Origin of the sequence: Polyangium sorediatum (genome assembly GCF_029946465.1) — a bacterium.
GTDB classification, from domain to species: Bacteria; Myxococcota_A; Polyangia; order Polyangiales; family Polyangiaceae; genus Polyangium; species Polyangium fumosum.
This window is the reverse complement of sequence record NZ_JARZHI010000033.1, coordinates 57,672-110,139: the sequence shown is the minus strand read 5'-3', so window position 1 is coordinate 110,139 and position 52,468 is coordinate 57,672. Positions and strand designations below refer to the sequence as shown.

The following is a 52,468-nucleotide window of genomic DNA, read 5'->3' as shown; positions in this document are numbered from 1 at the left end:
CGCCGCCCGGAGCCGCCGCCACGTCGGTACCGCTTCCGCCGCCGCCCGGAGCCGCCGCCACGGCCGTGCCGCTTCCGCCGCCGCCCGGAGCTGCCGCCGCGCCGGTGCCGTTGCCCCCGCCCCCCGGCGCGCCCCCCGGTGAAGCCCCCGCGAAGGTGGGCCCCGGCGGCAAGGCCGTCAATATGGACTGGGACGACGAAGAAGAGTCGACCCACGTCTTCGACGCGAGCAAAGGCGCCCCCGAGGTCCCGACGGGCCCGCGTCCCGCAGCAGGCATGGCTCCCATGAGCAGCGCGGCCGCGGCCCTGGTCTCCGGCTCCGGTGGCGCCGCGCGCCCCGCGCCGCTGCCCCCGCCCATGTCGGTTCAGCCGCTCGGCACCTTGCCGCCCGGCGCCGCGATGCCGCCGCCGCAGGCGCCCGGCGTGTCCACGACGCTCGCCTCCGCAGGCGTGGTGCCGCTGCCCTCGATGCCGCCCTCGCAGATGCCGATGACGGCGCGCTCCGAAGCGACGGCGATCCGCCCGCGTCCCGATCTGCCGCCCGGGATCGTGACTGCGCAGCCCGCGTCCTCGTCCGGCGGCAGCAAGATCGGCATCATCTTCGGCGCGGTCGCGCTCATCGCGGTCATCGGACTCGGGGTCTTCATGCTCCTGCCCAAGAAGGGCTCGCTGAAGATCGACATCCAGGCGAAGGGCGGATCGATCAGCAAGGCCGAGATCTTCGTCGACGGCCAGAAGAAGTGCGACACGACGCCCTGCGTGGTCGCCGAGCTCGGGCCCGGCGAAAAGACGGTGCGCGTGATCGTCTCGGACCTGGGCAAGGACGAGAAGGTGACGGCGACCGTCGAGGCCGGCAAAGAGACGCCGGTGATGGTCACACTCGATACCAGCGGCGCAGCGCCTGCGTCGTCGTCGTCGGCCACGGCCAACGCGAACGTGACGGGCCTGAAGATCCTCGCCGCGACGCCGAACACGAAGGTGTGGGTCGACGGGACGGAGAAGGGCGTGCTCCCGGTCGAGCTGAAGGACATCACGGCCGGCTCGCACAAGCTCAAGTTCGAGGCCGGCGACCGCTACGACCGGATGGAGCAGACGGTCGACATCGAGGCCGGCAAGCTGAAGGAGATCGGCCCGATCAAGCTGAAGGTGCTGCGCGGGCAGATCGTCCTGGAGCTCGCGACCGAAGGCGCAGCCGTCAAGCTCGTCAACGCGAAGAAGGAAGAGAAGAAGATCCTCGAGAAGGAGTGGAAGAACCAGCCCGTCAAGATCGAGCTGGATCCCACGGCCGGCTGGAAGCTCGTCGCGACGAAGAAGGGTCTCGACGACTTCACGAAGGATCTCGCCTTCGACGATGGCCTCGCCGAGAAGCCGATCCGCATCGAGCTGTTCGAGCCGGGCAAGGCGCCGACGAACGACGCCGTGGCGAGCGGCTCGGTGAGCGGCTCGGCGAGCGGCTCCGCGTCGGAGACGGGCTCCGCGACGACGGGCTCGGCCTCGACGGGCTCGACGGGCTCGACGTCGAGCGGCACGTCCTCGACCGCGTCGACGTCGACGGGCGGCGACAAGGCGCCGCCGCCTGCCACGGGCAACGGCACGCTCAACATCAACTCGATCCCCGTCTCGAAGGTCGTGCTCGACGGTCGTCCGCTCGGCAGCACGCCGAAGGTCGGCGTCAGCGTGCCCGCTGGTACGCACACCGTGACGTTCATCCACCCCGACAAGGGCAAGCAGACGGTGAGCGTGACCGTGAAGGCCGGCGAGACGAAGACGGCCGCCGTCAAGTTCAAGTGAACCCGCTCTACGGCTGAGGCGCCGCGCTGGGGCTTTGCCCCAGGCCCCACCCGGGGCTGTCCGCCCCGGGACCCGGACCAGCGAGGCGCTGGACCCAGGTCGAGGAACTGCGCGGTGCGCAGTTCCTCGAACAGCCAGGGTCAAGACCCACGACGATCCTGCCCACCAAGACCACAGCGCTGCTGGTTCAACCAGCAACGTGCCCGTCGCCGGTCTTGCCACGGGCCCGTTGGAAGAACTGCGCATCGCGCAGTTCTTCCACCCCCGGTCCAGGCCGTGCCTGGTCCGGGGTCGAGGGGGCGGACAGCCCCCCGCGGGGTCCGGGGCAGCGCCCCGGCGCGACGGCACCCCCTCAGCGCGGCTCGTCCGAACCTGTTGCTGCCCACGCTTTCCACGTGAGTGCGCAACGCCGATCGTCTGCGTGTGCGCCGCCGGCGCAGTAGGCGGGGTCGAAGGGCGGGCCGAGCACGAACAGCGTCGACTTGCTGACGAATGGCAGGTCCTTCCGCGTGAGGTCGAGCATCTCTGTTTGGCGTCGTCGATAGGCGTCGAGTTTTGCCTCGCCGATGTGCTTTGCGAGCTCTCGCTGGAGCCGCTCGCGTAGCTCCTCGTCGTCGGTCACGGCGAGTGTGCGCTGGATCAAACGGATGGCTGCGTCGCGCTCTCCTTGCCGTGAGAGGATTCCTGCGCCTGCGACGGCGGCCCACCCCATCTGCCCTGCGTCGCCGCCGAGCTCCGCTGCGCGTGCGAGCATGCGCGCGCCGTCGGCCTTCCATGCTGCGCGCTCTTCGGGATCCGTCAGGTACGTGCCGGGCGCGATGAACGCGATGAACTGACCCGCGGTCCTCCAGATTTCGGGATCGAGCGGCCGGTTGCGTGTCCCGCGCTCGAGGATCGCGCGTGTTCGAACGACGTCTGCGCGTTGCGATTCTCCGAACTGGATCGTGATCAGCGCGTCCGACATCAGGTACGGATCACGGAACTCTGGATCGAGCTCGTTGATCGTGTCGATGAGATCCGCGACGTTCTCGAAGCGCCGGCGCTCGAACGTGTGCAGCCCCTGCGAGACGAGCACGTGGGCCCACAGCACGTCTGCGAGTGCTGCGCGATAGCCGAACGAGAGGGTGACGACCTCCTTCGGCGGCGGCAGGAGATGCACGTCGCTCGTCTCTTTCACGCGTGCGTGTTGCTCTGCGACGCGCCCTTGCACCGCGCCGATGCACAGCGCCGAGATGCCCACCACGATCGCGGTCCGGACCAGGTCGCTGCGGGCTGGCATCACTCCACCTCGCGATCCACGAACATGCCGGGCAGGACGCGCGGGGGTTGTCCCGGCGCGCGCTCGCCGCGCACCTGGAACGTCGAGAGCTTGCCGTCTCCGTCGAGATCTCCGTGTGCTGTTGCCACGAATCGCATCACGCGCGTGACGGGATCGAGCTCGCTCTCGAACTGGAACGAGAACGCGTGGGGCTCCTCGATGCGGAAATCGAGCGAGCGCCACGTGAGGTGCTCCCAGATCTCGGGAGGATCGGTCACGCGCACGCCGCGCGGGACGTCGGCTGGCGTGAGTGGCGCGGCCGGCGGGAAGCTGATCTCTTGCGGCTTGTTCTCTGCGTAGGCGACGGCGTGTGTGACGAGCCGATCGAGGTTGTCGAGGGGCTCGCTCAGCTTGGAGGCGTGCAGGTTGCGGATGAACGCGGGCACCGCCACCGCGAGGACGCTGCCTCCGATCGCAAAGGCCACGCTGAGCTCGAGCGCGCTCCATCGCGACATGCCCCCCTTCTAGCGCGCCGCCGCGGCGTTTTCCACCCGAGATGCGCGAGGCGCTGCGGCCGGGAAAACCTGCCGTCTGCGCGAGGATGCTCGATAAAAAGCGAAACCCGGACCGATGGGCGGCCCGGGTTTCGGAGGCGAGGTCCGTTCCGCGCGCCCGAGGCGCGCTTCAGGTTGGGATCACTCGTACTCGTTCGAGATGAAGACCTGCGTCGCGCGGACGAGCTGCTTCGTGGTGTTGTCGACCTGGCCGGTCAGCGTGAAGATGCCGAACTCGCTGCCGTCGCCGTCGAGATCACCCTTCGCTGCGGCCTCGAAGCTCTCGGTGCCGTTGACGGCGGGGCCGGCGGGCGTCGCGGTCGCGCCGACGGGCGCGCTGCCCTTGGTGAACGAGTACTGGTAGTAGATCGGGTCGCTGATCTCGAAGCGCAGGCACTTCCAGCCGTTCGTCGAGTCGCCACCGGCGAAATCGGTCGTGCCGCTGTTGTTCGGCTGGTACTTTTTGGCGGCCGGGGGGCTCGCGCCGAGCGGCACGGGCGAGGTCGCCGACCCGCAGATCGAGTGCGTCGGGACGGTCGACTCCGTGCCGACGGCCAGGATCTGCGACGTCGTGTTTTCGCGCTCGTACGATTCCGCGGCGGCGCGGGCGATGCGGCCGACCGAGTTCTTCGCTTCGCTCGTCTTGGCGCTCTTCAGGTACCGGTTCACGCCGAAGATCGCGAGCGCCGCGAGGACGCCGATGATGGCGACGACGATCATGAGCTCGACGAGGGTAAAACCACGCTTGTCGTAACGCTTGAATGCACGCATGACGGACCTCCTCCTCTGACAGACGAAATGTTCTCGGACGGCAAACCCCGCCCCGAATCTATCGATCCCATCTCGACGAGTCAAAACATGCTCGTCGGATCCTGGGATTTGTACACGTAATCGAATCGCCGACGTTCTATCGATGCTTCGTCACTCGTCGTCGCCGTTCGCCGGATCGATGCAGAGCTCGCCCGTGAGCGAGGATGACGCGAAGAGCGAGAAGTCGTTGTCGTTATCCTGGTTTCCCGCAGCTTGCACGACGAACCACGGACCATTCACGGTCGCGTGCGCCGTCGCCCAGCCTTGGCAATACGCCACATTGGTGACTCCGGTCTGAGGCGCGATCCCCGCGACCACCGCATAACCGAAGCGCACCGGGCCGTCGGTCGTCACGTTGAGCTGCATGAAGCAGTCGTGGATCGGATTCCCCGTCTGACCATTGTCCCAGTTGCGCTTCTTGTCATTCGGCTTGTCCGGATACCACTGCGTGAAGCCCTCAGTACACCCGAGGTACTGAAACGTCTCGGCCTTGTAGGCCTCCTCCGCGATACGAATCCCGGAGACGACCGCCTTGACCTCCGACGCCGCCGCGCCTCGAATGTATCGGCGATACCCGACCATCGCGAGCGCCGCGAGCACGCCGATCATCGCCACCACGATCATCAGCTCGGCGAGCGTGAACCCACGGCGCTTTGCGTAGCTCCTGGGTCGTTCACCGAACTGCATCGTGACCATCGTTAAAGCATGGCCCGTGCCACCCGCGATCCGCGCCCCCCGGCCCTCCCGGAGAACCGAACGATCCACCTCGAATCTGCGGCTTTCTCCGGTGTTTTCGTTCATTGCGGCGGCTCCTTGGCGCTCGGGGCGTCTACCGTTCGCGTCGCGCGGTGACCAAAATTGTCACCGGCGGGCCTCGCGGGGTGACGATTCTCGTCGCCCCCCCGCCGTCGGCTGGGCAGGCACGATCGAGCCGTCTGCGTCGTCGTCGTCGTCGGCCGTGTCCGTGTCGAGCCCATGCTTCGCGAGGCGGTAACGCAACGAGCGAAACGTGACGCCGAGCAATTTGGCCGCAGCCTTGCGCACGCCGCCGCTCCGCTCGAGGGCTTGAAGAATGAGGCGCCGCTCGACCTCGCCGAGCACGTCTTCGAGGACACACCCCTCCGGCGGGAGCTCCGAAAGAAAAGGCGCAGGGCTCGCCGAGAGGCCGCTCACCTGCGCAGGCAAATCACCGAGCCCGATCGCAGGCCCCGACGCGAGCGCCACCGCGCGCTCCATCATGTTTTCGAGCTCGCGCACGTTGCCCGGGAACTTGTACGCGTCGAGCGCGCGTAATGCGTCGGTCGTCAGTCCCCGGACGTCCTTGCCGAGCTCGTTCGCGAAACGACGCACGAACCGCTCGGCGAGCCGCGCCACGTCGCCCGGGCGATCCCGCAAAGGCGGCAGCTCGATCCGAATGACGTTGAGTCGATAATAAAGGTCCTGCCGGAACTTGTTCTCGCGGACGTCGGACTCGACGTCGCGGTTCGTCGCGGCGAGGACGCGCACGTCGACCGGGATCTCGGCCGCCGCGCCGACAGGCCGCACCTTGCGCTCCTGGAGGACGCGGAGGAGCTTGACCTGGAGCGAGGCCGGCAGCTCGCCGACCTCGTCGAGCAGGACCGTGCCGCCGTCCGCCTCGCGGAAGAGGCCAAGCGCGCGTGTCCCCGCGCCCGTGAACGCGCCCTTCTCATGGCCGAAGAGCTCGCTCTCCATGAGCGCCTCGGGCAAGGCGCCACAATTGACCACGAGGAAAGGTTTCCCCGCACGATCGCTGCGCTCGTGCAGCGCCCGCGCGACGCGCTCCTTGCCCGTGCCGCTCTCGCCCGTGATGAGCACCGTGGTGCGCGTGGGCGCGATCTTGCCGACGATTTCGGCGACGCGCCCCATCGCAGGGCTCGCGAAGATGTCGTTCTCCGCGGGTTCGAGGCGCGAGATCTGCGCGCGGAGGCGCTGGTTTTCGAGGAGGATGCTGCTCTTTTCGAGGGCCTTCTGCGCGAGCGCGATGACCTCGGCCGGCGAGAAGGGCTTGCCCACGAAGTCGTACGCGCCCTTCTTCATCGCATCGAGCGCGTTCTCCACGCTCGAATGCGCGGTCATCACGATGACCTCCGTCGCCGCCGACCGCTGCTTCGCCGCCGTGAGGACCTCGATGCCCGATCCATCCGGCATCACGAGGTCCGTGATCACGAGCGGGAAGGGCTGCGGGTTCTGCTGCAAGGCCTCCATCGCGGCGCGCACGCCCGGCGCAGCCACGACCTCGATCCCTTGCCGCCGAAAGGCGATCTCGAGGACCTGCCGGAGCGCAGGCTCGTCATCGATGACGAGGATCTTCGTCGGGGTCGGCGGAACGCTGAGCGGCATGGAGGCCATCCTGCTGAAATTATCACGCAGCTCGCGCGGACGCGCAGCTTCTCGCAGGTGTGCTCCGCCAAGAACCCGCGTGGCCCAGCCTCCGGCCTCCGCGCGTCGTGATCAGACGCGCCGCGCCACGGTCAGGGCGCCGTCACTTGCAGGCGGACGGATCGACCAGGCCCGACGGCGTGCGGTCCTGCACGACGAAGGTCGTACGCGCGCTCTCGTCCTCGCCGAGATCCTGCGCGACCCAGGCGAGGTCGCAGAGCTCGGCCTCGATCTGGACCTCGTAGCGGCCGTCACGGTCGCGATCCTCGACGACGGCGCCCGCGCCGGTGCGCTCGTTGAAGACGATGACGATCGCGCCTTCGAGGCACGCGCCGGAGACGATCCAGAGGCCAGGCGTCGCGGCCTGGGGCGAGATCGAATCGGGCGGCTCGGGCGGAGGGAGGGGGAGGGTCGGGCTCAGGCAACCCGGGAGCGCCGCGAGGAGGGCGGCTGCGAGGAACCGGAGCAAGGAGCGGCGACCCATCACGCGGGCGCCCCGTGCACGACACGTGCCCCGTCGATCCTCGAGGGATCTCCAGGAAAAACGGGTCGAGGCGCACCGTCTCGTGGAGGGCCGCGACAACTACGTTGCCATCGTGCGCCCGTCGGTTTGCAGCACGCGCAGGCTGATACGTTTCTTCGGCAGATCGACGGTGAGGGTGGGCGCGTGGTCCTCGGCGCCTTCGTCGAGCAGCTCGCCGACGAGGTCGTAATCGCTCGCCTGCGTGATGCGCACGCGGCGGATCTCGCCGGGACGCGCCTCGCCGCCCGAGAGGTAGACCTGGCCGTCGATGTCGGGCGCCTGGCCACGATGGCGGCCCATCTGGACGAACTCGTGCTCGTCGCTCGTGCCCTCGACGAGGACCTCGAGCTCACGGCCGATGAGCGCGCTGTTCTTCTTGTGGGCGATGCGCCGCTGGAGCGACATGAGCTTGCGGTAGCGGTTCGATGCGACGCGCGCCGTCACCTTGTCGGGCATGTCGGCGCTGCGCGAGGACTCTTCGTCGGAGTAACGGAAGACGCCGACCCGATCGAACTCGGCCCAGGTGACGAAGTCGACGAGGTCCTTGAACTCCTCGTCGGTCTCGCCGGGGTGGCCGACGATGAAGGCCGTGCGGAAGGTGAGGTCGGGGATGTCGCTGCGCAGGCGCGTGACGAGCTTGCGGAGGCGCTCGCCGCCGTGGCCGCGGCGCATGCGGCGGAGCATGCCGTCGGCCGCGTGCTGGAGCGGCATGTCGATGTAGGGGACGACGCGCGGGTGCTGCGCGATGAGCTCGACGAGCTCGTCGGTGATCGTCTCGGGGTAGAGGTAGAAGAGGCGCGCCCAGTGCAGGCCCGGGACGTCCGCGACGCGGCGCACGAGCTCGGCGAGCGTGGAGCGCGCGTCGGCAGGCAAATCGCGGCCGTAGGCGATGGTGTCTTGCGAGACGAGGTTCACCTCGCGCACGCCCGCGGCGACGAGCTGCTCGACCTCGGCGACGACGTCCGCGACGGGGCGTGATCGCTGGCCTCCGCGGAGCTGCGGGATGACGCAGAAGGAGCAGGTGCGGTTGCAGCCCTCGGCGATCTTCACGTAGGCGCTGCCGCCGGGCGTGGAGATCGTGCGCGGATCCGAGGCGCGGATGACCCAATCGGCGGGGTTGCCGACGAGCATGCGCTCGGCCTTGCCCGTGAGGACCTGCTCGAGCTTGAGCATGTCGCTCGATCCGAGGATGTGATCGACCTCGGGCATCTCGTCGGCGATCTCGGTGGGGTGGCGCTGCGAGAGGCAGCCGGCGACGACGAGCTTCTGCAGGTGCCCGTCGTCCTTGAGCTTCGCCATCTCGAAGATCGCGTCGATCGACTCCTTCTTGGCCTCGCCGATGAAGCCGCAGGTGTTCACGACGATCACCTCGGCGTCCTCGGGGGCGGGGACGTGGTCGTAGCCGGCGCGCCGCGCGACGCCGAGCATGACCTCGGAGTCGACGCGGTTCTTGGGGCAGCCGAGGGAGACGAAATGAATCTTCTTGCCGGACATGGGGAACAATCCTGAGGGGTCGGAGCTTGACACGACAGAGCCGCAGAGAGCGTCGGGGGCCCGATGTTTTTCCGTCGGGCCCGGGGTGCTAGTGCCCTCCCTCCTCCCGCCCCGACAGCCCGAAGCTCTCTGCGGCTCGGAGTCGAAGGGCGCGAGGCTCAGGCGGAGCGGGTGGCTTCCTCCATGCGGCTGACGAAGCGCTGGAAGAGGTAGAGGGCGTCGTGGGGGCCGGCGGCGGCCTCGGGGTGGTACTGGACCGAGAAGGCCGAGAGGCCGGGGAGCTCGAGGCCTTCGCTCGTGCCGTCGTTGAGGTGCACGTGCGTGGTGCGCGCCTTGCCTTCGAGGGAGGCGAGGTCGACGGCGAAGCCGTGGTTTTGCGTGGTGATCTCGATGCGGCCGGTGTCGAGGTCCTTGACCGGCTGGTTGATGCCGCGGTGGCCGAACTTGAGCTTGTACGTGCGACCACCCATGGCGAGCGCGAGGATCTGGTGGCCCAGGCAGATCCCGAAGAGCGGCTTTTTCCCGACGAGCCCGCGCACGGTGTCGATCGCGTAGGAGACGGCCGCCGGATCCCCGGGGCCGTTCGAGACGAAGATGCCGTCGGGCGCGAGGTCGAGGATCTCGGCCGCGCTCGTCTTCGCAGGCACGACGGTGACGCGGCAACCGACGTCGACGAGCGAGCGCAGGATGTTGCGCTTGATGCCGAGGTCCATGCAGACGACGTGTTTGTTCGCGCCGTGCGCGCCGGGGACCTTGGTGCCGAAGGCGCCCGAGCCCTCGGCCCAGACGTAGGGCTCCTTGGGCGTGACGCGTTGCGCGAGGTCGAGGCCTTCCATCGAGGGGGCTTCGCGGGCGCGGCGGATGAGCTCGTCGGGGGAGGCCTTGCCGATCGCGCCGTTTTGCGAGCCACGATCGCGGATCGTGCGCGTGAGCAGGCGCGTGTCGATGCCCGCGAGGGCCACGATGCCGTGCCGCGCGAGGTAGGCGTCGAGCGTCTCGTTCGCGCGGAAGTTCGCGGCGACGGGGGAGAGGTCCCGCACGAGGAAGCCCGCGACGTGTGGCGCGCCGGTGGTGCTCTCGTCATCCTCGCGGTTGATGCCCGTGTTGCCGATCTGCGGGGCCGTCATCGTGACGATTTGCCCGCAATACGAGGGATCCGTGAGGACCTCTTGGTAGCCGGTCATGCCCGTCGTGAAGACGACCTCACCGGTGGCGATGCCGGGCGCGCCCCAGGCGACGCCCTCGAACGTGGTGCCATCCGCGAGGCAGAGATACGCGCGCTCGCCGCTCATCGTGCTTCTCCCTGGGCCAGGACGTCGTGCACGACGCGGCCCGCAGCCATGGTGAGCTCGACCGAGCCCGTGACGGCTTTGCCGAGGAAAGGAGTGTTCTTGCTCTTCGACCGGAGGCGCGCCGGATCCACGGTCCAGCGCTTGTCGGCGTTTACAAGGCAAAGCTCGGCGAGGGCCCCCGCGCGGAGCGTCGGCGCGGCGAGGCCCACGATGCGGGCCGGCGCAGCGGTGAGCGCGTCGATCAAACGCGCGAGCGGGAGCGCGCCCTCGCGCACGCGGGCGAGCAGCAGCGGCACCACGAGTTCGAGGCCGATCATGCCGGGCGAAGCCTCGGCGAACTCGCAGTCCTTCTCCAGGGAGGAGTGCGGCGCGTGGTCGGTGGCGACTGCGTCGATCGTGCCGTCGGCGAGGGCCTCGCAGAGCGCGGCGACGTCCTCGGGCTCGCGCAGCGGCGGGTTCACCTTGCAGGCCGTGTCGTAGCCGATCACCGAGGCGTCCGTGAGCGTGAGGTGGTGCGGCGTGACCTCGGCGGTGACGCGGATGCCGCGGGCCTTGGCCTCGCGGAGGATACGGACGGCGCCGCGGGAGGAGACGTGGGCGACGTGGTACTTGGCGCCCGTCACCTCGGCGAGGAGCACGTCCCGCGCGACGATGATGTCCTCGGCGACACGAGGCCAGCCGCGCAGGCCGAGCCGCGTGGAGATGGCGCCCTCGTGCATGAGCGAGCCCTCGGTGAGGGCGTGATCCTCGGCGTGCTGGATGACGGGGAGGTCGAAGTTCGCGGCGTACTCGAGGGCGCGGCGCATGACGGCGCTCGACGTGACGCAGCGGCCGTCGTCGGAGACGGCGACGGCGCCCGCGTCCTTGAGGTCGGCCATCTCGACGAGCTCGGCGCCCTTTTGGCCGATGGTGATCGCGCCGATCGGGTGCAGCGTGGGGCCCTCGATCGAGCGCGCCTTCGCGATCATGGCCTCCGTGATGCTGCGCGTGTCGTTGACGGGGCGCGTGTTCGGCATGACGCAGACGTGCGCGAAGCCGCCCGCGGCCGCGGCGGCGAGGCCGGACGCGATGTCTTCCTTGTACTCCTGGCCCGGCTCGCGCAGGTGGGCGTGCAGATCCACGAAGGCCGGGACGAGCAAGAGCCCTTCGCCGCGGAGCACACGCGCGCGCTCGGAGGTCAGGATGTCCGAAGTCGCGGCGCCCGCGCCGATGCGCGTGATGGTTCCTCCCTCGATGACGACGTCCACGATCGCGTCGAGGTTCGCGCTCGGATCGACCGCGCGTACGGAAGCGATGACGAGCAGGCCGTCCATTCTCTGGGGACCGAGCATCGCCCGCCCTCTAGCATTTTTGCGCGGAGGGGGCTCGCAAAGCGGCGAGCTTGCCCACGGGGCTTGCGCGATCGCATCGATCGCGGGCAAAGGCGGCGTCGGCTCGTCCGGCGAGGAAATCGGAGAGCGCGGCGAGGGACGAACCTTGCCGGCGCGCCGATTCCTTGGAGGTCACATGAGCTTGAGGGCGGCGGCGACGTCGAGGCGGCCGCGGAGGACGCCCTTGCCGCGCTCGCTTTGCGACATCGTGAGGGGCGTCGCGCTCTGGAGCAGGGCGGAGCGGACGGCGCGCGCATCGGGCTGCTTTCCGCGCGTGATCTGGACGCTGAGGAGGAGCGCTGCGAGGCCCGCGACCAGGGCCGCGGCGAAGGTCGCGCCGCTCTGCGCGACGGTTCCCCCGCCGGGCGCCGCGCCAATGAGGCCTTCGCCCGGCGCGACGATGCCGCTGTCGCGGTAGGTCGGTCCCCACATGCCGAAGTCGAGCAGCTTGCCCTCGGCGTCCTCGGCCGCGACGGCGAGCACCGTGGAGGCGGCCGTGGGCACGTGGAAGTGCTCGTTGCCGTCGCCCTCGGCGGCCACGACGACGAGCACGTTGCGCTCGGCAGCACGGGCGAGCGCCTTCGCGAGCGCGTCGAGCATGCCCGCGTCCGGCGAGAGCGCGCCGCCGTGCATCGTGATGACGTGGGCGCCGGCGGCGATCGCGTCGCGGATGCCCTTCGCGAGATCCGGCGGGTTGCCGGCGGGCGCGTTGGTCTCGGGGCGGAAGTTGTGCACGGGCACGACGATGCCCTTCGCCTTCGGCGCGATCCCCGGCGCGGGGCCGCTCGGCTGACCGAACACGAGGCTCGTGACGTGGGTGCCGTGCGTGCGGTCGGCCGCCTCGTCGCTGGACACCGGCATCTCGAGGGCCGTGACGTTCGCGCCGCGGAAGGCCGGGTGCGCGAGATCGACCGGGCCATCGAGGACGGCAACGCAGACGTCGGGGCTTCCGAGGGTTTCAGCCTGAAGCGCAGCGAGGCCGGCCAGGGTGGATCGCGGGTCGGTGGACATGGGCTGACGGAGTCTACCTTCTTTTTTCCGCAGGGGTCCACCCTTGCGCTTTCTTGTTCGCGGGGATCCAGGCCCGCGCGGGAAGGCCGCAATTTCTCGCGAGGCGCGGCGGGCCGGGCGTCCGAACAGTGCTCCGGACTATCTCCATCGGCTGCGACGCACCTCGAAGTTTCCGTCTTCTTCGGAAGATCGCGCTGTCGCGGGAGTTCTCAGCGGGCGGCGTCGAGCAAGACGCGCGTCTTGGCTTGCGCGATGGCGTAGGTCGCGTCGACCCCGTCCCGGCGGGCGTAGGTGACGTTCGTCCCGCGGAACGCGTCGCCGGCGCCGAGGGAGATCCGCAGGGTGCGCTGGGGATCGACGGCGGGCGGCGCGTCGGGATCGAGGCCGCGGCGCTCGATGTTGATCACGACGGCGGGCGGATCGAGGCCCTCTTCTTTGCGAGGCGGCCCGATACGGACGGCGCCTTCGGGGATGAGGTCGGCGAGGGCGTCGCGGATCGCGGCGGCCTTCGCGGTCGCGGTCTCGTCGCCCTGGATGCGCAGCGCGTCTCCCACGCGATCGAGGACGAGGGGCGGCTTGCGCCGATCCGAAGGGGTGAGGGTGACCTTCTGGATCTCGGCCACGTCGAGGGTGAAGATCGATCGGTCGAGCAGCCATTTTCCGGCCGCGGCTTCGATCTTCGGATCGATCACGAAGACGGCGTCGTCGCCGTCGAGGCGCGCGAAGGAGCCGCCGGTCGTCGGGGCGCCGAGGAGCAGGCGCACGGTGTGCGCGCCCGCGTCGTTGGCTGCGGCGAGGTCGAGCTCGATGATCAAACGCGGGTTCGCGAGGCCAAAGGAGCCGTCGTCGCGCTCGGCGACGAAGCGCTCGACGCGCAAGGGGAGCAGGGACGCGGCGAGCTCCGCGCCGAAGCCGAGATCGGCCGTGAGGTTTTTGCCGCGTGGTTCTTTGAGCGCAAAGCTTCCCTCGGCCGTGCGTTCGAGCTGCTGCACGCGATCCCCTTCGGTGATGCGCATCGCGCGCAGGCTCGTCTGCGGGGCGTCGATCACGGTGGGGCTGCGCAGGGTGATCTTGCTCGGGAAGAGCACGCGCGCTCGATCGGCGGGGATCACGAGGAGGGCGCTGTCGGAGACGCGCAGGACGGGGACGATGTCGCCCTGGGGTTTGCCGATCAGCAGCTCTTCGATCCGATCGTCGTCGCCGCCGTCGGGGTTTCGCGAGGGCAAGACCGAGACGAGACGGACCTTGCCTTGGGGCGGATCGAGGCCGAGCGAGGCGCGATCGCCGAGCGCAAGAAAGTCCTTCGCGCGGAGGGCGAGGAGGGATTCGAGGAAGAGGCGGCCGGTGTCGCCCTCGATGTCGCGATCCTCGGGGGCGCGCTCGTGAAAGCCCGTGCCCTTGCGCGCGAGCTCGATGCGGCGATCGCCCGCGGTGAGCGTGACCTCGTGGATCTCGTCGATCGTCGCGAAGAACGCGTTGCGATCCACGAACGTGCCCTCGGGCTTGGAGAGCGCGTCGAGGAAGCTCGCAGGCACGCAGGCTGCGGCGCGCGTGGGGGCCGTCTGCAGCGCGACGACGAGGTCCGGCTTGTCGGGACACGCTCCGCCGAGGACGAGGATTCCCTTGGGCTTCGTCGTGTCCTTGGGGGTCAGCGTGAGCGTCGCGGTAGGTGTGGACGCGCGGCGCGCAGCTTCGTCCGAGAGGAAGGCCTCGGCCCGCATGCGGGAGAACGTGCTTTCGAACTCGTCCGTGGCGGCGCGGGAGGCGCGGCGACCTGCGTCCTTCGCGGGGACGTCGAGCAGGAGCGCGTCGCCGCCGTCCGTGGGGCGCGCGAGCGCGAACATGCCGCTCGGGCCTTCGATCTGGAAGCGCGTGACGTCGGGCGTGGGGTAGGGGAGGAGATCCCGGGATCGGAGCGAGCTCGGATCGATCACGAGGGCCGTGACGAGCTCCTTCGTGATCACCTGGAACGAGGCGCGATCGCCCTCGTGGACCTCGACGATCGCGGCGCCGGCCGGGGCCTGCGCGGGCCCTCCGATCGCGAGCGTCGTGGTGCGCCCCGGCGTGGTCACGACGAGGCGCGCGCGCGGCGCATCGAGGCCACTCGCCGCGCGATCCACGCTGTCCGGCGCGATCACCCGCTCGTGCGTGGCGAACTCCAGCGTGCCGAGGAGCTGATCGACGATCTGCGCCTCCGCGGGGAAACGCTCGCCCCCGATCGTGACCTCCCAGAAGCGTTGTCCGAGTGCGTCGGGCGGCGTGCGCGTGAGCTTCGCGGACGACGCGCCCTGCTCGATCACGACCTCGGTGATCTCGTCGGGCCTCCACGCGACGAGGACGTTTTTCTTTCGTTGCGTGGCCTCCTCGGTCGTGACCGAGCCACGATCCACGACGAACACGTAGGCGCCCGCGCCGATCGCGAGGGCGCTGAGGATGAGCGTGGTCGCGTGTTTCTTCGCGATCTTCGCGAAGCTCATTCGGACGCTCGCTCCTTCTCCTTGCGTGTCCCGCGCCGCTCCGTCGCGCGCCTTCGGAGGTGCACGGCGAGCCCGGTGAGCACGGACGCGAGCGGGATGAACACCACGACGTAGCGGAAGACCGAGGCGAGCGAGTCCTCGCTCATGCGCAGGCCCGCGGTGAAGGCGGGCTTGTTCGGGATGTCGAGCGGCGTGGGCGCCGAGGCGAGCCAGGCGATCGCGCTCTCGACGAAGATCGCCGTGCCGCGCAGCTCGTCGCTCTGCCAGTTCTCGCCCATCATCGGGCTCGCGGATCCGAGGGCCACGAACCGCGCGCCGCGCTCGGCGCCCGGACGTTTGGGCATCTCCGCGGCGAACGAGACCGTGAGCGGGCCCTTGTGATCCGCGTCGTTCGGCGCGGGATCCGAGGGGTTTTTCGCCCACGTGAAGAAGTCGATCATGCCGAAGGCGTCCTCGCTCGTCTCCAGGAGCGGCGAGACCGCCGCGGCGCCCTTGCCCGTCTTCTGGAGCGAGCTCGCCACGGTCATGACCGCGCCGAGGCCTTGCTGCTCGGCGCGGATCAGGCCCTCGGTGATCGGATGCGGCTTGGCGATCGGCAGGAACGTCTCGCCGTAGCCGCGCACGGCGCGCAGGCGGGGATCGGTCTCGAACACGAAGTCCCGCGCGAGCGTGATCCCGAAGCGATCGAGCAAGGGATCGAGGCCGAGATCGAGGTACTTCTGGTCCCCCTCGTCCGGCACGGGCCCGACGGCGACGAGGACGTTGCCGCCTTGCTCGACGAACCCTTCGAGTTTCTTCGTGTCCGCCTCGGAGAAACGCTGTCCCGGCCCGGCGACCACGACGACACGACAACCGGCGTACGGCGCGCGCGCCTTGTCCTTGTCGTCGGCCTTCTCGCGGGCATCGACGGTCGCGACCTCGTGACCGTTCTTCTCGAGCCGCTCGCGGAGCGGCGCGAGGCCACTGCCGCCCGTCTCGATCGACTTCTCGTCGTGCCCCGTCGTGAAGCAGATCTTCGCCCGATCCGTGGACACGACGGCGCGAATCGCCGCGGTGAGGGCCTGCTCCAGGCGAGGCCGCGCGCGCACGTCGTTCTCGTCCTCGACCTCGACGAGATCCCGCGGCGTGATGAACTGCACGCGGTCGCCCCGCGTGATGACGATCGCCGCGTCCGTCACGACCCGACCGTCGACGACGCGCTCGTCGTACTTGCGCTGCACCGCGACGAACTCGGCCGCGTGGCGATCCGGATCGGTGAAGTGCACTTCGAGGCGCGACGTCTCGCTCCGGTACGCTTCGAGCAGGTGCCGGATCGAGAGCGCGAGCGGATCCCCCGACGGCAAGAGCACGTCGATGCGGATCGGCTCGCCGAGCGCGTGGAGCGTCTGCACGGTCGCCGGGCTCAGCGTGTAGAGCCCGCCCTTCGTGAAATCGAAGCGCCGGTAGTGCCGCGCCGCGACCACGTTCACGAGCACCGCGAGCACCATCGCCGCCACGAGCCCGACGAGCGCGCCGAGCTTGGTCCCCGCGCTCGTCCCGGCCGGAGCTTCGGGCGTGGCTTCGCGCGGAGGCTCGGGCGCCTTGGGGGCCCGAGGCTTCACGTCCTTCGGCTTCGGAGCTTCGGACCGCGGCGCCTTCTTGCCCTTCTTCGGCTTGCGCTCCTCGCTCATCCCCACCTCCACGCCTCGACGGCGCGCACCGTGACGAAGAGCGGCAGGAGCACGACGGTCGCGTCGAAGAGCAGCCGCCGCGAGTCGAGCAGCCCGCGGGACGCGTCATTCATTTGTGTCCAAACGGAGACGTGGGTCGCGAGATCGTGCGCCGGACCGTCGGGCACGATGAACTCCGCGAAGCCGAAGAAAAACAGCCCCGAGATCGCCAGCGCCGAGAGCACCGCGGCCGTGAGCTGGCTCTGCGTGAGCGCGCTCGTCATGACGCCGAGCGCGAGGTACCCCGCGCCGATCGCGAAGACCGAGAGGTAACTCGTCCCCACGACCCGCCAGTCGACGTCCCCGGTCCGCGCGAGGATCACGATGTAGAGGACCGTCGGCGCCCACATCACCACGTACGTCGCCACCGCGGCCGCGTACTTCGCCAGCACGACCCCCACGGTGCCCACGGGCGCCGTGAGCAGCGTCTCGATCGTGCCGCTTCGCCGCTCCTCGGCGAAGAGCCGCATCGTGAGCAGCGGGCAGACGAGCAGGAGCGGCACGTAGAGCAGCATCGTCTGGCCGAAGAAGGCCTGCACCGGCCCGCTGTCGCCGAGCGACTCCGCTGGCGCCGCCGCGAAGTTCACGACGATCAGGAAGAAGTGCAGGCCCTGGAGCAGCAGGAACGACGTGATCACCACCCAGGCGAGCGGCGTGACGAAGAGCGCGAAGAGCTCCCGCTTGAAGATCGGCCAAAACCCCCTCACACCTGCACCTCGGCCGCTTCCTCGTCGCCGCGCGTGAGCTCGGAGAAGACCTGCTCGAGCGTCGCCGCGCGGGGCACGACCTCGCGCACCCCGAGCCCCGCGCCGACGAGCGCCGCGACGATCCGCTCGGCCGCCTCGGCCCCACCCTCGGCGCGCCGGTACTCGACGAGGAGCGCCGTCGCATCCGCCGCCGGCGCGTGCCCCGCATCCTCCTCGGCCCCCGCGACCTCCGGGAGCGCACGAACGACCCCGAGCGCGCGCTTGGCCTCCCCGCGCACGACGATCCGGAGCCCCGAGGCGCGCCGCATCTCGCGCAGCTCCTCGATGGTCCCCGACGCCACGAGCTTGCCCCGCGCGACCACGAGCGCGCGCGAGCACGTCGCCTCGACCTCCGACAGGATGTGCGTCGAGATCAGGATCGCGTGGTCCTTCCCGCGCCGCTTCACGAGCTCGCGCACCTCGCGGATCTGGTTCGGATCGAGCCCCGCCGTGGGCTCGTCGAGGATCAGCACCGGCGGATCCCCGAGCAGCGCATCCGCGAGCCCGACGCGCTGCCGGTACCCCTTCGACAGGTGCCGCACGAGCACATCCGCGACATCGTCGACCCGCGCCTCCTCCGCGGCCCGCTCGACCGCCTTCCCCCGCGCGCCGCGGGGCACGCGCTTCACCTCGGCGCGGAAGGCGAGATACTCGCGCACCCGCATCTCCGGATAGAGCGGCGATGTCTCGGGCATGTACCCGAGCTTCTCGCGCGCGAGCAGCGGCTCCTCGGCGATGTCGTGCCCCCCGATGCGAATCCGCCCCGCGCTCGGCCCGAGGAAGCCAGCGAGCATGCGCAACGTCGTGCTCTTGCCGGCGCCATTCGGCCCGAGGAACCCGACGACCTCGCCGCGCTCGACGTGAAACGACACATCCGACACGGCGCGAAAGGCGCCGTACGACTTGGAGAGGCGCTCCACTTCGATCATCCCGGGGGAGGGGCTTAGCGCAGGCGGCCAGGAAGGGAAAGACGCGCGGGCGGGCTCACGGGGATGCGGCCACGTGCGCCGTCACGCGCCGAGCCTGGTAGCGGGCGGGCCGCCACTCTGGTAGGAGCGGTCTGACCTCTCGATGGACCAAGCGCTCCTCCGTTCGTACCTCGCGACCATCTACGAGTTCCCCGGCCCGCACGGGGCGCCGCTGCGCGCCTCGCTCGACGGCGAGATCGTCCAGGATCACTCGGCGTTGCCCGAGCTCCTGAACCGGCGTTTCGCCGTGCTCACGGCCTACAACCCGCGTTCGATGCTCCTGCCCCGCAAGGTGAACGAGCAGCGTCACCACGTGCTCCGGGATCTGCTCATCCTCGGCTGTTACCGCGTCGAGCCCTGCGTCGGCTCCGAGGCGGAGCCCGAAGGCGTATGGCGCGAGCCTGCGTGGCTCGTCTACGGCATGGAGCGCGACGAGGCCATCGCATTTGGCCGTGTCTACCGGCAAAATACGATCGTCTACGCGGAGAACGGTCGCCCCGAGATCATCGTGACCGACCCGACGGCCGACGACGTGGGACGTACCTTCCACGGCAACTGGCGGATACGCTCGTGACCCCGAAGTTTCTGGCCTCTTCGAAGAAAGCGGCCACCGAACGCCAATCCCTCCACAGGAGACAGTCGAAGATGCGTCATCAATCCCTGTTCTCGGCCGCGATCGTGGGCGCTGCTTTGCTCGTGGGCGCCACGGCCTGCGGCCAGAAGAAAGTCGGCGAGTGCAACCAGCTCATCGAGGTGATCAACAAGGGCGTCGAGAGCCTCAACAAGACCCCGAAGGGCGGCACCGATCCCACGGGGGCGAACGAGCTCAAGAGCATGGCCGACGCGATGGACAAGGTCGCCGCTGACGCCGCCAAGGTGGAGCTCACGATCCCCGACCTGAAGAAGTACTCCACCGAGTACCAGACGATGGCGAAGGACGTGGCCAAGGCCGCCCGCGACATGGCCGCCGCCGCCGAGGCGAAGGATCTCGCCAAGATCAACTCGGCCCAGGCCGCCCTCGACAAGGCCGTCAAACAAGAAGACCCCCTCGTCGACAGCATCAACAAGTTCTGTCAGGCGCCTTGATCGCGATGGGGGGCGCCGGTCGGCCCTGAGCGGCCCGACCGCGCCGCCCACACTCGAGCCCGTGAACGAGGTTGGGGAACCTCGATCACGGGCTCGCTGCCTTTGATATCGGAGGGAGGCGACTGCGATCACGGGGGCGCCGCCTTCGATGTCGGAGGGAGGCGACATCGATCACGGGCTCGCCGCCTTCGATATCGAAGGGAGGCGACTGCGATCACGGGGTCGCCGCCTTTGATATCGGAGGGAGGCGACATCGATCACGGGGTCGCCGCCTTTGATGTCGGAGGGAGGGGACATCGATCACGGGCTCGCCGCCTTCGATATCGGAGGGAGGCGACTGCGATCACGGGGTCGCCGCCTTTGATGTCGGAGGGAGGGGACATCGATCACGGGCTCGCCGCCTTCGATGTCAAAGACGCTCCCCGTCAGACCACGAACCGATACCCCACGCCCCGCACCGTCACGAGGTGCCGCGGATTCGCCGTGTCGTCTTCCAGCTTCGTCCGGAGCTGCAGGATGAAGTTGTCCACGGTGCGCGGCGTCCCGTGGTGGCTCGGACCCCACACCTTCGCCTGGAGCTGCTCGCGCGACAGCACGCGCCCACCTGCGCTCACCAGGCAAAACAGGATGTCGAACTCCGTCGCCGTCAGCTCCACGAGCTTCCCGCCGCGCCGCACCTCCCGCGTCGACGGATGGATCTCGAGGTCTGCTGCCCGGATGGTGTTCGCGTCGTCCCCTCGCGCGATCGCGTCACGCCGGAGCACCGCCTTCACCCGCGCCAAGAGCTCCGCCAGCCCAAAGGGCTTCGTGATGTAGTCCTCGGCGCCGAGCTCGAGCCCCATCACCTTGTCCATCTCGGCGCCGCGCGCGCTCAGCATGATCACCGGCATCGTGTACCGCTCGGCGCGCAGCATCCGCAGGAGCTCGAAGCCGTTCAGCTTCGGCAGCATCACGTCCAGGATCAAGAGATCGATCCCGCCTCCGCGCGCGAGCGACAGCCCGCTCTCCCCGTCGGTCGCGAGGAGCACGCGGTACCCCTCTGCCGACAGGTTCATCTCGAGCCCCATCGCGATGCTGTCGTCGTCTTCCACGACGAGGACCGTGCGCCGCGCGCCGCCCTGTCCGACCCGGTTCATCGAGCCTGGCTCTCTATCACGTTCCGCGCCGCTTGCCGCTCCCACGCTCACGCCGTCCCTCCGGTGCTCGACATCGGCTCCGACACCCGCACCTTCGCCTGGATCGGCAGCACCAGCGTGAACGCGCTGCCTCGACCCGGCTCGCTGTCCACGATCACGCGGCCGCGATGCGCGCGCATCACGTGTTGCACGATCGCAAGACCGAGCCCCGATCCCTCTTGCTGCCGTGCAAGGAGATCATCGACCCGGTAAAATTTCTCGAAGATTCGCTTGTGCTCGCGCCGCGCGATCCCCTTGCCGTTGTCGCGCACCGTGATCATCACCTCGCCGAGCTTCCGCGCCACCGACAGCTCGATCTGCCGCGGCTGCCCCCCGTACTTGTAGGCGTTCGACAGCAGGTTCACGATCGAGATCACGATCGCCCCGTGGTCGCACCACACGCGCGGCAGGTCCGGCTCGAACTGCACCGAGAGCTCCACGTGCCGCTGCTCGCGTGTCGGCTCGAAGGCTGCGATCGCCTCCTCCACCACCTTCGTAACGTCCTGCTCGGCGAGCTCGTAGACCCGCCGGCCGCTCTGCATCCGGCCCCAGTCGAGCAGACGATCGATGAGCTGCTGGAGCCTCGCGCTCTCCTTGTTGAGCGCCTGGATGCATCGATCCTCGCTCTCCTTGTCCCCGCGCCGAAGCACCAGCGTCTCCGTGAACATCCGGATCGACGTCAGCGGCGTCCGGAGCTCGTGCGACACCTTCGACACGAAATCGGCTTGTAGCTCCGAGAGATCACGCTCCCGCCGCAGGAACACCCAGACCAGGATCACCCCCGTCACGAGCGCGCTCGAGAACGTGAGGACGAGGATCCCGATCAGGATGTTGTACCGCGCCTCGCCCATCACCACGAGGGACCCGCCGATCGCCGACAGCAGTACGGACGGGACGATGACGAGCGAGACCAGCAGCTTGACGATGCGCCGGTAGCCGAGCGTCGTGAAGTCGCGTGCGCTGCTCATGTGGTCGAAAGGTAGCGCGCGCCCTGCGCCCTGGGGAGCCGCCGTGCACGCGGGCGCGACGCGAGGCCGCTTTGAGGTATGCTCCGCCCCGTGGAGACCCTGGTTGAGCTCATCGCCAAGAAACGCGACGGCGGCCGCCTCGCAGACGACCAGATCGAGCGCCTCATCCGTGCCCTCGGGACGGGCGAGCTCGCCGATTACCAGATGAGCGCGCTCTGCATGGCCATCTTCTTCCGCGGCATGGACGACGCGGAGACCGTGGCCCTCACCCGCGCCATGCTCCACTCCGGCGACGTCCTCGACCTCTCCTCCGTCCCCGGCATCAAGGTCGACAAACACTCCACGGGCGGCGTCGGCGACAAGGTCTCCTTGTGCCTCGCGCCCCTCGTCGCGGCCTGCGGCGTCCCCGTGCCCATGGTCAGCGGCCGCGGCCTCGGCCACACGGGCGGCACCCTCGACAAGCTCGAGGCCATCCCCGGCTTCAACGTCTCGCTCGACACCGACGCCTTCGCGCGCATCGTCCGCGACGTCGGCGCTTGCATGATCGGGCAAACCGGCCGCATCGCCCCCGCGGACAAGCGCATCTATGCGCTGCGCGACGTCACGGCCACGGTCGAGTCCATCCCGCTCATCGTCGCCAGCATCCTCTCGAAAAAGCTCGCCGAGGGCATCGACGCGCTCGTGCTCGACGTGAAGGTCGGCCGCGGCGCGTTCATGAAGACCGAGCGTGACGCCCGCGCGCTCGCCGAGGCCCTCGTCCGTGTCGGCAAGGCCGCTGGCAAGCGCGTCGTCGCGCTCCTGACCGACATGAGCACCGTCCTCGGTCGCGCCGTCGGCAACGCCATCGAGACGCGCGAGGCCATCGACGTCTTGAAGGGCGAGGGGCCGGACGATCTCGTCGAGTGCACGCTCGCCCTCGGCGCCGAGATGCTCGTCCTCGGCGACGCCGCGTCCTCCATCGAAGACGCGCGCGAAAAGCTCCGCGACGCGATCACGAGCGGCCGCGGCGCGCGTGTCTTCGAGCGCATGATCGAGGCCCAGGGCGGCGATCCCGCGGTCGTCGAGGATCCGCTCCTCTTGCCTCGTGCTCCGGAGACCGTCCTCGTTCCTTCCGAGGCCGACGGCTTCGTCGCGGCGATCGATCCCCTCGAGATCGGCCTCGCCGCCGTCGCCATGGGCGCGGGCCGCACCCGCGCCGATCAGAAGGTCGATCACGCCGTCGGCATCGAGATCCTCACGCCGCGCGGCGCCGGCGTGCGTCGCGGCGAGCCCCTCGCGCGCCTCCACGTGCTCCGCGCGGCTGGGGCCGAGGCCGTCGCGGATCGTGTCCAGAGCGCCTTCCGCGTCAGCTCCGCGCCCGAGGCCTCACCGCCTTTGCTGCTGGGCCGCATCGCTTGACATCCGCCTGAGCAAGGACGCCGGCATCGCCGAGCGCGCGCCGGCCGAGAGGCCCTCGTTCGTCCAGGAGAACTGGTCCACCAGGACCACCGGATCGGAGGGGGACAGAGGATCCACCTTCCCGAGCACCCACGCGTCGGTGCCGCTCCCGTCGCGGCGCACGCGCACCCGCACGAAGTGCTTGTACCCGGGGTGCGCGAGCGCCGCGAACGCCTGGTGTTGCTCGATTCCGAGCACCGTCAGCGCCGTCAGATACGTACCAAAGACCAGCGTCGCGACGTAGACCGAGACCAGGAGCACGAGCCACGGCCGCGTGCCGAAGAGGTCCGCCGCGTCGAAGAGGCCACCCGCCGCCGTGAACGTCATGCGCGCGAGCATCGGCATGAACCCGATCATGAGCCCCGCGATCGTCGCGAGCATGTACACCGCGAGCGAGCGATTGCGGAAGCCGCCGATCAGCCTGCACACGAAGCCCGCGAGCGCCGCCGTCGCGAACGACATCACGAGGGGCGGCGCGCCGCCCCATCGCACAGCGGTGAACCCCGGCAGGTAGAGCAATGCGGCCGCGAGGTGCACCAGAAACCCGCTCCGCCCGTGCACGATCTGCCACGGGATTTGCAGCGCCAGCGCGAGTGACGCCTTCGGCCCCGGGAACTCGGCGGCCGGCTGCGGGAGGCCCTGCCGCATGATCCGCGCCGGATGCAAAAACGCGCCGCCGCCGCCGGCGATCACGTGGCACGTCTTGCCGATTTGCTCGCGGCAGTAGTGGTGCGTGTCGCCCGTCAGCACGAGCACGCTGTCGTCTTCGAGCCGCAGATCCAGCGCGTCGATGATGTGTTGCCCCGCGGGGTTCGGCTCCAGGAACGCGTAGGCTGGATCCGCCAGGGTCAAGAGGACGCCACGATTCTCGGTTCGGAGCGACGAGAAGAACGCGCGTTGCTCGAAGTCCACCGCGCGGAGCTGCCGATCCGCGCCCCACAGATCGAGCCCCGGCGCGATCCTGAGCGCGAAGTAACTCGCGTCCTGCACCGGCACATACCCTTCGAGCGGCAAGGTCGATCGTTTGCTCACATAACGACCGACGCGAAACGCCTCCACCCACTGGATGAAGTGGCCGATCTGCGCGAACCGCACGACCTCGTTCGGCGTCGACGTCTCCACCAGATCCACGGTCCCGCGGCGCTCACGGAACATACGCCCGAACCCGTCGAGCCCCGCATACCAGTCGTGATTTCCCGGGACTCCCAGGATCACCCGGGGTTTGCCGTCCCGAACCTCTTCCAGCACGCGCGAGAACGGCACGATCACCCGGTTGTGGATTTCGAGCTCCGTCGCGACCGGATACGCCGTGTCGCCGCCGAACAGGAGGACGTCGCCGCGCGGGAGCACCAGCGTTTCGCCGGGCTTCTGCGGATCTTGGACCTCATACGTCATGAACACGAGCCGCGCGACCTCCTGGCTCACGGAGACGCAATCGCCCGTGTCGGCGAGGAAATCGATCCACACGTCGCGGTCGAGCGCATCGGCGAGGGTCTCGGCCCCTGCGCGGCCGCCCAGCACGGCCGCGGCCTTGCGCGTCAGTGTGTCGGGCGTGCTCGGTCGCATCCATGCGCGACTGTCGATGTCTTCCGTCGCGATGACGCTCGCCGCGAGGTGCCAGAGGTGCCCCCAGAACGAACGGGCCCCGAACCACGCGATCGCCCGCGGATAATGGCCTCCGCGCGTAAAAAGCAGCTTGGGAACGTCGGCCGGAGCGGCTTCGGGGCGGAGCGGAGCGGGACGGACCGGCGAGGGAGCAGAGATCGGCACTTTTTTTGTCTTGCCATCAGGCCGTGGATACGGATCAAAGTCGAATGACGGGGCAGCTTGCCCCTCGCGGCCGGACCTTGGGCCGGGCGAGTAGGAATGCGAGGATCGCCGAGAAAGGTCGATCTTCGCCACCATGTAAGGAGAGCAGGATGAGACAGGGAGTGCGCTTCGCGGCGATTGTGGCGCTCGCGGGTGCCGTCGGCTGCGGCGGTGGTGAGGCGAAGAACGAAGGTGCCTCGCCCGAGGCGAAGCCCAGCGCGGCCGCGGCGGACACACAGCCTGCAGCCTCCGCGGCCCCGGTCGCTTCAGCGGCCCCCGCGCCGAGCGCCGCGGCCCCGCCGCCCGAGAACAGCGCCGCTGCCGCCCCCGTGGAGACCGCCGCGGTGGCCTCTGCAGCGCCTGCCGCCGGCTCCGCGGCGCCCGCCGCCGGCTCTGCGGCGCCTGCGTCGAGCGCGGCGGCCGGCCCGAAGACGTTCGATTGCGGGGCCAAGGGGCAAAAGGCCTGCCCGATGCAGGGCTGGATGAAGTCGGTCATGGCCTCGGCGACGTCGAGCGGCGATCTGACGAAGATCGCCAATGCCCTGGCCTACATCGCGGGCAAGCCGCCGCCCGGCATGGGGAGCTGGGTGTCCATCTCGAATGAAGGCGTGGCGAAGGCGAAGGCCGGCGACCTCGACGGCGCGAAGGCCTCCTGCAAGAAGTGCCACGATCTGTACAAGGAAAAGTACAAGCAGACGATGCGCGATCTCCCCTGGTGATCGCCGCGCGGGGGCCACGTTGTCGTGGCCCCCAAGAAAAAAGCCCACGCGTCCCGGTTCGCGGGAGCGTGGGCTTTTTCGTGGGTGGGGTGGTTCAGCCGGGGTTCGAGGCGAAGCAGCAGCGGAAGCCGGTGTCGAAGAACTGGAAGTTCTGATCGACCGTGTAGAAGGTGAAGTCCGACTGGGCGCCGGACTCGGCCTGCGTGTTGAAGGCGCCGCCGAGCAGCGGGTACGTGTTCGTCGCGGACTTCGTGATCTCGCGAAGGTTACCCGTCATGTCGTAGAGCCGGGCATTGGTTTGTCCGGTCCAATCGACCCAGCAGTTCTGGAGGCTCGAGGACCCGGTGACGAGCAGGCCGTCCTGGTCGTTGGCCTCCGGGCTGAAGTCGTACGACAAGCCGAGGTTGCAGAACTTGGTGCCCGCAACGAACCCGGTCTTGCACGCGGAGAGTGGCGCGTACCCCCAGAGGCAAGCATCCGGCGTCCAGCGCGCGGCAGCCTGCCAATCGGCGGTGGAGCAGACGGTGCCGCCGGCGGCGGCGCAGACCTGCTCGACCTCACGCGGGGTGACGTTGAACCAGGGGATCTTGTTCTGCACGGAGCAAGCCGGGGTCTTGTCGATCGTGGACCCCGTGGGCGCGCTGCTCCAGAAGCCATTGCCGGTGCCGGGGACGACGGCGGTGGCATTGGGGCGGCTGGCCTCGAACTGCATGATCCACTTGTTTTGCGAGCCGATCTTGGTGACGGCAGGCTTGACGTAGAAGGTCGCGTTGCCGCCCTTGTTGCTGTAGGGCTCGTCGGCGATGCCGTCGCAATCGTTGTCGAGGCCGTCGCACTTCTCCTCGCAACCGCCGGGCAAGCTGGCGCAGTTCGCCGGGGTGGCGCTGCACTTGACGGCCATGGTGCCGTCACACTCGTAGGTGCCGGGCATGCGGCAGGCGCCGTGTCCGGGCGGCGGCAGGGCATCGTCGGAGTTGCAGGGCTTGTTCCAGTTGGCGACGTTCTCGTTCTGGACACCGTCGCAATCGTTGTCGAGCAAGTCGCAGAGCTCGGGGGTGCCGGTGCAGTAGTTCGGCGCTTGCCCGGTGCAGACGCCGGCCGGGAAGGTGCATTTCCAGGCGCCCATCACGCAGGCGACAGTGACGCCGGTGGTGCACTCGGCCTTCGTTGCGGAGGGGCTGACGCCGCAGACCTGGTTGGGCGCGGGGGCAATGACGTTCTCGTCGATCAGGCCGTCGCAATCGTCGTCGAGGCCGTTGCAAGTCTCCTGCGCCGAGATGAAGTCGCAGTCGTACTCGCACTTCTGATCGTTGTTGAGGTCGTAATAACCCGGCTCGCAGCCCTTGAACTGGCAAGCTCCCGAGGTGCAGGCCCATGTGGAGTGGACCGAGCCCGTGTAGCAGCTATTGCCGCACGCGCCGCAGTTGTTGACGTCGGTCTGCTTGTCGGGCTGGTTCGTCAGCGCGCCGTCGCAGTTCGCGTCGATGTTGCAGCCGTCCTGCGCGCCCGGCGTCGGGGTGACGGAGTTCTGGCAGACGATGGCGCCGCCGACGCAGGCCTTCGTGCCGGCTTTGCAGGGCGTGGTGGAGCCCGCGGGCGGGTTCAGCGGCACGTTGCAAGCGCCGTTGACGTCTGCCGGCGGGCTTCCGTTGGTCTTGTCGATCTGGCCGTCGCAATCGTTGTCCTCGCCGTCGCACATCTCCGGCTTGGGATCGATGTTGCCGATGCAGACGAGCGTGCCGTTCTGGCATTGCTGCGTGCCGTAGGCGCAGGGGAAGATGTTGCTGATGCCGCAGGCCTTGCCAGCGTCGGTGGGGCTCTCGTCGACGATGCCGTCGCAATCGTCGTCGAGGCTGTTGCAGAGCTCGGGGTTCTGGTTCTCGACGAGGACGTTGGGCCCGGCGCAGACGATCTTGTGGCCTTGGCAGATGGTCTTGCCGAGGTGCGCGGGCGTGGCGCACACGCCGTTGGGATCGCCGTAACAATCGACGCCGAGCTGGGCGTCACCCGAGAGGTCGTCCGCGTCGTCGATCTTGCCGTCGCAGTCGTTGTCGAGGCTGTCGCCGCAGATCTCGACGCCGCCGTTCGTGATGTTGCACTGGTACTCGCAGCCCGTGGCGTAGGAGCCGTCGAGATCCCAGAACCCAGGCTCACACGACTGGATCTTGCATTGCGTGTTGCTGTCGTTGCACGCCTGCCCGGGCTCGGTGCTGCTCTCGCAGACCGGGGTGCCGTGGAGGACGACGCAGGTGCGCCCGCACTTGCCGCAATCGGTGGTGCTGGTGCAGAGGTCGACGTCCTCGTCCTTGAGGCCGTCGCAGTCGTCGTCCTTGTTGTTGCAGAGCGAGTCGTTCGCGCCGCCGGCGACGCAGTAGTACTCGCAGCCCGGCGATGACGGATCGAGATCGTAATAATCGGGCGCGCACTGGCCGGTGCAGGTGCCCGGGGTCTTGCCGGGATCCGCGCTCGGGGTGCAGCCGATGGTGTCGGGGTCGGTGTTGAGCAGGATCTGGTAGCAATTGTTGGCGCAGGTGCCGCAGGCCTCCGGCGTACTCCAATCGGACACGTCGTCGACCGTGCCATTGCAGTCGTCGTCCTTGCCGTTGCACTCCTCGACGCCGCTGTCGGACGGCACGCAGGTGCCGCCGCCGCCGCCGCCCTCGCCGGCCGTGCCGCCCGTGCCGCCGCAGCCGAAGAGGCATCCACCTTCACCGCCGGCGCCGCCGGTGCCGGTGGAGGTCGAGGTGCCCGTGGCCGAGCCGCTGTCGCAATCGCTGAAGCAAAACGCTTGGGTGGTGCAGCCCGCGGAACCCGCGGCGAGGGTGAGCCCCGCCGCGGCCACGAGCCATCCGAGTTTGGAAGAGAAGGTCATCACGCAACCTCCACGTTGCGCGCCGAACGACGGCGGCGAACGAAGGCCAAGGGCAAACCGAGGAGCGCGAGCCAGCCAGCCGACGACCGAGAATCGCCCGCTGCGGAGCAAGAGCAACCGCCGCCGCCCGTCGCGAGGCCCCACGCGCCGTTGTCGGGCGTGCCGGCCGATCCGCCCGAGCCGGGGCCCGCGGCACCCATGCCGCCGTCGCCGGCCGAGCCGCCCGTGCCACCGCCACCCGCGCCACCCGCGCCGCCCGTGCCGCCCATCGGCTCGACGCATTCACCGCGGTTGCAAGCGACGCCCGGCGGGCAATCGTTCTGGCAAACCTGCCCCTGGGGGCAAACCACACCTTCGCAGGGGCAATTGCCGCAGGCGCCCGTCACCGGGTTGCAGCAGCCGCCGCTCGCGCAGGCGCCGGCGCACTGGTTCTGGACGCACGTCGGCGGGGTCTGGGCGAGGTCGCAGTATTGATCGGGGCCGCAATTCGGGCTGCAGGCCTCGACGCACGTGCCGGCCTGGCAGACCTGGCCCGCCGGGCAATCCACGTTCGCGCAGGTCGCGACGCACGTGAACGTAGTGAAATCGGCGCTCGGCTTGCAGATCTGATCGGCCGGGCAGCTATCTGGCTGGCACGGGTTGTTCACGCACGAGCCGAGGTTGCAGACCTTGTTGCAGCCGGTGCAAGGCACGTTGTAGCAGTTGTCCACCACGCACTTGCCGGCGTTCGGCCCTTCGTTCGCGCAGACCTGGCCGGCGCCGCAGCTCACGCCGTCGCACGGATCCTTGCAGCCTGCCTGGCCCTTGCAGACGCACACGGGCGGCTTGTTGCAATTCGCGTCGGCCGGCGTATCGGCGGGCGCGCAGAGCACGTTCCCGTTCGCGTCCTTGACCGTCTTCAGCTCGCAATCGGCGCAGGGCTCCGACACGCAGTAGAAGCCGAGGCTCTCACCCGTCGAGCTCTCCGTCACCTGCTGGCATTGCTGGCCGGGCGGGCACGGATACTCCTTGCCGGGATTGCACGCGCTCGCGCACTGGCACACGCCCGCGCTCCCCTTCACGCACTCCTTGCCGGTGCTGCACAGCGGGATGCCGTTGTTGGGGTTGTCGTTCTGGCCGTCGCAGTCGTTGTCGGAGCAATCGCAGACCTCGAGGACCGGCGTGACCTCGCCCGTGCAGACGAACCCGCCGTTCACGCAGCCGTACGCGCCCTGCTTGCACTCGCCCGTCTCCACGCCGCAGGCCTGACCGATGCTGCCGACCGGCATGGGTTGCGGGTTCATCGAGCCGTCGACGCCGTCAGGTCCGGGGCCGCTCTCGTCGACCTTGCCGTCACAGTCGTTGTCGATGCCGTCGCAGATTTCGGGCTGCGGGGCGTAACCGCCGAGGCACTCCACGCCGGCCGCGCCGTTGCAGAGGAACTCACCCGGCGTGCAAGGGAGGGCGCTACGATCGCCCGGATAGAGCGTCGTGTCGTACGTCGGGACGCACGGCCCGCCCGAGGGGATGCCGTTGTCGTTCGCGCCGTCGCAATCGTTGTCCTTGCCGTCGCAGATCTCGGACACCGGGCCGACGTCGTTCGCGCAATCGAGCACGCCCGCGGTGCAGACGAGCGTGCCCGTCTTGCATTCGCCCTGATTGGAGCCGCACGTCGTGCCGACCTGCGGGAGGCTGCCGTCGTCGAGCATGCCATTGCAGTTGTTGTCGAGCCCGTCGCAGACCTCCGGGCTCGGGGCCTTCGGGTTCGAGCAGACCCACTTCTGCGTGCCCTGACAGACGAGCTTGCCCGTGTTGCACGGCGCCGTGAGCGTGCCCGTGCCCGCGCAGGTCGCACCGGTCGGCGGACACCACGTGAGATTGCCGAACGTGCAGCAATTGCCCGGCTCGGTCCAGCAGCCGTTGTTGGCGCCGGTCGGCGCGTCCGCGAGCGGCGTCTCGTCGACCGATCCGTCGCAATCGTTGTCCTTGCCGTCGCAGACCTCGGGGCCCGGCTGCACGCCGCCCTGGCAGACGAGCGCGCCATTGACGCAGGCCGTGAGGCCGGTCGTGCACGGCGCCTGGTTGTTGCCGCAGGGCGTTCCGACGCCGAAGGGGCTCTCGTCGACCGTGCCGTCGCAATCGTTGTCGATGCCGTCGCAGATCTCCGCGCTCGGCCCGATGAAGCCCTGGCACGTGCCATTGCAGGGCTGCGTGCCCCGCTTGCACTGGCTGTTCGCGCCGTAGTTCAGGTTCGACGGCGTGCCGACGGGCACGCACGGCTGGGCCGGCACGCCTTCGTCGACGGTGCCGTCACAGTCGTTGTCCTGGTTGTCGCAGGTCTCGGTCTGCGGGTTGTTCGTGCAGGCGTTGAACCCGCCGCCGCTCGCCACGCAAGCGCCGGGGAGCGCCACGGGCTGCGCCGCTTTGCACGTCAGTACGCCGGCGCAGTTCGCCGGGCTCGGCTGGCCGCAGGTCGCGCTCGGCGCGCCGTTGTCGGCGATGCCGTCGCAGTCGTTGTCGCAGCCGTCGCAGACTTCAGGCGACGGGACACACGGCATGACGCAAACGCCGCCCTCGTCGGTTTGTCCGTCGCAATCGTCGTCCTGGCTGTTGCAAGTTTCCGGCTTGGGACAATGCGCGGGATTGCCGCATTTATTCACGCCCTCGTCGACCGTGTTTGCAGCGTCGCCGTCGAACGCGGGCCCCGGATCGCAGTTGTTGTCGAGGTTGTCGCAGCTCTCCTTGGGGTTGTAGCAGAGCCAGGTTTCCGGCTGGGTCGCCTGCGTGGGCGTCGTGCAGGGCAGCTTCGTCAGGTCGCCGCCCGGGTTCGCCATGGTGATCGTGCTCTGGTAGTTCGAGAGGCACGTCGTGCGCTGGGCCGGCGTCGCCCACGCGCAGCAGTTCTGGTCCCGGTTGCAGTAATGGGCGAAGCCTTCGTCCGTGCAGCCGTTGCAGTTGTTGTCCGCGTTGTCGCAGGTCTCGGGCTTGATGGCGGAGGCGATGATGGTCGAGAGCGCTTGCGAGAGCTGCGTTTCATTCGTCGCCGGGGTCGATGTGCCCGTGCCGCCGGCCGCCGCGAGCGCGGCGTTGGCCGCAGCCGAGGTGCCGAAGTCGATGACGTGCGTCTTGACCGACCAGTGGATCCCACCGCGCGTGAAGCCAGCGAGGAGATCCGCGGCCGCGTCCAGCGCGTCGTCAGACTGGTCGCAGGTCTCGATACCGTCCGTGACGAGGATCGCGTTGATGACGCGACAGCCACGCTCGCCGAACAGGGAGATCGGCGACTGGAACTCCGGCACGCCCGTGATGGGTCTCGCCCAGGAATCCGAGAGGTAGCGGTAGGCGTCGCGAAGGATGCCGTTCAACGGCGTTTCACCCGCCGGCCAAAGCTCGTAGCTGAGCTGCCGCGTCGGGTGCATCGAGCAGTCGTTGTCGACCCATTTGAGGAGCTCGGGGATGTTCGAGTCCTCGAGCGGCGGCGCGTAGAAGTTGTCGAGCTGCATGGGCACCAGGATCTCGGCGCCGCGTCGATCTTCGGAGTTCGTCTGCGACGTCGGCTCGAGTCCGCAGCCGCCGGAGGGGTTGCCTCCGCCGAGATAGCTCTGCCATGTGCAGTTGCCGACGCCGGTCGAGCCACAGGCCGCGACGCAACCCGTGGCCGTGCCGCGCTGGAACCCGGCGAGCCCGAAGTTCACCTGCCCGCCGAATGCGAAGAACATCTTCCGCAGGGCGCATTTGGCGTGGCTGATGCGGGTCGACCCGAAGCCACACGAGTCCGGTGTCGCGACGGTGCCCGTCATCGACCCCGAGGTGTCGATCAGCATCATGAAGTACGGCTTCGCGGACGAAGGCCAGTCCTTCGGATCAGCGCTCAGGCACGCAGCCGGCTCCACGGCGGAGGCGGGCGGCGCCACGAGCGACGAAGCAGCCACGAGGGCCGCACCAGAAAGGACCGACGCGATACCAAACTTGCGACGGCCGATGCCACGGAAGGGGAAGAGGGTCCTGTTCATGTTCTCGTGATCCAGTCCTCGGGGGACCTCGTCATGCCGCGACGAGCGCCGGGCCGAAGGAAAGTAGGAACGGGAAGAACGCGGATTTTGCAAAGCAGAGGTTTGTTTCGACGCACGGGTTTCCACACCACGCCTGGTGGCGGTGGCTGGACGAGAGACCGCTCGATCCAAGACCGCCGAGGAAGATGATGCTCGTTCACCCTACAAGAGTTCGTGCAAGGCGTAAACTCTCTTGATCGGGATGGGCGAGGGGGCGTTTTCTGTATTGATTTCGGCAGGATAGGCCGCGTGATGCCCCGGGGTGGGCTCCGTGCGGGTCGGAGGCGGAGTCCCCGGGGAAGCGAGTGTCGATGCGCTGGCGGCTTAGACCTGGCCCTTCCGGTGATCGGTGGGGCCGAGCGAGTCATGCCTCGTCACCGACTGTGAGCTACGGCCCTTCGGTTGAACTCTGCCCGTGGGCCGACACGCCGCGCGTACGGGGAGCGCTGGTCAGGTGATATCAGATGCCGCAGAGACCGTTGATACACGAAAGGCCATCGCAGCACTCATCGGTGTTCGCGCACGGTCTCTGCCAGTCCGCGCAGCAAATATTGTTCGGGCCCTCGGGGTAGCCATTGCAACAGCCCGACTCGTATGTGCTCGGGTACCCGTTCGGAATGCAACATTGGCCGTAATCACGACCAGGGACCGATTTTCTGCAGATCATATTGTATCCCGGACAGCAGTCGCCATCGTTCAAGCAGAGTCCGTCGCCCGGCATTGCGCACTGACAGGTCCCGTCAACACAGAAGCCCCATCCGGTACAGCAGTGTTCTTGATCGCCGCACGGGTCACCAACGTCCTGGCAGCAGGCTCCTGATTTGCACTCCCCTTCGCAGCAATCATCTGCATCGCTGCACGGAGAGAAAACGAGGTTGCATGTCGCACACAGACCGTCTTTGCAGGTACCACTACAGCACCTCTCGTCCTCCGGACCACTGCTCGTGCACGTCTGACCATTGGCGTAACAACACGAGGAGCCGTTGCAGACTCCTGCACAGCAATCGCTGGTCTGCGTACATGGGTCGTGAATGACACTGCAGAGAAGTTGCTCGGCGCTGGCGATGTCCTGGTCACTCTCGGGAGCAGATACCGGCGCGCTGTCACAAGCCGTGGCGACGGTTGCGCAAATCATGGTGTGTCCCTTGGTGCTGCGTGGCCTACAATCTGTCCGTACTTAGGCAGCGTACGGATTGCAAGCATGCAGCAGGGACGCAACGCCCTGTGACGATGGAGGGAGCCGCGGCGAGGGCGAGCCCCGCCGCGGTCACGAGTCATGGGAGGGTGGGATCAGGCTGCCTTCGTGCTGCGCGTCGAGCGACGCCGGCGAAGGAACGCCAAGGGCAAACCGAGGAGCGCGAGCCAGCCAGTCGACGAGCGAGCATCACCCGCCGCAGAGCACGAGCAGCCGCCGCCGCCCGTCGCGAGGCCCCAAGCGCCCTTGTCGGGGCCGCCGGCCGTGCCGCCGACGCCGGTCGTACTGCCGCCGCCGCCCGCGCCCGGACCGCCGCCGCCCGCGCCGCCCGCGCCCGAGCTCGTGCTCGAGCCCGTGCCGCCCATGGGATCGACGCACTGGCCGCCATTACAAACCTGACCGCTCGGGCAAAGGACGCCCTCGCACGGACAGTTGCCACAAGCGCCCGTGAGCGGGTCGCAGCAGCCGCCGTTCGCGCAGGCCCCGGTGCACTTGTTTTGCACGCACACGGGCGGGGTCTGGCTCGTGTCGCAGGCCTCACCCCCGTCGCACGCAGGATCGCAGGTCGGGACGCACGCGCCGTCCTTGCAGGCCGTGCCGGCCGCGCAATCGACGCCCGCGCAGGTCGAGACGCACGAGAACGTGGTGAAATCGGCGCTCGGCTTGCAAACCTCGTCGGGCGGGCAAGCGCCGGGCACGCACGGGTTGTCGACGCAGGAGCCGAGGTTGCACGCCTTGTTGCAGCCGGGGCAAGGCACGTTGTAGCAGGTGTCCACCACGCACTTGCCGAGGCTTTGCCCGGTGTTCGCGCAGACCTGGCCGCTCGGGCAGCTCACGCCGTCGCAAGGATCCTTGCAGCCCTCCTGGCCCTTGCAGACGCACACGGGCGGCTTGTTGCAATTCGCGTCGGCCGGCGTATCGGCAGGCGCGCAGATCACGTGGCCGGCCGCGTCCTTGATCGTCTTCACCGAGCAATCGCCGCAATTGTCGGGGACGCAATAGAACCCGAGCGTTTCGCCAGTCCCGCTCTTCGTGACGTCCTCGCACTTCTGCCCAGGCGGGCAGGGGAATTCGCCGCCCTTGCAAGGCGAGGCGCACGCGCAGGAGCTGCCGCTCTTCACGCACTCCTTGCCCGCGCTGCAGAGCTTCGTCTTGCCCGGATCCTGCTCGTCCGTCATGCCATCGCAGTCGTTGTCGACGCAATCGCAGGACTCGTCCGTGGCCTCCATGCCGCCGATGCACGTGAGCTGGCCATTGACGCAGCCAATCTTGCCCTCGGCGCAGACGCCGACATTCAAGCCACAAGGATCGCCGACGTTTATGGCCGGCGGCGGGGCGGGGTTCGCCGAGCCGTCGATGCCGTCCGGTCCGGGGCCGCTCTCGTCGACCTTGCCGTCGCAATCGTTGTCGAGGCCGTCGCAGACCTCGGGCGAGGGGCCGATGCCGCCCATGCACGCCGAGCCGCCCAGCCCGTCGCATTGATAGACGCCCGGCTGGCACGGCCCCGCGCTGCGATCGCCGGGGTAGAGCGTGGTGTCGTACGCGACGGTGCACGCGCCGCCGGCCTGGATGCCGTTGTCGATCGTGCCGTCGCAGTCGTTGTCCTTGCCGTCGCAGAGCTCCTGCGTGGGGCCGATGTCGCCCACGCAATCGAGCACGCCGGCCGCGCACGCGAGCGCGCCGATCTGGCACTCGCCCGTGTCGCTGCCGCAGGGCTGTCCGACCTGGGCGATGCTCCCGTCGTCGACCATGCCGTTGCAATCGTTGTCGAGGCCGTCGCACGCCTCGGGCTCGGGGGCCTTCGGCGTCGCGCACACCCACTTCTGCAGGCCCTGGCAGACGAGCTTGCCGGTGTTGCAGGGCGCCGTGAGCGTGCCCGTGCCGTTGCAAGTCCCGCCGGGCGGCGGGCACCACGTGAGGTTCCCGAACGTGCAGCAATTGCCGGGGTTCGTCCAGCAGCCGTTCGTGCCGGCGGCCGGCGCGTCGGCGAGCGGCGTCTCGTCGATCGAGCCGTCGCAATCGTTGTCCTTGCCGTCGCAGACCTCGGCCTGGGGTTGCGTGCCGCCCTGGCAGACGAGCGCGCCGTTGACGCACGCCGTGAGGCCCGTCGTGCAAGGCGCCTGGTTCACGCCGCACGGCGTGTTCACGCCGAACGGGCTCTCGTCGACGGTGCCGTCGCAGTCGTTGTCGATGCCGTCGCAGATCTCGGCGCTCGGCCCGACGAAGCCCGAGCAGACGCTCGATCCGCAGGGCTGCAAGCCTTTCTTGCACTGGCTGTTCGGGCCGTAGTTCAGGTTCGACGGCGTGCCGACGGGCACGCACTCGAGCGGCGCGACGCCGTCGTCGATCGTGCCGTCGCAGTCGTTGTCGATGCCGTCGCACGTCTCGGTCAACGGGTTGTTCTGGCAGGTATTGTACCCACCGCTCGGCACGCAGGTGCCGATGGGCACGGCCTGCGGCGGCTTGCACGAGAGCGTGCCGACGCAGTTTTGCGGGGTCGTGAGGCCGCAGGCGATCGCGGGGATGCCGTTGTCCGCGATGCCGTCGCAGTCGTTGTCGCAACCGTCGCAGACCTCGGGCGAGGGCTTGCACGTGCAGGAGGCGCCGAGGCCCTCGTCGATGAGGCCGTCGCAGTCGTCGTCCTGGCCGTTGCAGGTCTCGGCGACGGGGCAGTGCAGGGGGTTGCCGCACTTGAAGACGCCCTCGTCGACCGTGTTCGGCGGGTCGCCGTCGATCGTGGCCTCGGGATCGCAGTTGTTGTCGACGCCGTCGCAGGTCTCCTTCGGGTTGAAGCAGAGCCAGCTCGTCGGATCTTGCTGCTGGGCCGCCGTCGTGCACGGCAGCTTCGTGAGATCACCGTCGGGATCGGCCGCGGAGATCGTGCCCTGGTACGTCGAGAGGCAGGTCGCGCGCTGGGCCGGCGTCGCCCAGGTGCAGCAGCTTTGCCCCTTGTTGCAGTAGTGGACGAAGCCCTCGTCGGTGCAGCCGTTGCAGTTGTCGTCGGCGTTGTTGCAGCTCTCGGGCTTGATCGAGCTGGCGATGATGTTCGCGAAGGCCTGGCTGAGCGAGGCCTCGTTCGTTGCGGTTTGCGCCGCGCTCGTACCTCCGGAGGCCGCGATCTGGTTGGCTTGCGAGCCGACCTGGCCGAAGTCGATGACGTACGTCTTGATGCTCCAGGCGATGCCGCCCTTCGTGAAGCCTGTGAGCAAATCCGCCGCGGCGTCTTTCGCGTCGTCGACGGTATCGCAATTCTCGCCGCCGTCGGTCACGAGGATGACGTTGACCGAACGACAGGGCCGCTCCCCCTGCGCGAGGCTCCCGAGCGGCGAGGGGTGCACGAGGCCCGGCGTCACGGGGCTCGCCCAGCCTTCGGAGAAGTACCGGTAAGCGCTGCGCAGCATGCCGTTCAGCGGCGTGTTGCCCTGCGCGAAGAGCTCCTTCTGATCCGAGCAGTCATTGTCGACCCACTTGAGGAGCTCGCCGATGTTCGAAGGATTCGACGGCGGGCTATAATAGTTGTCGACGAGCAGCGGGACGACGATGTTCGCGCCGTCGCGGCAGCCGGAGTTCGGCTGGGCCACGGGCGGGTTGCCGCACTCCGCGGGCTCCGTGCCGCACCCCGGGATGGGGGTGTAGTTCGGGTAGTCGCTGTGAAGGCAGGCCTCGGGCGTACACGCCGCGTCACAGGCCTTCTGGATCTTCGCGAAGGTCGCGAGCCCGAAATTCGCCTGCCCCGCGAACGCCTGGAAGGTGTTTTTCATGGCGCAACGGCCATGCCCGAGGCGGTCGTTCACGTAGCCGCACGAGTTCGCGGCGCCCGCGACCGCGGACGTCATCGATCCGGACGTGTCGAACATCACCATGAAATAGGGCTTCGACGGCGCCGGCCATGCCGCAGGATCAAACGACAAACACGCCGCCGGCTCCGCGAGCGCGGGGCTCGCGGCTGCGACCGCCGCGGCCGCGAGGCCGAGCGCCGCCCCGACCTTCACCTGCACCACGCGTTGCCCAAGAAGTGTACGAACCCTGGTGAACATCGTGTCCTGTCCCCGCTGACCCGCGTCGGGCGTGTCCCGCGCTTCCCCCAAGGCAGGGGTGAACCGCAGAGCACGTACGCACGCCAGCGGTCCATGGTCGCACGCAAGCTCGCGATCCAGCAAGGCGCGAGTTTCCCAAGTTCAGAAGACAGCCGTTCGGCATGGTGCCCCACGGCCGTCAAGCCCTCGACGCGAAAGCTCGCGCCTCGGCCCCGAACCGGGGTCATGCACCCGGACGAACCCGGAAAACCCGCCCGAAGAGGCCCGCGCAAGCGAAGCCTGTGGGAGACCCACGAACGCGCTTTCCCGCAGGCGCGCGTTGCGATACACGAAGGTGCGTACCGTGGGATCCGGCACTTCGAGCACTGGACGCGATGCACTCTCCTCCGCGCGCCGCGCCGCGCCCGCCGCGCTCGCCGGCTCGGGCCGCGCCGCGGCCTCCGAAGCGAGGGCGCCCCAAGCGAGCCCGCAAGGCGCTTCGTCGTCCGCTGCGTCCACGCGCCCCCGAGGCCGGCCGAAAGGCCCGTTCACGCAGCACCGGCGCCTCGACACGTTGCGCGCGCTCTTGCAGCGGCACCCGAAGGGCCTGACGATCTACGAGCTCGCCCGCGAGCTCGACGTGACGCCGCGATCGATGCGCCGCTACCTCGCGGAGGTGCGGCGGGATCTCGATCTCGTCTCGACCACGAGCAAGCCGGGCGGGACGCGGCTCTGGCGCCTCGCCCCCGGGGAAGCACCCCGGCGCGTCGAGGTCCGCCGCACGCAGGCGTATGCGCTGCTCGCCGCGCGGCGCCTGTTCGAGCCGATGCGCGGCTCGACGCTCTACGAGGAGATCGACCTCGCGGCGCAGCAGCTCCTCGGCGTCGCGCGCCGCCCTGGCCGCGGACCGAACGCGGGCGTGGCTGACGCGCGGCTCGAAGAGCGCTTCCTCTACCTGCCGTTCGCGCCGAAGGACTACGCGGCGCACACGGAGGCGCTCGACGATCTCTTCCAGGCGGTCGCCGATCTACGGCCGCTCCAGTGCCGGTATCGGCGCGCGAAGGACGGGCGCGAGGACAAGGTCGTCATCCATCCCTACGCGATGGTGCTCTACAAGGACGCGATCTACTGCGTCGGCTTGCACGCCGGCCGCGGCGAGATCCGCACGTTCTTGCTCGACCGCATGCGCGACACGGAGTGCGCGACGACGGAGCGCTTCGACTTGCCCGCGGACTTCCGGGTCGAGGACTACTTCCAGGGCACGTTCGGCATCTGGTCGGGCGGCGCGTCGACGCACGTGGTGATCGACTTCAGCGCGAAGGTCGCCGACTTCGTACGGACCCGCAAGGTGCACCCGTCGCAGGTGATCGAGGAGCTGCAAGGCGGGGGCGTGCGCTTGTCGCTCGACATCGGCGACATGACGGAGCTGACCTCGTGGGTCCTCGGCTTCGGCGAGACGGCGCGTGTGCTCGAGCCCCCGGATCTCGTGGTGCGTGTGAAGAAGGAGCTCGAGCAGGCGGTGGCGAACTACGAGGCCGATCCGGAGGACCGGCCGAAGGTCAAGAAGAGCCGCTCGTCGTAGCCAAAAGGGCTCTGCCCGGTTCGTCCGAGCAGAGCCCTTCGTGCTCACGCTGCTGCGTCGATCATGAGATCGCGCGCATCGCCTCGTCGATCATCACCTGATGCTCGCGCGGGTCGGCCCAGCGGGCGCGCCCCTCGTCCGGCAGCCGATCGACCGGATCGAAGTACAGGTACTTCTGGCCGGGCTTGACGCTCGGGCTCTCGAAGATGCTGATGCCCGTGGTGCGATCGTAGAACTCGTACGAGTGCACGTCGCGCTTGCCGCCGCCGCCGGGGGCGTCGACGACCACGGTCGGCGTGTTGAACCCTGCGGTCGAGCCACGCACGTGCGTCTCGATGAGCTCCCCCGTGGCCACGGTCGTGCGTAGATCCTCGGCGCCCTTCACGAGGTCGTGCACGTACACGTAATAGGGCTGCACGTTGAGGTGGCCGAGGCGCTTGACGAGCAGCTTCATCGTCTCCGGGTCGTCGTTGACGCCGCGGATGAGCACGCTCTGGTTGCGCACGCGGAGCCCACGCTCGAAGAGCTTCTGCATGGCGTCGCGCGTGATGCCCGTGATCTCGTTCGGGTTGTTGAAGTGCGTGTGGACCGCGACCTCCTTGTGCAGCTTGCGGCCGAGGTCGGAGATGTACGTGACGGCGTCGATCCACTCGTTATCCGTCAGGATCTTCTGCGGCATCACGGCCGGGCCCTTCGTGGCCAGGCGGATGCGGCGGATGTTCGTCATGCCGAGCAGCGTCTCGCCAATCGAGCGAATCTGCTCGGGCCGCAGGTTGTACGCGTCGCCGCCCGAGACCACGATGTCCTCGAGCTCGGGCCGCGAGGAGATGTACGTGTACGCGGCCCGCCAGCGATCCTCGTCGACCTTGAAGTGGGTCTTCTCGACCTCCTCGGTGTCGATGCCGACGGCATAACTCCGCGTGCAGAAGCGGCAGTAGACCGGGCAGGTATCGAGCGGGAGGAAGAGGGCCTTGTCGATGTAGCGGTGCGTGAGCCCCGGGACGGGCGCGTCCGCGCGCTCGTGCAGCGAGTCGAGCCCGAGCTTCGGGTGATCCGGCAAGAAGCGCGATTTCAGCGGGATGAACTGGGTGCGCAGCGGATCCCGATAGGGGTCATTCCAGTCGATGAGCGAAAGGAGGTACGGCGAGACGCGCACGCTCATCGGCGCGCGGGCGAAGCCCTCGGTCGCGTCCTTGATGAACTCCTCGGAGACGAGATCACGCAGGGCTTCGAGCAGTTTGTCGGGCCGGGTGATCGATTTCTTCGACTGCCAGCGATGATCGAGGAATTGCTCCTCGGTGACGTCGGCATAGGCGGGAATCCTCCGCCAGTCCGGCGCTTCCTTGAAGTTCTTGTACTCGAGCCGCGCCGGCTCGACCGGGGGCTTGAGCGGTACGATTTCGTAGGTGCGTTTGCTGAGCTCGACGAGGCTTTGGGCAGTCATGGTTCGCCCCCAAGCGGGTTTTTTATGGCGGCGGCCCTCGGGCTCGCCCGGCTGACGAGCGCCATATAGAACAATCGGGCGTCCGTGCAACCCGCAGGAAGGGGCGATCTTAGCACAGGGGCGGCCGCGGGGTCTCCAGCGAGTGGCGGTGCCTCCCGATTGCTGCGCTGCGTTGCGCGAGCGGTCGATGGGGGGAGCGGGTCAGGGGTCTTCGGGCGCCTGCGGCGCGCGCGCGGCTTTGAAGCTGCGATAATGCCCCACCACGCAGCCCACGTACCCTTGCGTTTCCTCGTAGGGTGGGATGCCCTGGTACTTCATCACCGCATTTTCGCCCGCGTTGTAGCCAGCGACCGTGAGCTCGAGATCGCCGTTGAACATGTTCGCGAGCACCCGCAGATAACGCGTGCCACCGAGGATGTTTTCGCGAGGATCAAAGGCGTCACGCACCTGCATTCGCAGCGCCGTCGCCGGCATGAGCTGCATCAGGCCCTGCGCGCCCGTGGGCGAGACCGCGCGCGGATCGAAGTCGCTCTCGCACTTGATGATCGCGCGAATCAGCTCCTCCGGAAGACGATAAAGACGCGCGCCTTCCCGGATCCACGTGTCGTACCGTCCAAAACGCTCCGGCGATCGATCACTCGGCATCGACACCGTGAAAAGCTGCGCGGCCTTCTTGCGCGATTTGGTTCCGTCTCCGCTCGTGATTCGATCCATCTTCCCGCCCGATTTTCCTGCTTGGACGGGTTGGCTCGTGACGTGCACGTTTCCCTGCGCGTCCGTGTAGGTATAGATGTCGGCGCGCGCGTGACCAGGGACGAGAAGCAACGCCGCCCCGAGGCCGAGGAGGCCGACGGCAGCGCGCGCAGAGGTGAGCGAAGAGGCGGCCAAGCGAGGCCAGGATAGCACACGATCGGGCGGCGGCATCCGGGGCCGAACCGACGAGGGGGGCCGAAGCTTCCCGTGGAGCGTTCAGGGCCCCCAGAGCGACGTGGGCAGCGCGTTTCGATGCGAGAGCGCGAGCAGATCCATGAGCAGGGCCACCGTCACGTGCACGAGGAAGCCCGAGTAGATGCTCTTCGTGCGCATCGCGAGCGAGCCGAGCGCGATGCCCGCGACCACGGCGCCGGCCGCTTCGAGGTACGGCTTGCCATAATGAATCATGCAATAAGGCACGCACATCGCGAAGATCGCGCCGGAGCCGAGCGTCGTGCGCAACCCCGAGAGCCAGAAGCCCCGGAAGAAGACCTCGAGCGCGAAGAACTGCGCGAAGTACATCATCTCCCACATCGCGAGGTCGAACCACGAGCGGGAGCATTGCTTGTAAAACGGGTAATACGTGCCGAAATCGGGGGACCGCGAGACGATCACGACCGCAGGGACCACGACCGCGAGGCAAAGCCCGTAGATCCACGCGTGCTTCAAGAAGCCGCGGACCCGTAGGCCCATGTCGAACAGGCTGTCCTTCCGGAAGCAGATCTTCCAGATGATCATGGGCACCGCGACGTACCCGAACACGCGCGTGAATGCCCACCAGCCGTAGCCGTAGAGCTCGTTCCACTTGCGGAGATCGATCCCGAATCCGCCCTGCTTTTCGAGCTCGCGCAAGAATGGCTTCAGGTGATTTTCATAAAAATCACGGCCGCCATAGTATTCCTGGAGCGTGAGCACGAGCGCGGTGGTCACGAAGAGCACCGCAGGCCGGTAATCGTACGTGCCCGCGGCGAGCGTCTTGCGCTGGTGCTCGTGCGCCGCGACGTCGAGCTCGCGCCACGTGCCGCGGAAGAAGAACCAGAGGACGGGCGCGAGCGCGATGTACGCGGCGACGGGGAAGAGGGCCTTGGTCGCCGTCTCGAAGAGCGTCGGCGCGGCGCGCGCGCCCGGGCCCGCCGCCGCGGCGAGGAGCGTCGAGGCGAGGTCGAACATGGCGGCTCAGCCGGCCCCGGACGAAGCGGCGATCAAGCCGAGCGCATGATCGAGGCGCGCAAGGACACGCGGCTTGCCGACAAGCGCGAGGACGTCGAAGAGCCCAGGCGTCGCCGTCCGGCCGCTGACCGCGACGCGGACGGGCTGCGCCACGTCCTTGATCTCGAGCTTCTTCTCGGTGAGGAGCTCGCCGAACCGAGCCTCCAGGTTCTTCGCGGAGAAATCGTCGATCGACGCGAAGAGATCCCGCACGGCCTTGAGGTGCGGGGCCTTGTCCGCGACGAGGAACTTCTTCACGGCCTTCTCGTCGTAGACGGGCAGATCGCGGAAGAAGTAGTCGAGCGCGTCGGCCGCGTCAGCGTATGTCTGCGCGCGCTCGCGGATGAGCGGCAGGATCGCGCGGACCGCCTCGCGATCGACGCCCGAGAAGCCTCGTTTTTCGAGGAACGGGAGCGTGCTGTCGAGGTACACGTCGTCGGGCGTGAGCGCGGGGGACTTGAGCTGCTCGAACGCGATGGCCGCGAGCTTCTTCGTGTCGAACTTGCCGTCCGCCTTGCTGCAATTCTCCCAACTGAACTTCTGGACGAGGTCCTGCATCGAGAAGATCTCCTCGTCGCCGAAGGACCAGCCGAAGCGGACGAGGTAGTTCAGGAGGCCCACCGCGGAGATGCCGCGCTCGCGGTACTCGCCGACGGAGACCGCGCCGTACCGCTTCGAGAGCTTCTCGCCGCTCGGCGCGAGCATCATCGGCAGGTGCGCGAACTGCGGCACCTGCGCGCCGAGCGCCTGGTAGAGCAGGATCTGCGGCGGCGTGTTGATCATGTGATCACGGCCGCGCGCCACGAGCGTGATGCCCATGGTGATGTCGTCGATGACGGCGCCGAGGTTGTAGAGCGGGACGCCGTCCGCACGCATGAGCACGGCGTCCTGTTGCGTGTTGTTCGGCGTGACGACCTCGCCGAAGACGAGATCACGGTAGGTAACGGCGCCCGAGCTCGGTGCGCGGAAGCGAATGACGAACGGGCGATCCGGAGCCGGGCCCGTGCGGTCGCGGCAGGTGCCGGGGTAACGGAACTGGGCCTTCGGATCGCGGGCCTTCAGGGCCTCGCGCTGGGCGTCGAGCTCTTCCTTCGTGCAATAACAACGATAGGCCGCGCCCGCCGCGATGAGCTTCGCCACGTACTCCTGGTAGAGCGGCAGCCGCTCCATCTGGCGGTACGGGCCGTGCTCGCCGCCGACCTCGGGGCCTTCGTCCCAGCCGAGGCCGAGCCAGCGCAGCTCGCGCAGGATGATCGCCTCGTTCTCCGGCGTGCTCCGCTCCTGGTCGGTGTCCTCGATACGAAGGACGAAGGTGCCGCCGGTCTTGCGCGCCCAGAGCCAGTTGAAGAGCGCAGTCCGGACGCCGCCGATGTGGAGGTAGCCCGTGGGAGAGGGGGCGAATCGAACGCGAGGCTTGCCTTGTGCCATGGCGCCCGCGCTGTAGCATTTTTCGTAGCGATTGTCGGCCTCGGCGTGCTCGCCCGCCGCATGCTCGGCCAACGCGTGTATACCCTCGGCTCCGAGCTCGCACGTGAAACGATTCCTGAAGCAAGCAGCGCTCATCGCCGGGAAGGACCTCGCCATCGAGCTGTCCACGGGCGAGATCGTGACCACGAGCGGGTTCTTCGCCGTGCTCGTCGCCGTCATCGCGTCCCTCGCGTTCTTCGCAGGACAAGAAGCAACGGAAGGCGTGGCGCCCGGGGTGATATGGGTCTCCGTCGCGTTCGCTTCGGTGCTCGCCGTCGGGCGAACATGGCAACGTGAGCGCGAGGAGAACGCGCTCGCGGGGCTGCTCGTCCTGCCCGTGTCGCGCGGCGCGATCTTCGCGGGGAAGGCCGTGAGCGTGGCGATCTTCGTGGGGCTCGTGGAGGCGATCGTGGTCCCCGTGAGCGCGCTGCTCTTCTCCGTCGATCTGATCCGGATGGGGCCCGGGCTCCTCTTGATCGCGCTGTTCGCGACGCCGGGGATCGCCGCGGTGGGGACGCTCTTCGGCGCGATGACGGTGCGCACGCGGGCGAGGGATCTCGTACTTGCGAGCGTATTCTTTCCGCTGCTCGCGCCGACCTTGCTCGCCGCCGTGGCCGGCACGCGCGAGCTCTTCGGCGGTGCCGAGACGAGCGAGCTCTTCGATTACCTCGCGCTGATGGGCGTGTTCGGGACGGTGTTCACCGCCGGCGGCGTGGGGCTGTTCGATACGCTCATCGACGGTTGATGGGGGGTTGGGGGCGTAGCTCCGCTTGTCGGAGCGGAGCCCTCAAGCGTTGATCGCGGCGGCGCAGCGCTCGGCCGCGGCCGTGATCACATCGAGATCGAAGTCCATGCCGGTGCATTCGCCGACGGCCCAGATGCCTTCGCCTGCCGCGCCGTTCGCGTCACAAGCGACCGCGTAGCCGCGCGTAGGATCGAACCGCACCTCGGCTCCGGCCTGCGCCGCGAGTTCGAACGCAGGCGCGCCGGGGAGCGCGAGGGCGAGGATCTCCGTATCGATGCGGCGTTCGTCGTCTGCGCCTTCGCGCAGGAGAACACGCTTCACCTGGCCCGTGCCTTCGACGCCCGCGAGGGCGGACGCCTCGCAGCGCACCACGCGATCGCCGAGCCGTCGTGCGAGCTCGTCAGCCCAAAACCCTTCACCCGCGACGACGACGGGGCCGTCGGGCTCCACGCCGTACGTATGAAGGAGGCACACCGCGCGCGCCGAAAAGACGCCGGGAAGATCGTTGCCCGGGAAGGCTGAGATGCCGTCGTGCGCGCCCGTCGCGAAGACCTTTGCAGGCGCGCGCACCACGACGGCTCCTTCTTCCGCAGCGACGAGCAGATCCCCGAGGTAGATGCCGGCCGCCGTGGCGCGAGAAATGACGAGGTCACCGCTCGGCCGGATCGATGCGAGGTGCGGCGCTCGGTCGGGGAGCGCGCGGAGCGAGCCGCCAAGCGAGAGGCCGTCGTCGACGACGACGACACGCGCGCCCGCCGCGCCGAGCTTTTGCGCGACGACGAGGCCCGCGAGGCCGGCGCCCACGACCACGACGTCGGCTTCGAGCAAGCGCGCGGGCCGAGGCGCTTCGATCTCCGAGGGCATGCGACCGAGCCCCGCGATCTTGCGCGCGAAGCTCTGCATGATGGAGCCGAGCGCAGGGACGCCCGCCATGAAGTGGTGGTGATCGATGCCCTTCGGGAAGAACCAGTCCGTCACCCGCAAGAGGTCGGCCTGGCGCGAGCCAACGACGTTCTGGGCCTCGACCTCTTCGTCGCCCCGGGTCGCGTGGAGGCAGGTCATCACGTTCGGCGTGCCGTCGACGCGCATGAGGCAGCCGTCACACCCGCCGCGGAAGCAGCTCGCGCTGCGCGGGCGGTGGAGCTTGGGGCTCCGCGCCAGGATGATCTTGTCCTCGGCGAGGAGGGAGGCGGCGAGCGGTTCGCCCCGCTCGGCCCGCACCGGCGAGCCGTCGAGGTGGATCGTGACCGGATCTCGGAAGGCCCGCGTACGCCGGAACATGGGCCACGGCCCTATAGCACGGCGAACTCGGGGGTGACCCCCGCAAACAAAGGTCCACGAGGACTCGCGCCTGATCTACCCTCTCGAATCGATGCGCCTAGGCATCCTCGGACCGGCCAACAGAGATCTGCCCGCGCTTGCACGGGCGGCGCAGCTCCTGCTGGACGAGGTCCAGGTCGACCAAATCATCTACCTGTCGGACGACGGCGCGCTCGATCTCGTGGCGAAGGCCTGGGCGTACCGGCTTGTCGACGCGAACCCGAGCGAGGATCTCCTCTATGCACGCGCGGCAGTGCGATGCGCGCGCGCGACGCCGGAGGCGATCGACGCCTACGTGGCCGCCGAGCGCGCGCGGTCGCGGCTGCGCGCGCTGACGAGCATCCCGAGCCGCCAGCTCCGATCGATCGAGCTCGTCGACGGGCGCGTCGCGGTCTTCGTTTACGACAAAGGCATCCTCGATCAGGACGACATCGCGGCCGCGAGCTTGCTCGTGTTCGGGCGGAGCCAAGAGCCGACGATGAAGCGCATCGGTTCGCGGATGTTCGTCTCCCCGGGGCCGATCGGGGCGCCGGGCGGCGGCATGGCCGTGCTCGAAGAGGCGCCGTCGGGCGGGGTGCGCGTGGAGATCCGGAACGCGAGCGGGGCCGTCACCGCAGAGGACATGCTGGGCGGAGGGCCGAGCCTGCCGGGCGTCAAAATGCGGGTGCAGGATGGCAAGAGCAACGGATGAGCGCAGCGCGCCCGCGGCCGCGTCGGGGCATCGGGTCGCCGTGTTCGGAGGGAGCTTCAACCCGCCGCACGTCGCGCACGTGCTCGCGGCGGTGTACGTGCTGTCGACGGAGCCCGTGGACGAGGTGCTCGTGGTGCCCGTCTACAGGCATCCGTTCGCCAAGGAGCTCGCGCCGTTCGAGGATCGGCTCGTGATGTGCAGGCTCGCGTTCGCCTGGATCCCGCGCGTCCGCGTCTCCTCCGTGGAGCGCGAGCTCGGCGGCGAGAGCCTCACGTTGCGGACGCTCGAACACCTCGCCGCGCAGCACCCGGACTGGTCGATGCGCCTCTTGCTCGGCGCCGACGTGATCGCGGATCTGTCGAAGTGGCACCGCTTCGATCGGATCGAGGCGATCGCTCCGCCGCTCTTCGTGGGCCGCGCGGGCGTGATGGCCGAGGGCGCGCCGGAGCCGATGCTGCCGAAGATCTCGAGCACCGAGGTGCGAGACGCGATCGGCAGCGGCGAGATCGAGCGCGTCGAGAAGCTCGTGCCGCGCGAGGTGCTCGCGTACGCGGCCGAGCGGGGTCTCTACCGGAGGAGCTGATGGCCGCGCAGAAGAGCGTGTTCATCCTGGGCGCAGGGAAGGTCGGCGCAGGGCTCGCGCGGGCGCTGCGCCGCGCGGGGTACGTGGTGACGTTGCGCCCGCAACGAAGCGGGTTGCCGGCGCGGCGCATCGACGCGCCGTTCGTGATCCTGGCCGTGCGGGATCGTGAGCTCCAGCCGCTCGCGGAGCGGATCCGGGACGCGGGATTGTTGGGGCACAAAAGGGCGGTCGTCGTGCATTGCGCGGGCGCGCTCGGCCCGGAGCCGCTCGCGCCGCTCCGGAGCGAGAACGTCGCGGTCGCGCAGATGCACCCGATGATCTCGTTCGCGTCGCCGGAGGTCACGCCGTCGCTCGCGCGCGGGCAGCTCCACGTGGACGGAGATCCGCGCGCCGTGCGGGCGGCGGCGGCGATCGGGCGAAAGCTCGGGATGACGCCGCGGACGATCTCCGGGCTCGATCGCGTGCTGTACCACGCGGCGGCCGGGCTCGTGGCGAACGGGGCCGCGGCGCTCGCCGCGGGCGGGGTGGATCTGCTCGGACGCGCAGGCGTGCCTGCGGAGACGGCGGCGGCGATGCTGGGCCCGCTTCTTCGAAGCGTCGCGGACAACGTCGAAGCGATGGGTTTGCCGGCGGCGCTCACGGGGCCGGTGCGTCGCGGGGACGCCGCGGGCGTGGGCCGGCACCTCGAGATGCTCTCGCGCGCGGCGCCGCACCTCGTGCCTCTTTATGTGGCGGCTTCGAGGTTGCAGGTGCCGCTCGCGCGCGCCCTGGGCGATGCGCCGGCGGAAAGCTTCGACGCCATCGTCACGGTGCTCGAAAAGGCGCCGGGCGGCGCCTGAAAAACGTTGCGGTGAGCGAGCCGCGGACCGTACGCTGAAGAAGCCGTGGCGGACCCCGGACCTCGCACTTCTCCGCTTGATCGGTCTTCACCCCAGGATCCTTCGGGTGTTCGCACCGAAGGTGTCTTCGGCGGGGAGGCGAGCGCGCTGCCGTCTGGCGCGGTGATCGCCGCCCCTTTGCGCGCTTCGCTCCGCGGGCTCGCGGCGGTCGACGATCTGCTCTGCGCGAAAGGCGCGAGCGGGCTCGTGATGCTGCACGGGCCGCGCGCGACGCTGGAGGCCGTGGGCGCGCACGCGGCGCGGCGCGCGCAGGTGATCGGACGCGCGTGCGTGCGAGTCGCCGAGGTCGCGTGGGACGAACCCTGGCGCGAGATCGCCGCGCAGATGGGGATCGGCGACGTGGTGGAGCCGCGCCTCGTGGCTGCAAGGATCCTCGGCGCGGCGAACGGCGCGATGATCGTCGTGTCCGAAGGCACGCCGACGCACTGGGGACAGGCGGTCGTGGAGGAAATGGCGCGCCGCGTGGAGGCGCCGCGTGGAGGCGCCGCGCCGCTCGTGCTCGTGTTGAGAGAGGTGGCCTCGGCGCCGGCAGGCGCGCGCCTCGTGCAGATCGATCCGATCGCGTCACCGGAGGATCTGCGGCGCTACTGGGAGGCGATCGCGCAGGCGGCCGAGCTTCGTCTCGGTGCGGAGGAGGGCCGTCTCGAAGCGCTGGAGCGCTGGTGGTCGGCGGCGCGCCGGGCGCCGCTCGACGGGCGCGCCGAGCCGATCGTGCTGGAACCGGCGCAGAGGCGGCTTTGCGCGCGGCTCGCGCTCGCGCAACGGAGTTTGCCCGCGGCGGAGGCGAGCCGACTCGGCGCGAGCGTGGACGTGGAGGCGCTCGTCGCGCGGGGCGTGGCGACGATCGACACGGCGGGATCGATGAAGCTCACGGGCGCCGCGCCGATCGAGCTTGAAGCCGATCGCGAGGATGCGGTCGCCGTGGCGAGCGCGCTCGAAGCGGTGTTCCCCGTGGATCCCTGGGCGATGCTCCGCGCGGCCGAGTTGTGGGCGCGCGCGGGCGACGCGGAGCGGGCGGAGCTGCTCGCGACGCGCGCGCTCGCGGGTGTGGCAGAGCCTTCCGCGCGGGTGGATTTCTGGCGACGGTGGGAAGCGGCGCTCGCGCTGTTCTCGGACGCGTCGACGACGCAGGCGCTCCTGCGTTCGGCCGAGCTCGCGCTTCGCGTCGGCGATGCGGAGCGGGCGACAGGGTTCGCGCGGGCTGCGGCGGCGCGGGATGGAAACGCGCCCGAGGTGATGATCACGCTGGGCAAGGCGCTCAGCGCCGAGGGCGATCTCACGACGGCGACGATCGTGCTCGAACGCGCCATGGGCCGCGCGGATGCGTTCGGCGCGCGCGCGCGTGCGGCCGTGGAGCTCGCCGAAGTCCGGTACACGGCCGGTGATCTCGAAGCGGCGCGAAGGTTTGCCCAGGAAGCACAGGGCGGCGCGTCGGATCTCGCGACGCGGCTCGGGGCGCGGAACGTGCTCGGCAAGCTCCTGCTTGCGGCGGCGTCGTGGAGCGAGGCGGAGGCGCATTTCGCGGCCGACGCGTGGGAAGCGGCGTGCGGCGGTGAGGGGATCGCGGAGCTTCGGGCGCGGCTCAACCGCGCGATCGCCGTGCTCTCGGCCGGCCGGATCGACGAGGCGCGTCCGATGCTCGCCTCCGTGCTCGACGACGGCACGGCGCGCGGCGAGCATCGCGCCGTCGGGTTCGCGTTGACGAACCTCGCGACCATTGCCATCCTGAAGCGCGATTATCCGGAGGCGTTCCACCTCTCGGAGCGCGCGATCGAGGTCTTCCGCCGCATCCGCGAGCGGCTCTTCCTCGCCACCGTGATCCCGAACCTCGCGGAGCTCCGGCTCGATCTCGGGCTCGTGGCCGAGGCGGAGCAGACGCTCGCGTTCGGACGGCAGGCGTGCGGCCCGGCGATCCCGGGGACACGCGCGCCGCACTTCGCGCTCGTCGCGGCGCGGATCCACCTCGCGCGCGGCAGGACGCTCGAAGCGCGGGCGGAGCTCGCGTCGGCCATCGCAGGCGCGAGCGGATCGAGCAACGGCGCAAAGCTCTGCGAGTGCCACTGCCTCGCGGCGCGCATCGCGCTCGACGACGGCAACGTGGCGCGCGCCGCGCAGGCGATCGAGCGCGCGCGAGCGCATGCGAGCTCGACGCGCGCGCGTGCGGAGGTCGCGCTCCTCGAAGCGACGCGGGCACGCGCCGCCGGGGACGCGTGGGACGGCGCCGCCGAGGAGGCGCTCGATCTCGCGCGGGAAGCGGACGCTCCCGAGCTCGAACGCGAGGCGCGCGTGTTGCTTTGCCACGCGGAGGTCGCGCGGGGCGATGTGCGTGAGGCCGAGGCGCACCTGCACGCGGCGCTCGCGTCCCGCGATCGCATGGCGTCGTCCTTGCCCGAGGGGATTCGCGAGCGGTTCCTCGCGCGGCCGGAGCTTCGTGGGCTCGCGGCCCTCGAAGTGCGCGCGCCGCGTTCGAGCGAGCCGGGGCTTCGGCCTTGTGAGCGGTGCGGCGATGCGTCGTGCGCGGGCTGCTCCTCGCCGTCGTTGAGCTCGTCGCCGCCGTCCTTGCGCGCATCGGCGTCGCCGTCGCGCTCGTCGGTGACGGCGATCGAGCGGATCGTGGGGCGCGACGCGACCATGCTCGCGCTGCTCTCGGCCATCAAGAAGGTCGCGAAGGCCGACACGACCGTGCTGATCCACGGCGAGAGCGGCTCCGGCAAGGAGCTCGTCGCCGACGCGATCCACGAGATGAGCCCGCGCCGCGCGGGCCCGCTCGTCAAGGTGAACTGCTCGGCGCTCGTCGAGACGCTCCTGCTCTCCGAGCTCTTCGGCCACGAGAAGGGCGCGTTCACGGGCGCGCAGGCGCGGCGCCGCGGCCGCTTCGAACTCGCCGAGGGCGGCACGATCTTCCTCGACGAGATCGGCGATATCTCGCAGCGAACGCAGGTGGCGCTCCTCCGCGTGCTCGAGGACAAGAGCTTCGAGCGCGTCGGCGGCGCCCAGCCGATCCGCGCGAACGTGCGGATCCTTTGCGCCACGCATCGTGATCTCCGCGGAATGGTCGCGCGCGGCGAGTTCCGCGAGGATCTCTACTACCGGCTGCGGCAGGTCGTGCTCGAGGTCCCGGCGCTCCGCCAGCGCATCGCGGACATGCCGCTCATCACGTCGACCTTGCTCGCCCGCATCGCGCAGGAGCGCGGCGAGCCGCAGAAGCGGCTCTCGGATCGGGCGATCGAAGCGCTGATGCGGCACGCGTGGCATGGCAACGTGCGCGAGCTCGAGAACGCGCTGCGCGCCGCGTCGCTCTTCGCGGAGGGCGACGTCATCGAGCTCGAGGATTTCACGACGAACGTCGAGTACATGCGCGGCGTGGCTGCCGAGATCACGAAGGGCTCGTCGCCGCCCTCGTCATCGGAGCAGCAGGACGCGCATGGGGGGAGCGGCGGCGCCACTCAGCTCGCCGAGCGAAGATCGCAAGGGGAGGGCGATTCGACGCCGGTCGAGGTGACGTACGCGCACGTCCGCTCGGGCGTCAGCCTGAGCGACATGAAGCGGAAGATCGAGCGTGAGTGCATCGCGCGCGCGCTCGAAGAGAGCGGCGGGAACATCACCCGCGCTGCGGTGCTTCTGGGGATGAAGCGGCCGCGGCTCTCGCAGCTCGTGAAGCAGTACGGACTTGGCAGTGCGTCGGAGGACGGATCATGAACGTTGGGAGACAATCGCTCGGGCTCGGAGGACTCTTCGCACTCGTCGCGATGGTGCTCACGGGGTGTCTGGCTGCGCCTGACGAGAGCGCCGCGCTCGACGAGGCCATCGAGGAGCTCGCGGCGAGCTCTTCCGATGCGGAGGAGCAGACCGATCGCGGGACTCCCAGCATGCCTGACGAGCCGCCTCCGCAGACCGACGACATGCCGGATCCGCTGCCGTGGAAAGAGCTCGTCCCGGTGACGCCCGGCGGCTGTGATCCCGAGGCGCGCAGCGGCCCGGATCCGCTGCCGTGGGTCCCCGGCGCCGGCACGCAGAGCTCGCCGGGCAGCGGGACGAAGCAAGACTAGTCGCGCCCGTCCGCGG

Annotated in this window: 37 protein-coding genes; 12 read left to right on the top strand and 25 right to left on the bottom strand. The window is 69.1% G+C overall.

The window, feature by feature from the left end:
- A partial coding sequence (locus tag QHF89_RS30045) for a PEGA domain-containing protein (protein WP_284721104.1) occupies positions 1 to 1,790 on the top strand: 1,790 nt, incomplete at its 5' end.
- A gap of 352 nt (positions 1,791 to 2,142) precedes the next feature.
- Here QHF89_RS30045 and QHF89_RS30040 read toward each other — a convergent pair.
- The 14 genes from QHF89_RS30040 to QHF89_RS29975 form a co-directional block, all read right to left on the bottom strand.
- A complete protein-coding gene (locus tag QHF89_RS30040) occupies positions 2,143 to 3,069 on the bottom strand; it encodes a hypothetical protein (protein ID WP_136971124.1) in 927 nt (308 codons plus the stop codon).
- Positions 3,069 to 3,563 carry a hypothetical protein gene (locus QHF89_RS30035; RefSeq protein ID WP_136933173.1) on the bottom strand — a complete coding sequence of 165 codons (495 nt, stop codon included), beginning with the start codon at positions 3,561 to 3,563 and terminating at the stop codon, positions 3,069 to 3,071. Before QHF89_RS30035 ends, QHF89_RS30040 begins: the two co-directional genes overlap by 1 nt.
- A 180-nt stretch (positions 3,564 to 3,743) precedes the next feature.
- Positions 3,744 to 4,373, bottom strand: coding sequence for a type IV pilin protein (locus tag QHF89_RS30030; RefSeq protein WP_136971123.1), 630 nt, complete (start codon positions 4,371 to 4,373; stop codon positions 3,744 to 3,746).
- Positions 4,374 to 4,523: 150 nt separating this feature from the next.
- Positions 4,524 to 5,099, bottom strand: a complete 576-nt coding sequence (locus tag QHF89_RS30025; RefSeq protein ID WP_136971122.1) for a type IV pilin protein — start codon at positions 5,097 to 5,099, stop codon at positions 4,524 to 4,526.
- Between the two features lie 174 nt (positions 5,100 to 5,273).
- Positions 5,274 to 6,782, bottom strand: coding sequence for a sigma 54-interacting transcriptional regulator (locus tag QHF89_RS30020; RefSeq protein WP_136971121.1), 1,509 nt, complete (start codon positions 6,780 to 6,782; stop codon positions 5,274 to 5,276).
- Between the two features lie 133 nt (positions 6,783 to 6,915).
- Positions 6,916 to 7,296: a hypothetical protein gene (locus QHF89_RS30015; RefSeq protein WP_136971120.1), complete on the bottom strand. Its 381-nt coding sequence runs from the start codon at positions 7,294 to 7,296 to the stop codon at positions 6,916 to 6,918.
- A 99-nt stretch (positions 7,297 to 7,395) separates the two neighbouring features.
- Complete coding sequence (rimO, locus tag QHF89_RS30010) at positions 7,396 to 8,829, bottom strand: 30S ribosomal protein S12 methylthiotransferase RimO (protein WP_136971119.1); 1,434 nt, start codon at positions 8,827 to 8,829, stop codon at positions 7,396 to 7,398.
- 158 nt (positions 8,830 to 8,987) lie between these two features.
- Positions 8,988 to 10,121, bottom strand: a complete 1,134-nt coding sequence (gene carA, locus QHF89_RS30005) for a glutamine-hydrolyzing carbamoyl-phosphate synthase small subunit (protein WP_136971118.1) — start codon at positions 10,119 to 10,121, stop codon at positions 8,988 to 8,990.
- Positions 10,118 to 11,434: a dihydroorotase gene (locus QHF89_RS30000; RefSeq protein ID WP_136971130.1), complete on the bottom strand. Its 1,317-nt coding sequence runs from the start codon at positions 11,432 to 11,434 to the stop codon at positions 10,118 to 10,120. The genes carA and QHF89_RS30000 overlap by 4 nt, the downstream gene beginning before the upstream one ends.
- Before the next feature lie 189 nt (positions 11,435 to 11,623).
- The gene (locus QHF89_RS29995) at positions 11,624 to 12,502 is read right to left on the bottom strand and encodes a S8 family serine peptidase (RefSeq protein ID WP_136971117.1); all 879 of its coding nucleotides are present in this window, start codon (positions 12,500 to 12,502) and stop codon (positions 11,624 to 11,626) included.
- Positions 12,503 to 12,711: 209 nt separating this feature from the next.
- Positions 12,712 to 14,979, bottom strand: a complete 2,268-nt coding sequence (locus QHF89_RS29990) for a DUF4340 domain-containing protein (RefSeq protein ID WP_136971116.1) — start codon at positions 14,977 to 14,979, stop codon at positions 12,712 to 12,714.
- Entirely contained in the window at positions 14,976 to 16,649 is a 1,674-nt protein-coding gene (locus QHF89_RS29985; RefSeq protein WP_136971115.1) for a GldG family protein, read from the bottom strand. Before QHF89_RS29985 ends, QHF89_RS29990 begins: the two co-directional genes overlap by 4 nt.
- Entirely contained in the window at positions 16,646 to 17,395 is a 750-nt protein-coding gene (locus tag QHF89_RS29980; RefSeq protein ID WP_136933163.1) for an ABC transporter permease, read from the bottom strand. Before QHF89_RS29980 ends, QHF89_RS29985 begins: the two co-directional genes overlap by 4 nt.
- Entirely contained in the window at positions 17,392 to 18,363 is a 972-nt protein-coding gene (locus QHF89_RS29975) for an ABC transporter ATP-binding protein (RefSeq protein WP_136971114.1), read from the bottom strand. Before QHF89_RS29975 ends, QHF89_RS29980 begins: the two co-directional genes overlap by 4 nt.
- A 142-nt stretch (positions 18,364 to 18,505) precedes the next feature.
- Here QHF89_RS29975 and QHF89_RS29970 point away from each other — a divergent pair, with 142 nt between their 5' ends.
- On the top strand, positions 18,506 to 18,976 hold the full coding sequence (locus QHF89_RS29970; RefSeq protein ID WP_136933161.1) for a DUF3293 domain-containing protein: 471 nt from the start codon (positions 18,506 to 18,508) through the stop codon (positions 18,974 to 18,976).
- A gap of 71 nt (positions 18,977 to 19,047) precedes the next feature.
- A complete protein-coding gene (locus tag QHF89_RS29965) occupies positions 19,048 to 19,488 on the top strand; it encodes a hypothetical protein (RefSeq protein WP_136971113.1) in 441 nt (146 codons plus the stop codon).
- Between the two features lie 425 nt (positions 19,489 to 19,913).
- Here the strand turns inward: QHF89_RS29965 and QHF89_RS29960 are convergent, their stop codons facing one another.
- A complete protein-coding gene (locus QHF89_RS29960) occupies positions 19,914 to 20,624 on the bottom strand; it encodes a response regulator transcription factor (protein WP_136933159.1) in 711 nt (236 codons plus the stop codon).
- Between the two features lie 47 nt (positions 20,625 to 20,671).
- Positions 20,672 to 21,631, bottom strand: a complete 960-nt coding sequence (locus tag QHF89_RS29955) for a sensor histidine kinase (RefSeq protein WP_136971112.1) — start codon at positions 21,629 to 21,631, stop codon at positions 20,672 to 20,674.
- Between the two features lie 90 nt (positions 21,632 to 21,721).
- Between QHF89_RS29955 and QHF89_RS29950 the strand changes: the two genes are divergently transcribed.
- The gene (locus QHF89_RS29950) at positions 21,722 to 23,029 is read left to right on the top strand and encodes a thymidine phosphorylase (RefSeq protein ID WP_136971111.1); all 1,308 of its coding nucleotides are present in this window, start codon (positions 21,722 to 21,724) and stop codon (positions 23,027 to 23,029) included.
- Here QHF89_RS29950 and QHF89_RS29945 read toward each other — a convergent pair.
- Positions 22,997 to 24,838, bottom strand: coding sequence for a hypothetical protein (locus QHF89_RS29945; protein WP_136971110.1), 1,842 nt, complete (start codon positions 24,836 to 24,838; stop codon positions 22,997 to 22,999). The genes QHF89_RS29950 and QHF89_RS29945 overlap by 33 nt on opposite strands.
- Before the next feature lie 149 nt (positions 24,839 to 24,987).
- On the opposite strand from QHF89_RS29945, the gene QHF89_RS29940 reads away from it, so the two are divergent.
- Entirely contained in the window at positions 24,988 to 25,596 is a 609-nt protein-coding gene (locus QHF89_RS29940; RefSeq protein ID WP_284721101.1) for a hypothetical protein, read from the top strand.
- Positions 25,597 to 25,690: 94 nt separating this feature from the next.
- Here QHF89_RS29940 and QHF89_RS29935 read toward each other — a convergent pair whose 3' ends face one another.
- The 3 genes from QHF89_RS29935 to QHF89_RS29925 all read right to left on the bottom strand — a co-directional run bounded on the left by QHF89_RS29935 (position 25,691) and on the right by QHF89_RS29925 (position 37,731).
- A complete protein-coding gene (locus QHF89_RS29935; RefSeq protein ID WP_136971108.1) occupies positions 25,691 to 28,468 on the bottom strand; it encodes a MopE-related protein in 2,778 nt (925 codons plus the stop codon).
- Entirely contained in the window at positions 28,468 to 32,460 is a 3,993-nt protein-coding gene (locus tag QHF89_RS29930; protein WP_136971107.1) for a MopE-related protein, read from the bottom strand. The genes QHF89_RS29935 and QHF89_RS29930 overlap by 1 nt, the downstream gene beginning before the upstream one ends.
- A 1,329-nt stretch (positions 32,461 to 33,789) precedes the next feature.
- Positions 33,790 to 37,731, bottom strand: a complete 3,942-nt coding sequence (locus QHF89_RS29925) for a MopE-related protein (RefSeq protein WP_136971106.1) — start codon at positions 37,729 to 37,731, stop codon at positions 33,790 to 33,792.
- A 343-nt stretch (positions 37,732 to 38,074) separates the two neighbouring features.
- Here QHF89_RS29925 and QHF89_RS29920 point away from each other — a divergent pair, with 343 nt between their 5' ends.
- Positions 38,075 to 39,292 carry a helix-turn-helix transcriptional regulator gene (locus QHF89_RS29920; protein WP_284721100.1) on the top strand — a complete coding sequence of 406 codons (1,218 nt, stop codon included), beginning with the start codon at positions 38,075 to 38,077 and terminating at the stop codon, positions 39,290 to 39,292.
- A gap of 61 nt (positions 39,293 to 39,353) precedes the next feature.
- Here the strand turns inward: QHF89_RS29920 and QHF89_RS29915 are convergent, their stop codons facing one another.
- The 4 genes from QHF89_RS29915 to gltX form a co-directional block, all read right to left on the bottom strand.
- On the bottom strand, positions 39,354 to 40,736 hold the full coding sequence (locus QHF89_RS29915) for a KamA family radical SAM protein (protein ID WP_136971105.1): 1,383 nt from the start codon (positions 40,734 to 40,736) through the stop codon (positions 39,354 to 39,356).
- 201 nt (positions 40,737 to 40,937) lie between these two features.
- A complete protein-coding gene (locus tag QHF89_RS29910; protein WP_284721099.1) occupies positions 40,938 to 41,624 on the bottom strand; it encodes a transglycosylase SLT domain-containing protein in 687 nt (228 codons plus the stop codon).
- 81 nt (positions 41,625 to 41,705) lie between these two features.
- Positions 41,706 to 42,659 (bottom strand): CPBP family glutamic-type intramembrane protease, encoded by a 954-nt coding sequence (locus tag QHF89_RS29905; protein ID WP_136971103.1) that lies wholly within the window; start codon positions 42,657 to 42,659, stop codon positions 41,706 to 41,708.
- A 6-nt stretch (positions 42,660 to 42,665) separates the two neighbouring features.
- Positions 42,666 to 44,126 carry a glutamate--tRNA ligase gene (gltX, locus tag QHF89_RS29900; protein ID WP_136971102.1) on the bottom strand — a complete coding sequence of 487 codons (1,461 nt, stop codon included), beginning with the start codon at positions 44,124 to 44,126 and terminating at the stop codon, positions 42,666 to 42,668.
- A 103-nt stretch (positions 44,127 to 44,229) separates the two neighbouring features.
- On the opposite strand from gltX, the gene QHF89_RS29895 reads away from it, so the two are divergent.
- Positions 44,230 to 44,910 carry a heme exporter protein CcmB gene (locus QHF89_RS29895; RefSeq protein WP_284721097.1) on the top strand — a complete coding sequence of 227 codons (681 nt, stop codon included), beginning with the start codon at positions 44,230 to 44,232 and terminating at the stop codon, positions 44,908 to 44,910.
- A 42-nt stretch (positions 44,911 to 44,952) separates the two neighbouring features.
- Here the strand turns inward: QHF89_RS29895 and QHF89_RS29890 are convergent, their stop codons facing one another.
- Complete coding sequence (locus QHF89_RS29890) at positions 44,953 to 46,191, bottom strand: 2Fe-2S iron-sulfur cluster-binding protein (protein WP_136971101.1); 1,239 nt, start codon at positions 46,189 to 46,191, stop codon at positions 44,953 to 44,955.
- Positions 46,192 to 46,282: 91 nt separating this feature from the next.
- On the opposite strand from QHF89_RS29890, the gene QHF89_RS29885 reads away from it, so the two are divergent.
- The 5 genes from QHF89_RS29885 to QHF89_RS29865 all read left to right on the top strand — a co-directional run bounded on the left by QHF89_RS29885 (position 46,283) and on the right by QHF89_RS29865 (position 52,452).
- Positions 46,283 to 46,921: a hypothetical protein gene (locus QHF89_RS29885; protein ID WP_136933144.1), complete on the top strand. Its 639-nt coding sequence runs from the start codon at positions 46,283 to 46,285 to the stop codon at positions 46,919 to 46,921.
- Positions 46,902 to 47,504 carry a nicotinate (nicotinamide) nucleotide adenylyltransferase gene (gene nadD / locus QHF89_RS29880; RefSeq protein WP_136933143.1) on the top strand — a complete coding sequence of 201 codons (603 nt, stop codon included), beginning with the start codon at positions 46,902 to 46,904 and terminating at the stop codon, positions 47,502 to 47,504. Before QHF89_RS29885 ends, nadD begins: the two co-directional genes overlap by 20 nt.
- Positions 47,504 to 48,343: a DUF2520 domain-containing protein gene (locus QHF89_RS29875; RefSeq protein ID WP_136971100.1), complete on the top strand. Its 840-nt coding sequence runs from the start codon at positions 47,504 to 47,506 to the stop codon at positions 48,341 to 48,343. Before nadD ends, QHF89_RS29875 begins: the two co-directional genes overlap by 1 nt.
- Positions 48,344 to 48,505: 162 nt before the next feature.
- Positions 48,506 to 52,102: a sigma 54-interacting transcriptional regulator gene (locus tag QHF89_RS29870; RefSeq protein WP_136971099.1), complete on the top strand. Its 3,597-nt coding sequence runs from the start codon at positions 48,506 to 48,508 to the stop codon at positions 52,100 to 52,102.
- Positions 52,099 to 52,452 carry a hypothetical protein gene (locus tag QHF89_RS29865; RefSeq protein WP_136971098.1) on the top strand — a complete coding sequence of 118 codons (354 nt, stop codon included), beginning with the start codon at positions 52,099 to 52,101 and terminating at the stop codon, positions 52,450 to 52,452. The genes QHF89_RS29870 and QHF89_RS29865 overlap by 4 nt, the downstream gene beginning before the upstream one ends.
- Positions 52,453 to 52,468 lie beyond the last annotated feature (16 nt).

Coding starts and splice junctions, on each gene's coding strand:
- QHF89_RS29995 (WP_136971117.1), bottom strand. CDS start 12,502: ATGTCCACCGACCCGCGATCCACCCTGGCCGGCCTCGCTGCGCTTCAG.
- rimO (WP_136971119.1), bottom strand. CDS start 8,829: ATGTCCGGCAAGAAGATTCATTTCGTCTCCCTCGGCTGCCCCAAGAAC.
- QHF89_RS29990 (WP_136971116.1), bottom strand. CDS start 14,979: ATGAGCTTCGCGAAGATCGCGAAGAAACACGCGACCACGCTCATCCTC.
- QHF89_RS29970 (WP_136933161.1), top strand. CDS start 18,506: ATGGACCAAGCGCTCCTCCGTTCGTACCTCGCGACCATCTACGAGTTC.
- QHF89_RS30030 (WP_136971123.1), bottom strand. CDS start 4,373: ATGCGTGCATTCAAGCGTTACGACAAGCGTGGTTTTACCCTCGTCGAG.
- QHF89_RS30040 (WP_136971124.1), bottom strand. CDS start 3,069: ATGCCAGCCCGCAGCGACCTGGTCCGGACCGCGATCGTGGTGGGCATC.
- QHF89_RS29915 (WP_136971105.1), bottom strand. CDS start 40,736: ATGACTGCCCAAAGCCTCGTCGAGCTCAGCAAACGCACCTACGAAATC.
- QHF89_RS30025 (WP_136971122.1), bottom strand. CDS start 5,099: ATGCAGTTCGGTGAACGACCCAGGAGCTACGCAAAGCGCCGTGGGTTC.
- carA (WP_136971118.1), bottom strand. CDS start 10,121: ATGAGCGGCGAGCGCGCGTATCTCTGCCTCGCGGATGGCACCACGTTC.
- QHF89_RS29875 (WP_136971100.1), top strand. CDS start 47,504: ATGGCCGCGCAGAAGAGCGTGTTCATCCTGGGCGCAGGGAAGGTCGGC.
- QHF89_RS29960 (WP_136933159.1), bottom strand. CDS start 20,624: ATGAACCGGGTCGGACAGGGCGGCGCGCGGCGCACGGTCCTCGTCGTG.
- nadD (WP_136933143.1), top strand. CDS start 46,902: ATGGCAAGAGCAACGGATGAGCGCAGCGCGCCCGCGGCCGCGTCGGGG.
- QHF89_RS29985 (WP_136971115.1), bottom strand. CDS start 16,649: ATGAGCGAGGAGCGCAAGCCGAAGAAGGGCAAGAAGGCGCCGCGGTCC.
- QHF89_RS29885 (WP_136933144.1), top strand. CDS start 46,283: ATGCGCCTAGGCATCCTCGGACCGGCCAACAGAGATCTGCCCGCGCTT.
- QHF89_RS30015 (WP_136971120.1), bottom strand. CDS start 7,296: ATGGGTCGCCGCTCCTTGCTCCGGTTCCTCGCAGCCGCCCTCCTCGCG.
- QHF89_RS29940 (WP_284721101.1), top strand. CDS start 24,988: ATGAGACAGGGAGTGCGCTTCGCGGCGATTGTGGCGCTCGCGGGTGCC.
- gltX (WP_136971102.1), bottom strand. CDS start 44,126: ATGGCACAAGGCAAGCCTCGCGTTCGATTCGCCCCCTCTCCCACGGGC.
- QHF89_RS29955 (WP_136971112.1), bottom strand. CDS start 21,631: ATGAGCAGCGCACGCGACTTCACGACGCTCGGCTACCGGCGCATCGTC.
- QHF89_RS29865 (WP_136971098.1), top strand. CDS start 52,099: ATGAACGTTGGGAGACAATCGCTCGGGCTCGGAGGACTCTTCGCACTC.
- QHF89_RS29930 (WP_136971107.1), bottom strand. CDS start 32,460: ATGAACAGGACCCTCTTCCCCTTCCGTGGCATCGGCCGTCGCAAGTTT.
- QHF89_RS30000 (WP_136971130.1), bottom strand. CDS start 11,434: ATGGACGGCCTGCTCGTCATCGCTTCCGTACGCGCGGTCGATCCGAGC.
- QHF89_RS30035 (WP_136933173.1), bottom strand. CDS start 3,563: ATGTCGCGATGGAGCGCGCTCGAGCTCAGCGTGGCCTTTGCGATCGGA.
- QHF89_RS29890 (WP_136971101.1), bottom strand. CDS start 46,191: ATGTTCCGGCGTACGCGGGCCTTCCGAGATCCGGTCACGATCCACCTC.
- QHF89_RS29925 (WP_136971106.1), bottom strand. CDS start 37,731: ATGTTCACCAGGGTTCGTACACTTCTTGGGCAACGCGTGGTGCAGGTG.
- QHF89_RS29935 (WP_136971108.1), bottom strand. CDS start 28,468: ATGACCTTCTCTTCCAAACTCGGATGGCTCGTGGCCGCGGCGGGGCTC.
- QHF89_RS30020 (WP_136971121.1), bottom strand. CDS start 6,782: ATGGCCTCCATGCCGCTCAGCGTTCCGCCGACCCCGACGAAGATCCTC.
- QHF89_RS29965 (WP_136971113.1), top strand. CDS start 19,048: ATGCGTCATCAATCCCTGTTCTCGGCCGCGATCGTGGGCGCTGCTTTG.
- QHF89_RS29975 (WP_136971114.1), bottom strand. CDS start 18,363: ATGATCGAAGTGGAGCGCCTCTCCAAGTCGTACGGCGCCTTTCGCGCC.
- QHF89_RS29905 (WP_136971103.1), bottom strand. CDS start 42,659: ATGTTCGACCTCGCCTCGACGCTCCTCGCCGCGGCGGCGGGCCCGGGC.